Source organism: Zooshikella harenae (assembly GCF_018837975.1).
Lineage (GTDB): Bacteria > Pseudomonadota > Gammaproteobacteria > Pseudomonadales > Zooshikellaceae > Zooshikella > Zooshikella harenae.
Map to the genome: position 1 here is coordinate 1 of NZ_JAGSOY010000020.1, position 57,671 is coordinate 57,671.

The 57,671-nt window shown below is 39.8% G+C and carries 36 protein-coding genes; 19 read left to right on the forward strand and 17 right to left on the reverse strand.

What is annotated here, in order from left to right:
- Positions 1-192: 192 nt before the first annotated feature.
- The 5 genes from KCG35_RS10315 to KCG35_RS10335 form a co-directional block, all read right to left on the reverse strand.
- On the reverse strand, positions 193-1,287 hold the full coding sequence (locus KCG35_RS10315; protein WP_304956749.1) for a methyltransferase: 1,095 nt from the start codon (positions 1,285-1,287) through the stop codon (positions 193-195).
- Positions 1,288-1,405: 118 nt separating this feature from the next.
- On the reverse strand, positions 1,406-1,609 hold the full coding sequence (locus KCG35_RS10320; RefSeq protein ID WP_215819615.1) for an MbtH family protein: 204 nt from the start codon (positions 1,607-1,609) through the stop codon (positions 1,406-1,408).
- Positions 1,610-1,675: 66 nt separating this feature from the next.
- Complete coding sequence (locus KCG35_RS10325; protein WP_215819616.1) at positions 1,676-6,187, reverse strand: non-ribosomal peptide synthetase; 4,512 nt, start codon at positions 6,185-6,187, stop codon at positions 1,676-1,678.
- Complete coding sequence (locus KCG35_RS10330) at positions 6,184-9,570, reverse strand: non-ribosomal peptide synthetase (RefSeq protein WP_215819617.1); 3,387 nt, start codon at positions 9,568-9,570, stop codon at positions 6,184-6,186. The genes KCG35_RS10325 and KCG35_RS10330 overlap by 4 nt, the downstream gene beginning before the upstream one ends.
- 43 nt (positions 9,571-9,613) lie before the next feature.
- Positions 9,614-15,130 (reverse strand): non-ribosomal peptide synthetase, encoded by a 5,517-nt coding sequence (locus KCG35_RS10335; protein ID WP_215819618.1) that lies wholly within the window; start codon positions 15,128-15,130, stop codon positions 9,614-9,616.
- A gap of 869 nt (positions 15,131-15,999) precedes the next feature.
- On the opposite strand from KCG35_RS10335, the gene KCG35_RS10340 reads away from it, so the two are divergent.
- The 9 genes from KCG35_RS10340 (at position 16,000) to KCG35_RS10380 (ending at position 25,456) form a co-directional block, all read left to right on the forward strand.
- Positions 16,000-17,211 (forward strand): leucine-rich repeat domain-containing protein, encoded by a 1,212-nt coding sequence (locus KCG35_RS10340; RefSeq protein ID WP_215819619.1) that lies wholly within the window; start codon positions 16,000-16,002, stop codon positions 17,209-17,211.
- A 63-nt stretch (positions 17,212-17,274) separates the two neighbouring features.
- The gene (locus KCG35_RS10345; RefSeq protein WP_215819620.1) at positions 17,275-18,459 is read left to right on the forward strand and encodes a hypothetical protein; all 1,185 of its coding nucleotides are present in this window, start codon (positions 17,275-17,277) and stop codon (positions 18,457-18,459) included.
- A gap of 152 nt (positions 18,460-18,611) precedes the next feature.
- A complete protein-coding gene (locus KCG35_RS10350; RefSeq protein ID WP_215819621.1) occupies positions 18,612-19,637 on the forward strand; it encodes a 3-methyl-L-tyrosine peroxygenase-related protein in 1,026 nt (341 codons plus the stop codon).
- A 38-nt stretch (positions 19,638-19,675) separates the two neighbouring features.
- Positions 19,676-20,335, forward strand: coding sequence for an O-methyltransferase (locus tag KCG35_RS10355; RefSeq protein WP_215819622.1), 660 nt, complete (start codon positions 19,676-19,678; stop codon positions 20,333-20,335).
- 184 nt (positions 20,336-20,519) lie between these two features.
- Positions 20,520-21,998 (forward strand): cytochrome P450, encoded by a 1,479-nt coding sequence (locus KCG35_RS10360; RefSeq protein WP_215819623.1) that lies wholly within the window; start codon positions 20,520-20,522, stop codon positions 21,996-21,998.
- Complete coding sequence (locus tag KCG35_RS10365; RefSeq protein ID WP_215819624.1) at positions 21,991-22,602, forward strand: class I SAM-dependent methyltransferase; 612 nt, start codon at positions 21,991-21,993, stop codon at positions 22,600-22,602. Before KCG35_RS10360 ends, KCG35_RS10365 begins: the two co-directional genes overlap by 8 nt.
- A gap of 99 nt (positions 22,603-22,701) precedes the next feature.
- Complete coding sequence (locus KCG35_RS10370; RefSeq protein WP_215819625.1) at positions 22,702-24,213, forward strand: FAD-dependent monooxygenase; 1,512 nt, start codon at positions 22,702-22,704, stop codon at positions 24,211-24,213.
- A gap of 131 nt (positions 24,214-24,344) precedes the next feature.
- The gene (locus tag KCG35_RS27070; RefSeq protein WP_215819665.1) at positions 24,345-24,572 is read left to right on the forward strand and encodes a LysE family transporter; all 228 of its coding nucleotides are present in this window, start codon (positions 24,345-24,347) and stop codon (positions 24,570-24,572) included.
- A gap of 122 nt (positions 24,573-24,694) precedes the next feature.
- Positions 24,695-25,456, forward strand: a complete 762-nt coding sequence (locus KCG35_RS10380; protein WP_215819626.1) for a substrate-binding periplasmic protein — start codon at positions 24,695-24,697, stop codon at positions 25,454-25,456.
- On the opposite strand, the gene KCG35_RS10385 is transcribed toward KCG35_RS10380, so the two are convergent.
- From KCG35_RS10385 to rbsD, 6 genes are all read right to left on the reverse strand, one after another.
- Positions 25,424-26,428, reverse strand: a complete 1,005-nt coding sequence (locus KCG35_RS10385; protein ID WP_215819627.1) for a substrate-binding domain-containing protein — start codon at positions 26,426-26,428, stop codon at positions 25,424-25,426. The genes KCG35_RS10380 and KCG35_RS10385 overlap by 33 nt on opposite strands.
- Positions 26,429-26,445: 17 nt before the next feature.
- Positions 26,446-27,372: a ribokinase gene (rbsK, locus tag KCG35_RS10390; protein ID WP_215819628.1), complete on the reverse strand. Its 927-nt coding sequence runs from the start codon at positions 27,370-27,372 to the stop codon at positions 26,446-26,448.
- A 92-nt stretch (positions 27,373-27,464) separates the two neighbouring features.
- A complete protein-coding gene (gene rbsB / locus KCG35_RS10395) occupies positions 27,465-28,376 on the reverse strand; it encodes a ribose ABC transporter substrate-binding protein RbsB (RefSeq protein ID WP_230409124.1) in 912 nt (303 codons plus the stop codon).
- A 21-nt stretch (positions 28,377-28,397) separates the two neighbouring features.
- On the reverse strand, positions 28,398-29,387 hold the full coding sequence (gene rbsC / locus KCG35_RS10400) for a ribose ABC transporter permease (RefSeq protein WP_215819629.1): 990 nt from the start codon (positions 29,385-29,387) through the stop codon (positions 28,398-28,400).
- A complete protein-coding gene (gene rbsA, locus KCG35_RS10405) occupies positions 29,384-30,895 on the reverse strand; it encodes a ribose ABC transporter ATP-binding protein RbsA (RefSeq protein ID WP_215819630.1) in 1,512 nt (503 codons plus the stop codon). The genes rbsC and rbsA overlap by 4 nt, the downstream gene beginning before the upstream one ends.
- A gap of 10 nt (positions 30,896-30,905) precedes the next feature.
- Complete coding sequence (gene rbsD, locus KCG35_RS10410) at positions 30,906-31,325, reverse strand: D-ribose pyranase (protein WP_215819631.1); 420 nt, start codon at positions 31,323-31,325, stop codon at positions 30,906-30,908.
- 518 nt (positions 31,326-31,843) lie between these two features.
- Here rbsD and folM point away from each other — a divergent pair.
- Together folM and folE are read left to right on the forward strand one after the other, a co-directional pair.
- Positions 31,844-32,716: a dihydromonapterin reductase gene (gene folM / locus KCG35_RS10415; protein ID WP_309227347.1), complete on the forward strand. Its 873-nt coding sequence runs from the start codon at positions 31,844-31,846 to the stop codon at positions 32,714-32,716.
- A 13-nt stretch (positions 32,717-32,729) separates the two neighbouring features.
- Entirely contained in the window at positions 32,730-33,305 is a 576-nt protein-coding gene (folE, locus tag KCG35_RS10420) for a GTP cyclohydrolase I FolE (RefSeq protein WP_215819632.1), read from the forward strand.
- 428 nt (positions 33,306-33,733) lie between these two features.
- Here the strand turns inward: folE and KCG35_RS10425 are convergent, their stop codons facing one another.
- From KCG35_RS10425 to guaB, 5 genes are all read right to left on the reverse strand, one after another.
- Positions 33,734-35,323 (reverse strand): Na+/H+ antiporter NhaC family protein, encoded by a 1,590-nt coding sequence (locus KCG35_RS10425; RefSeq protein WP_215819633.1) that lies wholly within the window; start codon positions 35,321-35,323, stop codon positions 33,734-33,736.
- A 339-nt stretch (positions 35,324-35,662) separates the two neighbouring features.
- Positions 35,663-36,196 (reverse strand): hypothetical protein, encoded by a 534-nt coding sequence (locus KCG35_RS10430; protein WP_215819634.1) that lies wholly within the window; start codon positions 36,194-36,196, stop codon positions 35,663-35,665.
- 179 nt (positions 36,197-36,375) lie between these two features.
- Positions 36,376-36,852 carry a Dps family protein gene (locus KCG35_RS10435; RefSeq protein ID WP_215819635.1) on the reverse strand — a complete coding sequence of 159 codons (477 nt, stop codon included), beginning with the start codon at positions 36,850-36,852 and terminating at the stop codon, positions 36,376-36,378.
- 505 nt (positions 36,853-37,357) lie between these two features.
- A complete protein-coding gene (gene guaA / locus KCG35_RS10440) occupies positions 37,358-38,935 on the reverse strand; it encodes a glutamine-hydrolyzing GMP synthase (protein WP_215819636.1) in 1,578 nt (525 codons plus the stop codon).
- Between the two features lie 183 nt (positions 38,936-39,118).
- Positions 39,119-40,588, reverse strand: a complete 1,470-nt coding sequence (gene guaB / locus KCG35_RS10445; RefSeq protein ID WP_215819637.1) for an IMP dehydrogenase — start codon at positions 40,586-40,588, stop codon at positions 39,119-39,121.
- A gap of 227 nt (positions 40,589-40,815) precedes the next feature.
- Between guaB and xseA the strand changes: the two genes are divergently transcribed.
- The 8 genes from xseA (at position 40,816) to KCG35_RS10485 (ending at position 55,297) form a co-directional block, all read left to right on the forward strand.
- A complete protein-coding gene (gene xseA, locus KCG35_RS10450) occupies positions 40,816-42,177 on the forward strand; it encodes an exodeoxyribonuclease VII large subunit (RefSeq protein ID WP_230409125.1) in 1,362 nt (453 codons plus the stop codon).
- A 466-nt stretch (positions 42,178-42,643) separates the two neighbouring features.
- Positions 42,644-42,994, forward strand: coding sequence for a hypothetical protein (locus KCG35_RS10455; protein ID WP_215819638.1), 351 nt, complete (start codon positions 42,644-42,646; stop codon positions 42,992-42,994).
- Positions 42,995-43,356: 362 nt separating this feature from the next.
- Positions 43,357-44,355 (forward strand): DUF1015 family protein, encoded by a 999-nt coding sequence (locus tag KCG35_RS10460; protein ID WP_215819639.1) that lies wholly within the window; start codon positions 43,357-43,359, stop codon positions 44,353-44,355.
- Between the two features lie 128 nt (positions 44,356-44,483).
- The gene (locus KCG35_RS10465) at positions 44,484-45,617 is read left to right on the forward strand and encodes a cysteine synthase family protein (protein ID WP_215819640.1); all 1,134 of its coding nucleotides are present in this window, start codon (positions 44,484-44,486) and stop codon (positions 45,615-45,617) included.
- Between the two features lie 202 nt (positions 45,618-45,819).
- Positions 45,820-47,166: a hypothetical protein gene (locus KCG35_RS10470; RefSeq protein ID WP_215819641.1), complete on the forward strand. Its 1,347-nt coding sequence runs from the start codon at positions 45,820-45,822 to the stop codon at positions 47,164-47,166.
- A 288-nt stretch (positions 47,167-47,454) separates the two neighbouring features.
- The gene (locus KCG35_RS10475) at positions 47,455-50,625 is read left to right on the forward strand and encodes a response regulator (protein WP_215819642.1); all 3,171 of its coding nucleotides are present in this window, start codon (positions 47,455-47,457) and stop codon (positions 50,623-50,625) included.
- 204 nt (positions 50,626-50,829) lie between these two features.
- Positions 50,830-54,321 (forward strand): hybrid sensor histidine kinase/response regulator, encoded by a 3,492-nt coding sequence (locus KCG35_RS10480; protein WP_215819643.1) that lies wholly within the window; start codon positions 50,830-50,832, stop codon positions 54,319-54,321.
- Positions 54,293-55,297: an HD domain-containing phosphohydrolase gene (locus KCG35_RS10485; RefSeq protein ID WP_215819644.1), complete on the forward strand. Its 1,005-nt coding sequence runs from the start codon at positions 54,293-54,295 to the stop codon at positions 55,295-55,297. The genes KCG35_RS10480 and KCG35_RS10485 overlap by 29 nt, the downstream gene beginning before the upstream one ends.
- Before the next feature lie 62 nt (positions 55,298-55,359).
- On the opposite strand, the gene KCG35_RS10490 is transcribed toward KCG35_RS10485, so the two are convergent.
- A complete protein-coding gene (locus KCG35_RS10490) occupies positions 55,360-57,234 on the reverse strand; it encodes a sensor domain-containing phosphodiesterase (protein ID WP_215819645.1) in 1,875 nt (624 codons plus the stop codon).
- Positions 57,235-57,671: the final 437 nt, after the last annotated feature.

The window sequence follows — 57,671 nt, forward strand, 5'->3', positions numbered from 1 at the left end:
TAAACTTTTGTCTATAAACATAAATAGTGATGCCATGGGAGCATACACATATAATAATAAGTAACAGGAAAAGCCGTTAATATCTCTTGTATTAACGGCTTTTCTGCCTTCAAAACGCATTAAACAGTAGTATCAGTTATTTAATAGCCATTAATTAACGCTGAACTTTTGGTATTCATTTTTACGCTCAGTTTATTTAGTTGCTTCAATAATGCCATGAGGTGTCCAGCCTTCACAGTCAATGGCTTTGGCATCTTTAAATCCGGCAGCATCTAACCATTCCATATACTGATGCCATGCGTAAATCATTCCACCTTCAGCAGGAATAGCCGCAAAATAAACGCTATCTAAAGCTGCCATGAGTGGACCATCCCCTTTATCATTAGAGATAGAATTAAAGATGATAACTTTGCCTCCAGCAGGTAATACATCCTGAGCTTTTTTCAGTAGCTCAATATTTTGCTCAGGTGTCCAAATCACTAACTGATGAGAAAATAAAACACAATCATGTCCCTGAGGAAAATGATCATGGAACATATCGCAATGAACAACATGAATACGATCTTCCAAACCAGCTTTTGCAATACGTTGTCTAGCGATAGGCACTGTTCCGGCAATTTCAAGGATTGTAATTTCCAAATGAGGAAATGCTTTTGCCAATGCAATTGCATTCACGCCAGTCCCACCGCCAACATCGATTACTTTCTTGACATTACTAAAATCTGCGTGTTGCCATAAAAGCGGGTTACTCAACTCAGACCAAGAGTGCATATAATTATAAAATGCCTGCTCCATATGAGGATTCTCTGACAAGCGGTGGTATAAATCTCTGCCCGAACCACGAATACGTCGGATACCGACATTACTGTTTGTTTTTAAAGACTCACTGAAGTCAACCTGCCCCTCATAAACCACATGCTGCTCAAAACCAACGACATCTTTAAATATTTGCCACTGCCCAGCAGCAATCAGTTGCTCAATGACATCAGCATTAACATATCCTTGTTCTTTTTTTTCTGTTAATCCCAGTGAGTTTGTGCCCAATAATAGAATATCAATAGCACGGGGTTGTAAATTCAACTTTTTAGCAATCTCATCTTTGCTTAAATTGGGTTTCTCGTGTAATAAATCTAATAAACCTATATCACATGCCGCATTCAAATACTGAAATGCAGATGCTCCAAATAGAATAGGCGTTAAATCTTCCATCGTTAATGGTTTACGCTGATGAGCGATTGAGTGGGCATTTTCAGCAGTAGATATTACGTCTTTTTGTTGTAAACCCATTGTTTAATCTCCTTATTCATTTACACGTTACTCAAAAGTTCTATGCCCTTTAAACGGGTATAGTAAACCTTTTCAGTTTTTATTATTTCGAAAAAATAATTATGGTTTAGTAGTTTTTTTATTCCGTGCGAATAGAACGTGGTCTCATATCAACCCAAACTTTATCAATATAAGCCACGCAATCCGAACGAACACCCTTAAATCCTTCCTCTTTCCACCCTAGAGGACAATGCTGTTCTTTGGGCCAAATGGAGTACTGCAGCTCTTCATTCACTACAACTTTACACTCAACACGATCATCATTTGAAAGAAAGCCAGACATGTTTTTTTAACTCCCTGTTTCTTCAACTAATTACCTTTTAAACAATGCAACACCTAACACATAGCATCACAAGACTACCTTTTCAGGTGTGGGAAGAAATTGAATATCGACTAAATACTGTAAACATTGATGAGCCAGCTTTTCGCTCATAGGAGGACAATTAATATCACTATCCGCTAATGCATTAATCGTACTTTGACATTCACGTGCAGGTTGTAATTCATCCATATGCATGGGGTCTAACGCCTTTTGTGGATTAGCCTCAGCATCACGAATAAGAGGCACCAATGAATATAGCGGATGGTCAGCACTGACAGTTAATGCTTTTTCTCGCCCTTCTTCAAATGGCACAATATCAAAAGTATAACCAAATGAACGTACCCATTCGCAAAAGCGTAATAAGGAGACGGGCGCCGGATTAAATAAATGATAAAAACCATCCGTATTATTTTTATTTAAGGATATATGCACTATTGATTTAGCTACATAGTCAACCGGTACTGTATCAAAAATACGAGGATAATCTGGAATAATACTCATTGGTAAAAATCCACGTAAAGCTACCAATAAATAGTCATTCGTTTGAGTTGCACCAGTTTCACTATGGCTAATCACCAAACCGGGTCTAAAAATAGTAATTGGAATACCACGTTGCCGACCAATATCAACCACTTTTTCGGCAACCCATTTACTCCCAGTATAACCTTCAGGCACTGATACCGGATTTTGCAGAGGATCATTATTTTCAATAAATGGGCGTGGACTATGCGTTGATAGAAGTACATCAATTGTTGAGACATAATGTACAGCCTTTAACTGCTTAGTACATGCCAAGCGCAGCACTTCCTGTGTACCTTGCACATTAGGTGCACGCAGCGCAGAGTATGGGTAAACAAAATTAACTAAAGCCCCATTGTGGTAAATAGCCTGTAGTGTTTCAGCTAATGTTTCCCACTGAGCTTCATTGAGACCAAGTCTTGGTAAACCTAAATCACCCACCAAAGGTTTAATACGGTGCTCGTAACGTTCATCCCAAATGAGATACTGCACCATTACCTGACGAATTCTTGTGAATGCCTGGTTTTCACTTTTAGCTCTTACCAAGCAATAAATATCAGCCTGCGTACGTAGTAAAAGTTGTTCTAATAAAAATGCCCCCAAATACCCCGTTGCTCCGGTTAATAATACAGCTGTCGGATTTTCAAAATCACGAACAGGTAAATTACTCGGTGAAATATCGTCCGCTAATGTTGCATCCTGCATTAAGCGGGAGGCATGTTGATCAGCAATAACTGCCTGCACCCCTTCACGCTGATAAAATTCAATAACCTCAACCACTCCCGCAACTGTGGGTGTACTGAAAAATCGATGAATAGGAACAGGTATGTCGTACCGTTTTAACAAACGTGCAGCCAATTGCGACAAAATAATAGAAGTGCCACCCAACGCAAAAAAATCATCATGAATACTGATCTCATTAAGACCGAGTACACTGATAAAGTCCTGCGCAATCACTCGCTCTAATGCCGTTCGTGGGGCAATGAATTTACCCAATGCCACCGAACGTTCTATTTGTGTGTCAGGTAACGCTGCTTTATCCACCTTTCCATTTTGCGTATGGGGTAACTGTTCTAGCAGTGTAATTATTGAAGGGGTCATGTGTGAAGGTAACAAATCAGCCAAAAATTGCTGTAAGCCTTCGGTTGTTAAGTCCATATCTTTCGTGGCCACAAAGGCGACTAATCTCGCAATACCTGAATCACTTGTGCGCACTACCACCACAGCATCGTTAACCGCGGGATGTAAACGTAATGCTGCTTCGACTTCCCCTAACTCAATCCTGTAACCACTGACTTTAACCTGATCATCAACACGACCTAAGTATTCAATTGTGCCATCAACTAAATAGCAGCCTCGATCACCCGTCCGGTAGATTCTTGCACCTGGTATTTTTGAAAAAGGATCAGGCAAAAATCGCTGTGCTGTCATACCTGGTCGCTTATTGTAGCCTCGAGCTAAGCCAGCACCGCCAATAAAAATCTCCCCCGCAACCCCTACAGGCACAGGTTGAAAATATTCATCAAGAATATAAACCTGAACATTAGCCGTAGGTTTTCCTAATGGCACAATATCCCGCGTGGGTTCAGGATGCTCACAGCAGGTTACATCAATGGTTGTCTCTGTAGGGCCATACAAGTTCAAGATTTTGGCTGGCACCATACTGTCCAGCTTATTAAAGACTTTGCGTGGAAATGCTTCCCCACCACTCAATATATACTTTAACTGAGAGCAAGCCGCAAAACTCGGTTCCTCAGCCAATAATGAAAATAACGAAGGCACGCCACCTAACAATGTAATTTCATAAGACTGGATATAATCAATCAATGCCAAGTGATCAGCACTGATTCGGGTTGGAGCAATAACAGTACAAGCACCTGCAATTAGCGGGAAAAATGTAGCCCAGATAGCAGGATCAAAACTAAATGAAAAATTCTGTAAAACCCGATCACCCTCAGCGAGCGGCCAAACAGACTGTCGCCAGCTCAAATTATTAACAACACCTCGATGTGTGACCATCACCGCTTTAGGTGTGCCAGTAGAACCTGACGTATATATTAAATAGGCTAAATGCTCTGCCCTTATCGTTAACTGAAGATTAGCTCGAGAGCACTCAGCAATTGCAGGCCACTGCTGATCTATCTTAATCGTTTGCAATGACTGACCTGCTAGCAAAGGTTTTAGCGATACTTTATTTTGCAGCGTCTGCCATACTCCTTGCGCTGTTAACAAACACTGAGCATCACTATCTGAGAGCATATGCGATAGTCGTTCTTCCGGATACGCAGGGTCTAACGGGACAAAAACCCCACCTGCTTTCAACACCGCTAACATCGCTACTGTCATTTCTACAGTGCGCTCCAGACAAATGGCTATACGCGTTTCATCAAGCCCCTCCGGTTTAGCTAATACCTGACACAAATAACTGGCCAGCTGATTGGCATGCTCATTTAAATCCTGATAAGTCAGCTTTTCTCCCTCACATAACACACTCAGTGCTGTAGGGGTATTCGCTGCCTGATGCTCAATAAGGTGATGTAATGCAGCATCGGGGAAGAAGTGTTGCTCAGTGGCATTCCACTTCTGTAACAATGTAGTGTGCTCAGCCTGAGTTAAGAAGGGTAACAAATAACTCATTTGCTGAGGGTCTTTAGCAATGCTGGAGATGAGTTGAACCCAATGTGCAAGTTGTCGCTGTATAGTCTCAGCGTTAAATAGGTCAGTGTTGTAATCAGCTCTTAACTGTAAACCATCAGAAGTTTGGGAGACCGTCAACGTCATATCCGTATGCGTATTTTGCTGCGGTAAGGATAAAGCTTCTGCTTGCAGTTCACCTTTCGCAGTCATTTGCTGGTCTATACGCAAATCTTCAAATAAAAACATCACCTGATAAAAAGGTGTTCTACTCAGATCCCGCTCAGGTTGTAGCTGTTCAACCAGTGTGGCAAAAGGCAAAAAGCCCTGAGCCTTTACCGCCCTGCACTGAGCTACAATCGAGTTCAGAAAAGCTGAAAAAGGAACCTCTTGAGTAATCTCAGTACATAAGGGCAACCAGTTATCAACAGGACCAATAATCTGTTGAAACGCTTGTTCCCGGCGATCGACTTTAATACCAATTGCAAATTTGGTTTGATTTGTATAGCGGTTTAACTGTAAAAAAACGGTACTCAGCAGTATGTCATGCAAGTCAACCGTTAAGCTCTGACACTGCTTTTGAAGACAGTCCAAGACTTTATCCTCTAACCAAACAACCTCAGCGGCACAATGGTTAGTTTTAATGGCAGGTCGTGGAAAATCTGTTGGTAGTTTCAACGGGGGAACATCATCTAGTGCAGACTGCCAGAAACTAAGGGCTTTTTTCGCTACAGATGACTTTAGCCAGTTACGCTCATACAGTGCAAACTCAGTAAAAGAACTTGGTTCTGCCTGTATTTTTATAGTCGAAGCCTGAGGCAAACTTGTATTTAATGCTTGGTAATTAGCAAGCAGCTTTTTAATGATCAGTTGACCTGCCGTTAAATCCCCAGCTAAGCGTGATAGCTTAAGTAAAAGCAGGTAATGACCTTCACTTAACTCGATCAATGTTAATGCAGCGAGTTGGTCCTGGGTGATTTCCCCTGTGGTATGGTGAGACTGTGAAGCAGCAGTGTCCAACCACGCTTTCAAAATATCATTGACTGTATGCTCTCCCAGTCTTGTCTCAACATTAAATGAGATATCTTTTTGCTGACAGGGAATACGCAGAGCCGTATGTGCAAAAGGCTTAAAATGACACCCCAGTACATCATGTTGACTGACCACCTCTGCCCAGCTTTGCTGAAGCCTTGCCAGGTCAATATTTCCTTTTAATTGATAAGCAAAAAAATTCAGCATGGGCATGGAGTTATCAAGCTGCAGAAGCGTCCATAAGCGCAGCTGCTCAACAGAAAGATTACTTTTACCAGACTGAAGCATCTTCTGAAGCTCCTTGCGCTTCTGGGCAACAGCCTCCTGCTCCTTAGAACTCACTAACAAACTCATGACATATTCTCCGCAAGAAGTGGGTCACTCAATAAACTATCAACCATAGCTTCTGTTAAGTGCGCAAAGGGGTCTTCAACGGCAGTGGCTTCTGCTGCTTGCTGCTTTAATCGGTCGATGGCCTGACTGAGGTGGGCAATAGTCGGCTCCAGAAAAACTTCACGCATAGGTAAAGCAACGTCAAAGCGTTGCTGAACGGCCTGTATCATCTGGCCTGCTAACAGTGAGTTCCCCCCAGCCACAAAAAAGTTGTCATCAATAGATACCTGCGGGCACTTAAGCAAACTAAGCCAGATTGCTGCCAATGCTCTTTGGGTATCCGTTGAAGGTAAGCGTTTACTGGTTTGAAAGGTTTGAGAAAATTCTGTAGGCGATGGGAGCTGCTGTTTATCAATCTTGCCGTTTGGTGTCAGAGGAAACGAGGACAGCGGGATGATGACTGAAGGCACCATAAAATCAGGTAGCCTCTTCTGTAGTTCAACAAATAACAGCTGTAGCAGTAGTTCATTGTCTTGATTAAGTAATTGCGCAGTTGCTGACCACACAATATAGGCAACAATTCGTTTTGTATGATTACTGTCTCCACTACTCATAACAACCGCTTCTGCCACCCAGGGCTGGTCCAACAAGATAGCCCTGATCTCTCCTAACTCAATGCGGAACCCTCTTAGTTTAATCTGTTCATCAACTCGTCCAAGAAACTCAAGCTCACCATTCGCCAGACGCCGCACTCGATCACCTGTGCGGTATAACCGTTGCTCAGTAACGACACCTGATTCACTGTTAAATGGGTTAGGAATAAAAGCGCGTGCTGTCAGGCCTGGCTGCTGCCAATACCCTTGAGCAAGCCCCCGTCCGCCTATAAATAATTCACCACACATTCCTGGTGCAACCGGGAACAGGCTATTATCCAGTACATGATAAGTAGTGTTATCCAGTGGTTTACCCAGGGTCACTTTTTGCTGGGGTTGAAGTTGTTTGCACAGCGACCAAATGGTTGTTTCCGTCGGCCCATATAGATTCCACACCTCAGCCCCGTTACTAAGTAGTTGACTTGCTAACTTATCGGTTAAGGCTTCCCCCCCACAAAGTGCAGTAAATGATGAAGGGGGGAGCCAACCAGCATCCGCTAACAGCTGCCAGGTTGCAGGTGTGGCCTGCATCACTGAAATATGATGTTGTTGAATAATATCAATGAGTGCTTGGCCATCGCCGGCCTGCTCTCTTGCGACTAGTACAACCTGTGCTCCACTCATTAAAGGTAACAATAGCTCTAGAACCGCGATATCAAAGGCGATCGTCGTTACTGCTAGCAGTCGGTCTTCAGGTTTGACGAGTGCGCGCCGATAAAATGAGGATAGAAAGTTGTTCACCCCCTCACGGGTAACCATGACGCCTTTTGGTTTACCTGTAGAGCCTGAGGTATACAGCAAATAAGCCAGTGATGTGGAATCTGAATAAGTCGATAATTCATCAATATCTACTGTTTGGGGTGAGATATTTGGCGCAGTGTCCAGCCGAGTAGGAAGCGAGCCTCCAGTATCATCGTATGCATCCACTAAGGCTATATTATTGACCTTGAGATTAATTTCCTGCAGCGACTCATAATCTTGAGATGTAACCAGTAACCAATGTGGTGCAGCATCAACCAGTGTCAACGTTACTCGTGCTGAAGGATAGTCTGGATCAATAGGTACATAAGCAGCACCCAGCTTATAAACAGCCAATAATGCAATAACCATTGTAGGTGTTCTAGGCAAGCAAATGGCAACTCGCTGACCAGCTCTCACTCCCTGAGCATCAAACCAAGCTGCCCATTGCTCCACCTGATCAACCAGTTGCTTATAAGTGAGCGATATACTTCCTGAGACCAGAGCCACCTTATCGGGATGGAGAGTTTTCTGTTGTGCTATCACAGGCCAAAAACAACTGATAGCCTCATTTGATTGCTCTTGTTGAGAGCCACTTTCCAGAAACGACAGCGCCTCCTTAGTGTTTGATACCAGAGGCAACTCAGCTACAGCACATAAAGGCGTTGTTGTAAGACTGTATAAAGCAGCACTATAAACATTAATAAATTGCCTAATCGTGTCTTCACTAAATAGCTGAGTACTGTATTCAATCAGGCCTGACCAGTGCTCGCCTTGCTCAAACATAAATAGTGACAAGTCAAACTTTGATGTCTGATAAGCAACAGGTTGCTGTTTAATCTGTAAGTCATGGCAGCTAAACGCCGCAGGTGCTCCTGCAAATAATCCAAACATTGTCTGAAAAACAGGGTTATAACTCAGACTACGCTCAGGCTGCAGCGCATTGACCAAAGCATCAAAGGGTAGCTGCTGATGATCCATTGCCATCAGTGTTTGTTGCCTTATTGCATTGAGCAACTCCAGTACTGATAAATCATCTTGCAGTAAGGCACGAACCACTAAGGTATTAGCAAAAAAACCAATAACATGGTTTAACTCATCTTGGACGCGATTGGCCACTGGCACACCGACTAAAAAGTCATCCTGACCCGAAAAGCGATGAAGCAAAATAATATAGGCTGCTAGCAGGGTCATGTAATTGGAAAAACCATGCTTTGCATTAAAGGCAGTAATCTGGGCTTGCAATGATTCAGGAATGGTAAAGGTGGAGGTTCGTCCTGCACAAGAACGTATTAATGGTCGAGGCTGATCTGTTGGTAAGTCAAGGTAAGGAGAGGCACCGTCCAGTAAGCGTATCCAGTAATCCTCTTGCGCTTTGGCCTCAGGAGTTTGCAACCATGTCTGCTGCCAACTCACATAGTCAGCAAATTGCAAAGGCAATGTAGGTAACGGCAAGGGTTGGTCAAGCAGTATCGCCTGGTAAGCGGCCAGTAGCTCTGACACCAACTGCTCCATAGACTGTCCATCCGCAAGTGCATGATGAACACTGATATACAACGTTGCTAGCTCCTCTCTTTGACGAACGAGCACCAAGCGAACCAACTGCTGATTTTGTTCTAGTGAGGCATTTTGATTTAGCTCACTAACCAAGTAAGCCTGACGTTGTTGCTGTTCACTGTCATCAAATAAGCGCCAATCCAAAACAGATATTGTAACCGTACCGTTAGGATCAATGACTTGCACAAGCTGCTCATCAAGGATTGTCAGGTGCGTACGCAGGCTTTCATGCCGTTTCACTATTTCATTCAATGCACGCTGTAAAATGACCTGATTCAGTGGTCCTTCTATACTCAGCTTTACTAACATGAGATAGGCATTTAACCACTCTGGATCCAGAGTGCCTAAAAACCACAGCCGCTGTTGACCACTCGACGCAGGAAAAACATAGCATTCTGCTAATTCCGTTGACGCTACCTGTTGTGGAGGATGCGTTGTCCTTTGCTGGTCTACCATAATTCCTTGTTACTCCCTTACCAACTGATACGTATTCCCAGCTTCACTGTTTTGAGTAAGTGACTCGCGGCTGGGCCTTTATCGATGTTGTTATTTGCTGCCCTTGCTGTTTAGTACGGGTAAGCAGCCTAGCCTGTTGAGCAATAGTGGGGGCCGAAAACAGTTCCTGTACACTCAACTTTATGCCCAACTGCTCATGCACTCGACTGGCTAGCTTGACAGCCAACAATGAGTTTCCCCCCAAAAGAAAGAAGTCATCATGCACGCCTATTCTTAAAGAGTGCTCTTGAGAAGCTGCTTGGGAAAAACCAGAAGATATTCCTGACTGGCCACTTAGAAGCGCTTGCCAAATAGCATGAAGCTTCTGCTCTAACGGGGTTGTGGGTGGCAGATAATCAGATTTGTCTCTATGAGATACCATGTGATCAGTAAGAAGTGGTATTTGTTGTACCAACTGCTGGCGATCTACTTTACCGTTAGGCGTGAGTGGCAATTCATCTACGACTAAAAACTGAGTGGGTATCATGTATTCAGGTAAATAACGCCCAAGGTAAGCACGAAACGCTCTCAACCGTTGATCTTCCTGCTCCAAAGGCTGATTTGGATGAGTGGCATTAACCACAAAAGCCACTAGGTAACGTTGGTCATCATTACCCTCACTCACTAGTACTACAGCATTGCTAACACTAGGGTGCTGACCAAGCAACGACTCAATTTCACCAAGCTCTATGCGATAGCCTCTGAGTTTCACCTGATGGTCAGTGCGTCCAATGTAGCGTAACAAGCCATCATCACCTCGACGAACCAAATCACCTGTCCGGTATAAACGACTACCTATAGACTCAGATTGAAATGGGTCAGGAATGAAGCGTTCTGCCGTCACTCCTGGTTGTCCATAGTAGCCTCGAGCCACTCCTAAGCCGCCAATATACAACTCTCCCACCATACCTACAGGCACTTCGTTTAATGACTCATCCAACACATAAAGGGTGGTATTGGCAATTGGCAAGCCGATCGCTACAGGCTCACAGACCTGCACTGAGAGTTTGGCCATGGCTGAATAGGTGGTAGTTTCTGAAGGACCATAAAGGTTAATCACCTGAGCGACGTCTGTTTCCTGGTAAAGCCTACGCACCAGAGAGGCACGTAGTGGTTCTCCAGCTAAATTAATGACTTTTACTGACGGTGGAATAGCTTGTTGGCTCAACAGGCTGGCAATGGCTGAGGGTACGGTATTTATCAGAGTAACGTTTAAGCTTGATGGTAATGAAGGAAGTTGTAAGGCATTGTCGACCAGAATGACCCTTCCCCCATGGCATAACGGTACAAATATTTCGAAAATGGATAGATCAAAACACACTGAAGTTGACGCTAGAACACCAGACAGTGTCTCCTCTGTAAACTCTTGCCCTGCCCAACGCACCAAGTTTGCTGCATTGTGGTGATTGATGCTGACACCCTTTGGCTGACCCGTTGAACCAGAGGTAAACAACACATAACACAACTGGTCAGGTTTAATTTGAGTAGTGGGACATTCGGGCACTAAGCTTGAAGAGGTTAGCGCCTCGATTTCAAACACGGGGCATGTAACATCCGGTAATTGGGGCAATAGCTTCGCAGATGTGAGTACGACATCAACCTCACCGGCCTCTAAAATGTACGATATACGTGATGCAGGGTAGCTTGGATCAACAGGCACATAAACCAACCCTGCTTGTAGCACCCCTAATAAAGCGAAAATTAAGTGCTGATCTCGAGCCGTAAATAATCCAACTTTACTCTCTGCTGATAAACCAAGTGCCAGTAAATATTCAGCAACCTGATTAGCATGGCGGCTTAACTGCATGTAAGTAAACTGTGTTTGTCCCACCGTTAATGCGATACGGTCAGACGTTTTTTTAACCTGCCGTTGAAATAAAGCTGGCAGATTATGTTCAGCCAAAACATCAACGGTTTTAGTATTATTCCATTCCGTCAAGCGCTGGTATTCATACTCAGAATAAGCAGCTGTTGACATCCTGGGTAAATCTTCCAAACCACCCGTGTGATCAAGCCAGACCCTGAGTAAGTCAACAAATTGTTCTGCATAGCGTTGCACTGTTGAGGTTGAAAGTTGACTCTGATCATAGTCAAAGGCACACCATAACCCATTAGCTGCTTGTGCTAATGCGTTATCAGACTGTTTGGTTTGAGAACCCGGTTTTGCTGCCACCGTCAGGCTGAGTAAAAACTGAGGATCAGCAGGTGGTAAAGGATAAGCTGTCAGTTCTGCGGATCCGAGCAGCAGTGTACTATCAGCTGTAGACTCCTCCATCGCCAACGCTGACAATGAAGGTAAAGAGGAATTATTTAAATAATTAAATAGCGTTTGAAATAAAGGGGTATGAGCACCGTCACGCTGTATCGCAAGCCGTTCTATCATTTTAGGTAAAGGAAAAGCTTGGTGTTTGAGTCCCCCTGTCACCACTGACTGTACACTCCGCATTAATTCAGTGGTAGAAAAAGAAGTATCTATTTTTATTCTTAATGGCAGTGTGTTTACACAACAGCCCACTATTTCAGCGGCCCCTGGAAAAGTGCGATTGACAACAGGTGAGCCGATTATAAATTCGTGATCACCTGAATAACGGTGTAGTAACACACTGTATACCGTTAACAATACAACATAAGGTGTTATACCCTGCTGATCAGCATAATCATTTAAACGTTGATGAAGTACTGCGTTCACTTCAAATTTGTAACGCATTGCACTTGTTCTAGCCGGAAAAGGTGCATTATTTGATGGCAAGGTAGACTCTTGAAAATCAGGCAACCGAAGTTTTGGCAACTCTCCCTTCAACTGTGTTTGCCAATATGGCCAGTCCTGCTCTTGAAAAAAATACTGGTGGGAATGTTGACTAAATATTGAAAAATCACTCCCTTTTAGAGAAAGCGTACACTTAGTCTCATCAAGCGGAGTATTAGTAGAGCTGTAATGATTATACTGTTGACAAAAGTCACGAAGAAATAAAGCCATCGACCAAAAGTCAATAATACTATGATGACAAGCCAATAAAAAAATAGCATCTTGCGTTGACCGAGAAAACAGTACTGGTCTTATTAAATAATCATTTTCTAAGTCAAAAGGCTCATATGCTTTCTGTGCAACCATTGCCTGAACTTTTTTTTCAGGCAAGCCCGTAATATCAACATTAATTACATCAACTTGTGCTGGCCATAAGTGTGAAAAGAAAGGCTCATTATTCTCCACGACATAGCGGCTGCGAAGTGCAGTATGTGCACTCAATAAGTCATTTAAAGTTTGTTGTAATGCCTGTTTACTGATTGCACCTTTTATTTTTACGGCACGAGCAACAATATAAGCTGTTGATTCTGGTTCCAATTGATGTAAAAACCAAAATGAACGTTGCATTTCTGTTGGTTGGAAAAGCGAAAAATTCGACAAATGATGATTGGGAACAATAGCTTGATCAACCTTATTGGCATCATTTTTTTCAATTAATTTATTAGACAATAAGCTATCTATTTCTAAACACAACGCCTTAAGTGATTGTTTTTTAAGTAGCAACGGCAACGGAATTTCACACTGAAAATCTTCCTCCAAACCATGCTGTAGCCAAAGCAACGACACCGAGTCAAACCCCAAATTGAATAATGTCATTGTCGGCTTAATTGAAGATATATTAATACCACAGTGTTTAGCAACATTGCCTAATAAAATTGAATAATTCCCCCCCAACTCTATTGAAAGTGCATTATTAATGGCTCTTTCAGCATTGATCCTCTCATTATTCATTATTTTTTCTGGTTGGCTCTCACTCACCACTGTCACCAACTTATTATCCAAAAAGCGCTGTTTAGACGCACTTCTACGTATTTTCCCACTAGAAGTTTTTGGAATCGTGCCTGCTTGAATGAGTACCAATCGATGAATGCTCAAGTCAAATTTTTCAGCAACTGCAGTGCGAATTGACATCACAACATCTGTACGTTGTTGTGCATAATGTTGACCTTGAAATTTTCTGGCCAATTCCTGCACCACAACCAACTGCTCACCTAAATCACTATCGACTGTAAATACAGCTGTTGAAGCTGGACGTAATGCCGGATGACTATTTTCAACAACATACTCAATATCCTGCGGATAAAAATTCTTACCACGAATCACCAACAAGTCTTTTAAGCGGCCAGTAACAAACAACTCATTGTGATCAAAAAAACCTAAATCGCCCGTACGTAACCAACCTATATCAGATTGTTTCGAATCAGTTTTTGAGTCTAATTTATGGTTCAGTTGTGCATTAAATAGTTCTGTGCTCTTATCATTCTGCCAATAGCCCTTTGCAACACTTTGCCCTTTAATCCAGATCTCACCAATCATATGCTCTGATAAGCGTTTATGTTGATTTGGATCGACTATCGCCACCTGCACCCCAGCAACAACACGCCCACAGCTGACCAGCGATTTTGATAAAGCACCTTGATCTACAGGCTGGATAATTTTTGACTGATAAGACAGATTATCAACAGATAAGATTCTTGTGCCTCGACCACGCGCAGACCCACAAACAATTAAAGTATTTTCGGCCAAACCATAACAAGAAGAAAAAGCATGAGAGTCAAAACCAAATGGCGCAAAAGCATCACAAAATCTAGATATCGTTTCAGGTCGTATCGGTTCAGCTCCACAAAAAGCAATTTTCCATTCACGTAAGTCCAACGGGTTGTCAGGTTTGCGGCGCTTAAGAGCCCTGAGGCACAGCTCGTAGGCAAAGTTTGGTCCGCCACTAATAACATTAGTATAGTGTGAAATAATGGATAACCAACGAAGTGGAGATTGTAAAAAATAACGAGGCGACATTAGTGTCACAGGCACTCCACCGAAGAGCGGCGTTAAAATTGCACCAATTAATCCCATATCATGATATGGGGGGAGCCAGCTTACCACACGCGTATTTGCTTCTACTTCAAAATGGTTGAAAATACAGGATAGATTGTGCAGTAAATTGTTATGTGTAAGCACTACCCCCTTAGGTGACTGTGTTGAGCCTGATGTATATTGTAGAAAGGCAATATCATTGCCACATATAACAGGCAAATTAAAGCTATTATTGGCTGCTCTTTCAATTAAATCAGTATTTACCCACTTAAGCTTATTAGCTGAAACAATACTGTCTACAAGCAATCGAGTTTGTTCGCCTAATGTTGACGTTGTTAGTACCCCAGAAACCTCAGAATCTTCAATAATTGTACTTAAACGCTCTAATTGCTTATCGAGTCTACTTTCATTTGTAGAATAAACAGGGACAGCTATCACATTCGCATATAAACACCCTATAAATGCTTCAATATATTCACTGCTGGGTGAATAAAGCAATAGCATGCGTTTACCTTTTAACCCTGCAGAGAGCAAAACATCTGCAATAGAAAGTGCTGACTGATCCAACATCTGATAGCTCATGTGCTTATCTGATGTACCTTGATCAGCAATAAACGTATATGCTTCATCAGTTGAGTTATTATGTGCTCGATTCCGAAGCACTTCTACCAGTGAATTCATTTTAACATCCGGTTTTTGATATCCACTTCATTCATTTTTTATTTTCTATATAATCCTAAACTTCTATATAACACTAAACGACAACGAGCAGGTTTTATGTTCTAGATAACAAGCATACAGCAACATCCTAACTATTTACTGTCTTAGTATTTTTTATACAAATCAATATGGCAGGCATTAATATATTTTATTAAAACTAAAATAATCTCTTCACCAGTACAAAGTCAATCCCTTCAGTTATAATTATTTTCCAGGAAAATTAAAATCCACTCATCCAAATAAGTAAAAAACACGTATACCACACTGACATCCAGCACCAAACTTAATTTATTAACCTTCGCTAAAATTACAATATTTAAACGTCAAAATACGACTAACAAGTTCTTATTTATTATTATTCATTTCACCCAGCATTCAATACTTGCAGTCTATAGAAATTATATTCAGCCAAGAATTAGACTTTAGTCGTATTGACTTTAAACGTACTAAAGGTTATACAGTCACTTATTAAATATATGGATTGTGCTAATAAATTATTACCAAACTAAAGCTAAGGATATCTTTAACTGGGCGTGGAATCTATTTTCATTGCAATTAATGTCTATACACTACCATCATATGCTTAAGTTTTACACGTATAAAGTGAACACAAAAAAATATACGAAACCATGAGACTATGTTACTGTTACACAACGGAACATTTTTTCTTTTGGCTTTAAACACTAGCGCAAAGTTTTTGAAGATACATAGTAAAATCAAGTATATACACCATAAAAACAATAATAAAAAGATAAACTACTTATATTACGGCATTAAAAACTATCAAAAGGGCACCTCTAACAAGTATAGGGATACAGGAGGAAATGTTTGTGTATAAAAGTACCTCTAGGAAGCTTAATAAATTCTTATTTAACAAACAATTAAGCATTTATCTATCCTTGTTTGCCTGGCTGTTTATTGCATCTACCGAAGCTTCAAACTGTGAGAAAGTTTGCTATTCAGTTAGTCACGTTGGCAACTATCAAACCTTATCCCAGGCGAAAAATCGCCCTCTATGTATCAACTTATCCCACCAAACAGTTTCCCAGCATGAAATCAATTGGATTGCTAACACAAGAAACATTTGTAGCCTAAATTTAAGCTGGACTAATATTGCAGAGTTCGTTCCTTTTAAATCACCCAAAAGTATTCATGTGCTTTATCTATCTGGAACACCGTTAAAACATATCCAAAGTATCACACAGTTTCGCAACCTTGATACTTTATATTTGGACAACACTAATATTCAATCATTACAAGATATCGCTAAATTAACAAAGTTAAAAGTACTGGCATTATATAATACTCCTCTGCAATCACTAAATGGTTTACAGCAACACCAAACACTAGAGTCACTTTTTGCAAGTCGCACTCAAATACAAGATTTATCCCCACTCAAAAATATTCATAGTTTAAAACAACTTCACTTAAGAGGAACACCTGTTCGTTCATTGATCCCACTTTTTGGACTGAGCAAGCTTGAAAAACTGAATATACAAGAATCAAAACTAACCTCTCTAAATGGTTTAGAGAATTCCAAGTCACTTCATGACTTAAATGCACGTTACAGTGAACACCTTGAAGATATCTCTGCTATTCGATCATTAACTTCACTAGAGAAACTCAACCTAGGTGAAACACCTATTAAAGAAGTTGAAACGATTAGTAGACTTGAATATCTTAAAACGTTACATCTTAATTGGACAATCAATGTTCAGGACTATAGCCATCTTGCCCAGCTGACTGAGTTAAAAGAACTTGAACTCAGTTTTATTCAAGATCGATCGCTGGATTTTATTTCTAGTCTAAATAATCTTTCATCACTTTATATCAGTTTCTCTACGGTTCCTCCACTCGATACGCTCATTAATAAAACATATTTAACTCATTTAAGTTTAAGAGGTACAGCCATTCACAATGTTTTACCGCTTACCTCAATGCAACAGTTAAAGTGGCTAGACCTCAGGGAAACAATACTCCCCCCAGATCAAGTTCAACAGTTAATATACCAGCTACCACAAACAGATATACTATTTGAGTAGCTATTATACCTAAAATAAATACAACTTCATTTTAGGCATATTACATAGAATGGAACTTTAAAAGTGAACAGTACACTACCTCATAAAGACCATAAATCTAAAAATAAACTTAGCATCCTATATTTACAAATACTAAGCTTTTACTTTCTAACAAGTTTACATGCAAATGCTGAAACACCATATAATGACCATGAAAAATATTTGTTTGACGACACCCCAAAAATATCTGTACAAATCGAGCGTTTGAAAGCCGCTAAACGTCTATCGGACACAGGTTTGTATCTAGCGCAAACTAATACTAACCTTAAACAAGCTGCAATAAACCCAGCTGTTGACCTACATATTCCTATCTATCCTCTATTTTCAGATGGTGAACGTAAAAAACGTCATATTTACCTTCCGCCAGGCACTCAAATTGATACCACAAATATTAATAATTGGCAGTTCCCTGTCGGTACAGTATTATGGAAATCATTTAGTGATAAAGACCGTTATTTAGAAACACGTATTGCTTATAAAATATCTTTGAGTGGTGCATCAGCCAGTGATCGATGGGAATACAAAACCTATCAATGGAACGAAGAACAAACCAATGCATTTATAACCCCTGCAGATCAACGCGTGAAAGTACCCAATAGTTTTCATACAATCCCAAGTAAAGCAGACTGTGAAAGCTGTCATAGTACTCACAATGACTATGACTTTGCTTTGGGCTTTGATACCATTCAGCTCAGCGCCCACCCTCAAATGATTACTGGGGGAATTAATTTAGTAGATCTCTGGCTTAACAACCGCATAAAAACAAATAACCCCAAGTTTTTTGTACAATTAATGGACTACCAACTACCTGGCTCTTCAACTGAAAAGTGGCTGACAGGCTATATGCACACCAACTGTGGTTCTTGTCATAACAGTTATAAATATAGTTGTAGCAGTGATGAAAAACTAAACTTACGCCATAAATTACCCATTAATGTTAATAAACTTAACGCAGCAGAAAACAGCAATGTTTTAACAAGCAGTATAAATCAAACAATGGGTTCAGGTTACCTTATTGATACATATACTAAAGGCTACCAGCGTTTGCTAAATAGTGATCTATATTTACGTGTAGCTGAAAGTAATATGCCTTATGATCATGGTATAAGACGCAATATTGATCGAAAATTTTTAAAAAAACTTGAGGACTATATCCTTAAACTTTCTGTAGCGCCAAAAATGAACAACAACATAAATTCAAACGAATGATTATTGTATATAAATAACAAAATATATAGTATAAAAAGCTCACAACAAATAATAACACCACACATTCATCACTAAAGATAGAGTAATTCATCTATAGGTGTTAGATAAAACCAATATACCCAAAGGGTAAATATGGAATTATGGATTTTACAATGCCTCAATCAACTAATTTTTATTTGGCTGTCCCAGAGTTAATACCTGAGCATGCTAAATCACTAGATATTTTACCCATTGTTTTAGAGACCGCTAATAACTTATTAGATTTCCCCCTTACACTACCAGCTAAAAAATTTCATCAAACGCTACAAAAATACCTTAATACGCTAAATACATCACACACTGGTTTTTCTAAAGCAGATTGCGTATATATAGGAACAAAAGGTAATGAAGATAATGACCATGCCTTTAATATTATTCGCTCAACAGATAACCTTTCATTACTAATGCTAAGTAGTGCGCTTGAAGCCTTTAATTTTATTTTTAAAGAAGCGATGCAAGGAGGAACAACTTTAGATCAAACACAATGGGGACGTCTTATTTATGCACTATATGCCCTTTTGAAACTGTTCAAGCAAGAGCAATCACATACTCATAATCCACCTTTAATCCCCCCCCCAGTAATGGAAAATACTCAGCGTGATGCACTTCAGCGTTGGACCAAAGGTCACTATGTATTTATGGTTTTTTGTCAAGGACTTATCATAGCCATAAATAGTTTTCGCAATGAAGTAAACGCTGGCAATACTGCAGCAGCACGCTATTATTTAAGTATAGCTACATCTATTATGTGGGGAGTTGAGTCTAGCTTCCGCTTTACTGGTGATTATACTTACAGTGAGTATGAAAAGTCTGTGCGTCCAACACTCACTCCACCCATTGCTCCTGAAGATATGAGTGGCCTACATTGGCGAGATCATGAACAACTCGTCAAACAACTTATCAATACGAAAAAAATATTCAATCAATTACCCTCAGAGCTACATGAAAGCAGAGACTCATTTTATGAGGCCATGTCAGAAAGTTACGATGCTCATAAATTTGTTTGCACACAATTTGTTGGAGATGAATCTCCAAGCTTATTAATGCAATCCAGAAACCAAATATCAGCAGCAGATACATTAACCAATTTTAAAAAGTCTCGGCTAAATACAATTCATACTAAATCGACTATTTCTTAAAATTAGTATCAACAACTATACTGTAAAGGATTAACCACATGATACATCACGTTGAAACCAATCAAACGATTCTTAACTATATCCGTGATAACTCGCTAAGAGAAAGTAGCATTCTTAAAGCACTCCGTGATGAAACGGGAGAAATGCCTGAGTGCAACATGCAGATCATGCCAGAACAAGGACAATTTATGGCGCTACTGACAAAGATCACACATGCTCAGAAAGCGCTCGAAATAGGTGTTTTTACCGGATACAGCACACTTTGTGTAGCCCAAGCATTACCCGAAGATGGCTTACTGATTGGTTGTGATATCAATGAAGAATGGGTAAATATAGGCCGCCGCTATTGGCATGAAGCAGGAATTGATCATAAAATAAAAACCATGATTGGTGATGCTAAATCAAGCTTAACCAGCTTACTCGATGAAGGATTAGCAGGTACATTTGATATTGCCTTTATAGATGCAGATAAAGAAAACTATGACAGTTACTATGAGTCTGCATTGCAGTTAATCAAAAAAGGTGGTCTGCTTATTTTAGATAACACGCTCTGGTCTGGCGCTGTTGCAGATCCATCAATAGAGGATGAAGAAACCACATCACTACGTCAAATTAATAAAAAACTTCATCATGACAATCGAGTTGAGTTAAGCTTTTTACCTTTTGCTGATGGTTTAACACTTGCCTTAAAGTGTTAGTGTACGTAACAACTAACAAATACTATTTGTGGACTTTGTCAGAAAATATCCATCGTGACTCAATATTTAAGTTTAATAAACAAATTACAAACGATAGGTAAATCTACAATAGTCCACTCATGTCTTACTCACTGTTTATTTACTAGCCCACTACTTAATCATATAAAGTATGGCGTATAACTCTATGTCTCACTTACCAACCTCCCTTAAAGCAACCACTAACGTTGAACAAACTAGTCACTCTCATCAGACTACTGCAACTACATCTAACCTTCATTTAATACCAGGTTATCGGCATACACCACTGATTGGTTGGCGTTGGCAAGGGCTTCGCATGCTAAACGATCCTATTGGTTTTTTTATGAAAACATATAAAGCCTATGGACAAATAAGCAGCTGGGATAATACTGATCCAAAATATATTGCTATCTTTGGCCCAACGTTTCACCAAGCGTTATTTACCCAGTCAAAACAGTTTATTGCAGATGCATTTAGGGAAAGTCAATTTCCGGCTGGGTCGCCCATGGAACGGCTCAGTCTGGGATTACTGAGAATAAATGGTGAAAAACACCGCCAACACCGTCGACTAATGCAGCCTGCTTTCAAAAAAAACAGCATTGATCAATATCTCAATAGTATTACTTCGATCACTCAGGAAACTCTGGATACTTGGAGTTTAAACGAAGTTCGTCGTATTGATCAGGATATTACTTGCTTAATCACCCGAATTTCACTCAAGACTATGTTTGGGCTTGAACAAAATCCACTGTCGAAAAAGCTTGAGCATTACATAGCACTTTTATTAAAAACAGCGGGTTCCTCCACTACACTACTTTTTCCTGTTGATATTCCAGGAAGCACCTACCGTAAAATGTTGCAATGTGCTGCATCTATTGAAGCAATCATTAGAAATATGATCCACCAAAAATGTAAGGCTTCAACGCAAGACTATGATATATTATCAGCACTTATTGCAGCTCGAGATGATCAAGGGATTGGCTTCAGTGAAGATGAACTTATTGGTGAAGCATACACTGTACTATGTCATGAGAGCAGTGCCTCTGCAATTTTATGGACGTTATTTTTATTAGACCAACATCCAGAAGAATATGCCCAATTACTCACAGAGCTACAAACAATCCTTAATAGTAAACCGCCTACCATAGAAGATTTATCAAGATTAAACTATCTTGACTGGGTAATAAAAGAAAGCTTACGTTTATTTCCTCCTGCAGCTTTTGGTATTCGTTATGCTAATGAAGATGCCGAGCTAAATGGCTATCCTATCAATAAAGATACAACTATTTTTTTCAGTGCGTATGTTTCGCACCGCATACCAGAAGTATTCAATCAGCCTTTACGTTTTAACCCCCAACGCTGGGCATCACTTAAACCCTCTCCTTTTGAGTATATTGCATTTGGTGCAGGAGAACATAACTGTATGGGGCGCCATTTCGCCTTACTTGAAGTAAAACTTATTTTGATTTTACTCTTACAGCGTTTTAGGCCCTCACTTATTACAGGTAGCAAGGTCGATCGTTCTATGCGAATTTCATTAGTCGCCAAACAAGGTTTAACTGTAAGGCTGGAAAAACCTAGTCGTTTTTTAAAAGCACCTAAAATAAAGGGAAATATTTTGGAGTCATTTGAAAAAAATGCATAAATATATAAAACGAGACCCTGGTTATATTGACATTTTTAATCGCATAGCCCCGTTATATGATCAAAAATATGGTCAAGATTGCGTAACAGCGCAAACTAAGGTGTTTAATTGGGCAACTAATAGTTACTCAACTGCCCCCGCCAAAATATTGGATATAGGCTGTGGAACAGGTACTTTGTTACAACAACTATCAAATTTTTGGCCTGAATCTCAAGTTATTGGTCTTGATCCAGCCCAAGCAATGATTGAACAAGCCAGTAAAAAATTGCCACATGCTAAATTTATTACTAAAAAAGCAGAAACAATTCCACTCGCCAATAACACCATTGATCTTGTAATCTGTACAACATCATTTGGTCACTTGCGTAACCAGCTTTCGGTATTAAAAGAAATAAATCGAGTTCTTTGCCACAGTGGTATTTTCATTCTTGCAGAGCACTGCCCTCCAAATTTTTTTGTTAAGTTCTTCCTCTATATTATTCAACGTTTACCCAATTTAAAAGCACTACCAGACATTAAAGTACTACTCAAGAAATCAGGACTAACGCCAATTCAAGAAGAGATAACCGACGATCATTTTATTATATTAAAGTCAATAAAATAAAAATATTATATACCTAATACTTCTACTACTATGGCACTTTTTTATACCTAAAATGATTCTTGATGAGTATATTTAAAGTATTTTTGTATGGAGCCAGCAATGTCAAAAACAGCAAACGTTATCATAGTGGGCGCAGGTCCAGCTGGATTAACACTCGCTACCGAACTTGCCAACGCAGGTATTCAAACACATATTATCGAACGAAGAGCTAAACCCAGTAATTTATCTCGAGCATTTGGCATTTTACCACACACCCTTGAATTACTTGATATGAGGGGACGTGCGGATATACTCATTAATAATGGGACGCCTTGGGTACATGCACCACTGGGTGATGGCAAACATAGCCTTGACTTTAGTCGTTTACAAAGCCGATTTCCATTCATGCTAATCATTCCACAGTGTAAAGCTGAAGCTCATTTTGAAGCGATGGCATTAAAAGCGGGTGTAAAAATTACTCGAGGCATGGAAGTAATCGATATAAAACAAACTTCTCAACACGTTATAACTACTGTAAAAACGGCTAAAGGTATCAACCATTTACAAGCAGACTATGTGATTGGTTGTGATGGAGTGAAAAGCACCATTCGTCAGTTACTAAATATTGAGTTTCCAGGGTTTCGCTATGACTGCACATTAAGTATTGCTGATGTTCATTTAACTTATCCTCCAGAACCTAAAGTTTATGCTCGTACCACTAAACGAGGTATGGTTGCTGTTTTTCCATTTGATGATGGATCTTTCCGCCTTATTGTACTTGACCATCACTATATGCATATCCCGGTAGAAAATCCACTCACGCTCGATGAACTTAATGATAGTGTACAAGGTATTCTTGGCAGGGACTTGGGCATTCACCAACCCACCTGGATGTCACGCTTTCGCAGTGAACAACGCCAGGCAGATAAGTACCAGGTCGGTCGTGTATTTTTGGCGGGTGATGCTGCCCATACTCATATACCCTCAGGCGGACAAGGTCTGCAAATAGCCATTCAGGATGCAATCAATCTAGGTTGGAAATTAATTGCTGTACTAAAAGGCCAAGCACCAACTGAGTTATTACAAAGCTATGAACAAGAACGACGCGCAATAAATAGTAAAATACTCAAAAACACAGATAAAATATTTAAATACGAAATATCCCGTAGTCTTCCAGCTCGAATACTTCGTCATTTAAGTGTACTACTAATGAGTGTTCCATTTATTCAATTATTAGTTATCAAACAACTTTCAGGTGTAACATTACGCTACCCATTTCCAAAACAAGGATCACATAAGCTAGTAGGAAAAAGAGTACCAGATATCATGTTAATTGATGAGTTTGGTCACACACATCGTATTTATGAGACGTTAAGAAGACAGCAATTTATATTAATTGATCAAACCACGAATAGTCATTTTATTAAAAATTATATCAATACTGGTAATGAACAGCTTGTAGTGTTAACAGGTCAAATTCAACCGCCACACCAATTACCATGTGCCCTATTGATAAGGCCTGATGGCTACATATTGTGGACGGCCCAATCAGAAAACAACACCACCCTACCAAGCGTACTGGAAAAGTGGCTTCCTAAAAAAGTGCATAAAGACCAACCATTGGCTGCTTAATCTACATTGTAGATACAGATACTCTCTCTTAAAACTATAACGGTAAGAGAGAGTAAATTTTAAATACTCCACTGTATACACAACTCAATCGTAAAAAATTATTTTATTAATCCTAAAATTGCTTTTGGTTTATTGCTTTATTTAGCCAGTTTGTCTCGTCTTATGCATCCAATAACATGACAAAGTCATTACTTATCATTATCCCCTTCTTGTTTGACAGGCTATGGTACTCAACAATTGCTGTATTGCTTTCTAAACCTACAGTATTAAATAAGCTTAATAAAAATGCTATTTGGTTAGATCGAATAATGGGATGTATTTTATTACTGTTAGCGTTAAAGGTTGTTTTAACTTCGTGATCGCCTTATTAAATGCCTAAACATCAAGTTTCGTACTACTCTTAACATAAAGAAAAAGCACTAAGGAAGGTGGAACCTACAACACACTATAGTAAGTATGTATCCCAAAGGCAGCACTATGTATGAAACATATCTTAAAATTTTTATTAATATTGTTATGTAGCCATATCGCAATTGCTAGAACGGTAGACATTGGCTACACCTCTCATGGACTACCTTTTGATGAAGAAAAAGACGAAAAATTGATTGGGGGATTAATCTTCGATATAGCCTCTCTTATTGTGTCAACAGCCAAGCTTGAACCTGTCTTTCACTCACTCCCCGTTAATAGAGTTGAAGAATTTTTAGTCTCTGGATACATTCAGATGTTGTGTTTATACAACCCCAGCTGGTTAATATCTCCTGATCATTTCACTTGGGGACCACCATTATTAAGACAACGTGAGTTTTTTATTATTCGTCAGCAAGATGAAAACATTACCCACTATGAGCAACTCAAGGGCTTTAACATTGGAAGCCATCTAGGTTATATCTATAGTGATACATTGATGTCGCTCTTTGACGATGGTGAAGCGACTCGCATTTCAAGACTCTCAACGCTAGAGCTTTATAAACTAATAAAATTGAATCGTGTTAATGTTATTATTGATAATGACTACTCTTTTTTTTATTTAAAAAGTCAAGGTAAAGCTAATGGGTTACAATTGACCTCCCTTATAGATAACATATACCCATTGCACTGTGCTTTAAGTAAGATAAAACCAACACTGAATAAAAAATTACTTTCTGCAATGAATATAATTGCCAATCAAAATGATGTAGCAAAAGTATTAATTCACTATAAAAATTATTTACCCTCTTCGGCTAACAGAACATCGAACTGACAGCTTTGTTTCTAAAAGTAATGTTCTTCCTTTTTTTCGTTTACGTTTAATTTTATCAACAAGTGTGGTAACGGCCATTTTTCCTAATTCACGCTTTGGCTGAGAAATACTTGTAAGTGGCGGAATAAAATATTTCGCCATAGGAATATCATCATATCCAATGACTGATAATGCTTCAGGAACCTTTACCCCTCCTTTATAAGCAGCACTAATCATTCCCATTGCCATAACATCATTACACACAAACATCGCAGTTGGGCGTTCGGTTAACGACCAAATCGCTTTAAATGCCTGTTCTCCACTCACTGCTTCAAAATCTCCAGCGATAATCCACTCAGAATTTATAGTAAGCTTTGCTTCCTCCATAGCCTGTTGAAATCCAGTAAGCCGTTGCTGGCTGGGTAATTTTTCCATAGGTCCCGTCAAACAACCAATAGCGGTATGTCCCTGCTCAATTAAATAACGTGTTGCAAGGTACCCACCTTGCGCAGAATTATCCTGAATTTTATCCATAAACTCATTACTGGGCCCCCAGTCCATAATCACTTGTGGCAATGACTCATAGGACTCCAATAGTGAAAATAATAAAGGATCATATTCTGTGCACATTAATAGCAAACCATCAATACGCTTTGCAACTAATGTTTCCAAGTAATGGCGAAGTTTTTGACGATCCCCTTCAATGGTACAAAGTAAAAGCGAATAACCTTCTTTGAAACATGCCGCTTCTACCCCCTGTACCACTTCCGCAAAAAAAGGATTTGAGCTTGAGGTGACAAGCAAACCCAATGTGCGTGTTTGATTAACCTTTAAACTTCGAGCAACGGCACTGGGCGCATAGTTTAATGACTTAACGGCGTCATACACTCGTTCCTGCGTTTCTTTTGCAACAAACCGTGTATTATTCAACACATGAGAGACTGTTGTTGTAGAAACACCAGCCAGTTTTGCCACATCTTTTATCGTTGCCATAACATGAATAGCCTTTATCAAGCCTTTTGCTGTTTACAGTACAGCTCAACCTCTGCTCTTTCGGGTATTGCACTTTGTGCACCAAGACGTGTCACACTAATCGCTGCGGCTGCTTGAGCCAAATAAATAGCCTCTGCCATCGATAGATCTTCTGTCAAGGCAACGGCTAAAGCACCATTAAATGTATCGCCAGCGGCCGTTGTATCTACAGTTTTAACATCAAACCCAGGATAATAATGCTGCTCTCCTGCATGACTGAATAATACGCCCGCTTTACCCATCGTAATTAAAACCTTTGATATCCCTTTTTTATGGAGCATATCAGCCGCCATTTTTGCAGAATCAATGTCATTAACCTTTACACCTGTTAAGAGAGAGGCTTCTGTCTCATTCGGTGTAATAATATCCACTGCCGACAAAAGCTCATCATTTAACGGTTGCGCTGGCGCAGGATTCAGAATGACATTAACCCCCTGTTTCTGTGCAGCCTTAGCCGCTAAGGTAACCGTTTCTATTGGCGTTTCTAGTTGCATTAATAATGTATGAACGGATTCTAACTCTGTAAGCCAAGGCATAATACGAGAAGGTGTTAATTCACTGTTCGCACCAGGATGGAGTGCAATACAATTTTCGCCTTGGCTATTAACTAAAATTAATGCAGTTCCTGTAGGCACATCTTTAATTGCTGTTACCCGATTGGTATCTATACCATCAGTTTGAAAATCATGACAAAACTGATGACCAACCGCATCATCCCCCACACAGGCAACAAACGCAACATTACCTTTTAAACGGGCTGCAGCGACGGCTTGATTGGCCCCTTTACCCCCCCCCGTTAACTGGTAATGATCACCCGCAAGGGTTTCTCCTGGTTTTGGGAAATAAGGCACTTGTAACATATGGTCAGCATTAACACTACCTAACACCCATAAGGTATTAGCCATTACTTACTCCTAAATCAGCGCATTTGGGCAGGTCTAAATATACACTTTGACTGTTAAAAGCCCGGTATTTCCAGGCTTTTAACGTTGTCGTTTTACAATGTAATCAGTTTTAATGGTACTGAAATAGAAGGATCAACCGTTTCACCTTTCAGTACTTTTGCGGCAATTTCAATTCCTTTTTCACCAATTAAAGCAGGCTGTTGTGCTACAGTACCCGCAAGAGAACCTGACTTAACCGCATTCACGCCTTCATCAGTCCCATCAAACCCAACAACCAAGACATCACGTTGCGCAGCTTCAATGGCTTTAATCGCTCCTAGCGCCATTTCATCATTTTGAGCAAAAACAGCTTGTACATCTTTATTGGCTTCCAATAAATTTTCCATGACATTCAAGCCTTTTGTTCTATCAAAGTCTGCAGGTTGGCTAGCAAGAACAGCTAAATGTTTCGCTTCAGCAGCTTTATTAAAACCTTCACCACGATCTCTTGCTGCCGAAGTTCCAGGAATACCCTGTAATTGAATGACTTTGGCTCCAGCACCCAGTTTTTCAGCAATATAGTTACCTGCCAGCTCACCACCCGCAACATTATCAGATGCAACGTGCGATGAAACCTCCCCACCATTGGCACCACGGTCTAGCGTGATAACAGGGATTTTAGCTTGGTTCGCCACACGAATAGCATTAACAACGGCAGAAGAATCTGTAGGGTTAATCAAAATAGCTGCAACTTTTTTTACCGTAAGATCTTCTACATTTGCCAGTTCTTTGGCAGGATCATTTTGTGAGTCTAAAACCAGTAACTCATAGCCTAATGCATTCGCTTTCTGCTCTGCACCATCTTTTAACGTTACAAAAAAGGGATTATTCAATGTGGAAATAACCAACGCCAACTTTGGCTTTTCTTTTGTTTGTTCAACAGTAGCTTTTTCCTCTTTTTTATCGCACCCCATTAACCCTACCGTTAACAAAATACCCGTCATTAACATTATTATTTTTTTCATTATTTCCTCCTACTGTCCATTTTATTTACTACGTGTATCAACCAATACTGCTAACAGAATTACAGTTGCTTTAGCAATCATCTGATAGTAAGACGATACATCTAATAAATTAAGCGCATTATTTAAAATACCAATAATCAATGCACCAATTAATGTACCTACAATTCGTCCTTTACCGCCAGCTAAACTTGTACCGCCCAAAACAACGGCTGCAATCGCATCCAGCTCATAGCCAGCACCTGCTGTTGGTTGTGCTGATGCTAATCGTGCTGTTGCAATTATCCCTGCTAGCGCCGCTAGCATACCGCATAAGCTGTATACAATCAGCTTAATATTATCAACATTGATACCAGAAAGTCGGGTTGCACTCTCATTGCCTCCTAGCGCATAAATGTAACGTCCTAAGCGGGTATGATTTAAAATAAAATAACCACCCGCAAACACTATCACCATTAAATACACCGGCACAGGAATACCAAGCACATAACCAGTTCCTAACCAAGAAAACTGATCTGCTGTATGATGAAGCCCTGTTGAAATCGGCCGACCATCAGTAAATACCATGGTCACACCACGAAATAATGTCATTGCCACGAGTGTTGCTATAAAGGGCTGTACTTTACCTTTAGCGATAACAATCCCACTACAAGCTCCCATAAAACTGCCCATCAGCAAGGTGATGAGTACCGCTCCGATCACTGGGACCTCATAACCTATTAAGCTGGCACAAATAGCACCCGACAATGCCAATACCGACCCAACACTTAGATCAATCCCCGCCGTCAAAATAACCAATGTCATGCCGACCGCAATAATGGCATTGATTGATGTTTGTCGTAAAATATTGAGTAAATTATCAACCGCAAGAAATTGAGGATTAAACAGCGAAACTATCGCTACTAAAATAAGTAATGCTAAAAACGACTTATGACGAATTAAATTCTCAACAGAAAACCACTGAACCCAGTGCTCAGCTGAGCTTTTTTTAGTCGACTGTACAGGGCTATTCATACATACTCCTCTTCAGTGGTCTTACCTACTGCGTAACGCATGATATGTTCCTGATTTGCGCTTTGGCCTTCAAACTCACCCACTAAACGCCCAGAATACATGACTAAAATTCGGTCACTCATTCCCAAAATCTCAGGCATATCAGACGACACAAGAATAATTCCCATTCCACTGCGTTTTAACTCATTAATCAAAAGATATATTTCTTTCTTAGCTCCTACATCGATGCCTCGTGTAGGCTCATCCAGAATTAACACCTTTGGATTAGTTAATAATCCCTTGGCAATGGCTACTTTTTGTTGGTTGCCACCCGATAAATACTTAATTAATTGGTATGCAGAAGGTGTTTTTACTCTAAGCCGTTGGATAAACTGCGCAATGGCTTCTTGTTCTTTTGTTTTATTAATCACACCCATTTGCCGAGAAAAGGTTTTCAGTGAACTAAGCACCATATTTTCACCGACTGAAAGCTCTGTAACAAGCCCCTCACCTTTTCGGTCTTCAGAAATATAGGCAATTCCAGCCTTAAGTGCTTGCTGTGGATTCGTACAATTTAATTTCTGACCATTAAGGGTAATGCTTCCTTTCGTGAGTGGATTAGCACCATAAATAATCTTCATTAATTCAGTGCGTCCAGCTCCCATTAACCCTGCAATACCAAGGATTTCACCTTCAAATAACTCAAATGAAGCATTTTGAACCCCAGGACCACTTAAGCCATTAACAGCCATCAGTGTTTTTTGACCACTCTGTTGAGGTTCCCTTGGATATTGCTCAGTGAGTTTCCGGCCAACCATCCACTCAATTATTTCATCCTCATGGGTATCCTTTACAGGCACTTCTTTAATAAGCTCTCCATCTCTTAATACAGTAATATCATCACATACAGTAAAAATTTCTGCCAAACGGTGCGAAATATAAACAATGCCGCATCCTGTCGCACGTAATTCGCGAATAATACGAAATAGGCTCTGAGACTCAGTATCGGTTAACGCATCAGTCGGCTCATCCATAATAATGACCTTGGCATTAACAGCCAAAGCTTTGGCAATTTCGACCATTTGCTGCGTACCAATATTTAGGCTGCCAACAGGAGTACCAGGATCAAGTGATAACCCAAGTCGCTGCAATAGATAATGCGCTTCCTGCTTCATTTTTGACCAGTCAATTCTTCCTGGCCAACATATAAATTCACGTCCTAAAAAAATATTTTCCGCCACAGACAGTTCAGGAAGTAAATTTAACTCTTGATGAATAATACTAATGCCTGCATCTTGAGATGCTTTTGGCGAGGAAAATACACAGTTTTTTCCCAAGTAACAAATGTTACCTGCATCAGCCTGATAAATACCTGTTAATACTTTCATCAGGGTAGATTTACCAGCACCATTTTCGCCTACCAAAGCCATAACTCGCCCTTGATAAACATTAAGGCTAACTTCATGGAGTGCTCGAACCCCAGGAAATGACTTACTTATTGACTGCAATTGTAGTATTGTTTCTGGCATTCTACCCTCACTAAAATACGACACCTGCTTTAATTATAACATTAGCATAGGGTGTGAATTCACCAGTACGTACTACAGCTGTAGCACCATGAGTATTGGCTTTAAATAATTCATGAGAAATATAAGAAATTTTAATAGGATGTCCTTGCGCTTCTTCTTGTTGCTTGACGAGTTGAATAAAGGACTCATACAGCGCTGGACTTTTAACCACGAATTCTTCTGCCAAAATTAATGATTCTACTTGTACTTCACCAAACACAGTAGTACAAGTTTCAATAAATGATGGCGTACCAGGGCAAAGTGCCAAGTCAATACGCGGCGTTGTATTAGGTATAGGTAATCCACTGTCTGCAATGGCCAACATATCATTATGGCCTAATTTAGCTACACAATAGGATAACTCCGAGTTAAGCAGTCGACCTCGTTTCATAGCTTACGTCTCTTGGCATAAAGTTTTTTTATTTTTTAACCACAGCAAAAGAAATGATGACTAAACACCTAACATTAGCTTTTACAATAAAGCCTGAATGGATAGCTAAATGTAAACATCACCTGTTCTTATAAACTCTGTTTCAGAAAAACAAGCTCTTTATTTGTGTCCTTTTACAAGCCACCCATGTCACTTTGACTCATGCTGAAGTTAATACACACTCTATTCTAGGCAAACGATTGCGCAATCGTTTGCCTAGCACAATAATGAATATTCTTAAATACTGTCAACTCATTTCTAATACTAAATATGCCTTAAATGATTTATAGCTAGACATAATAGTTATGAATCTAAGATCACTAACTGGTGGAGTGCCCAAAAATACGTTCCCTCTCACGACAAACTTTGATAATAACCTTTTCTTTTATAAGTCATATTTCATCCCACTTTACGATAGAATATCGATCTTTTGCCAGAGATTGGCAATAAGCCCTAAAGTCGTTCGTGCAGGGTAATTTGTGCTACGGTATATTCCTGCGCCGGTTAACAGTGTTATGGATGAATGGTCATACTGTTATAAGCACAAAACTAACCAAGCAAGAATTGTACATACTGTTTTTTTGTATAAGAAGAAAGAACATGAACTCACTGAGGTATCTGCCCTAGTTATGCTGAAAGTGTCTAAATCCCCCATAGTCATTACAGGAGGAGCACAACGAATTGGCCTTCATTGTGCGCTGAGGTTTGCTGAATTAGGTCAACCTATAGTTGTCTCCTACCGCACACCAAGAGACACACTCAAACAACTCGATAAAGCAGGTGTCACTTGTATTGCTGCTGACTTTAGCCATCCTGATGGCGTAGAAGCATTTACTCGCACGCTTAATCAGCGCTTTGGTAAACTTCGGGCAATTATCCATAATGCATCAAGCTGGCATACCGAAGCCGAAGGCATTGAGCCTGCAGATCTCATGCAACGCATGACACAAATTCACATGGTGACGCCCTATCTTATTAACCGCCGTTGTCATAACTTACTTTTGGCCAACAAGCCTGAGGCCACAGATATTATTCACATCACTGACTGTGTCGTTGAAAAAGGTAGCTATTCCCATATTGCATATAGTGCAAGCAAGGCAGGTATGGATAATATGACTCGGTCGTTTGCCAAGAACTATGCACCCGACATTAAAGTGAATGCAGTTGCGCCTGCACTGATTATGTTCAATGAAGGTGACACACCAGACTACCAGCAACACTCACTGAACAAATCGCTTCTGAAGATCGAGCCAGGGCCAGAAGTCATTTTTGAAACATTATGCTTTTTATTAAATTCCAGCTACATTACTGGGCGCACTATCGGCCTTGACGGTGGCCGACATATTAAATAGTTGAGATTACATTATGAGCAACGAAAAAGTTCAAACTGTTCTTGCAGAAAACTATCGCACAATTATCGCTTCATTAGGAGAAGACCCTAATCGTGAAGGACTGCTTGATACTCCAAAACGCGCCGCCAAAGCAATGCAATTTCTCACCCAGGGATATCATCAAGAATTAGAAAGCATTGTTAACGGTGCAATATTTGAGTCTGACAATGAAGAAATGGTCTTGGTTAAAAATATTGAGCTTTATTCTTTGTGCGAACATCACCTACTACCCTTTATTGGTAAATGCCACGTAGCCTACTTACCTGCAGGAAAAGTGATTGGCCTATCCAAAATCGCTCGGGTAGTTGATATGTTTGCCCGTCGCTTACAGATTCAGGAAAATCTTACATCACAAATTGCCAAGGCTGTTGAAAGCGTTACAGGTGCTCGGGGTGTTGGCGTTATTATTGAAGCCAAACATATGTGTATGATGATGCGTGGTGTTGAAAAGCAAAACTCTGTTATGAGCACATCCGTTATGCTTGGTGATATGCGTAAATCTCAGGCTACCCGCCAAGAATTTTTAACGCTCGTTAATCATCACAACTAAGACATAACATGGATGGCATCAAAGCCTTTTACCTCAACTGTTTTGCTTCGCCCGTTAACGCATTTATTGTGAGGGCTATCAGGGGTATTAGGCTAGCCTTCATCAAGCGGCTTTTAGCAAAACCATTCATAAGTCAGCATAATGTGTGTGCTGTATTCTATCCGAGCTCAACTACAACAAAGCTATCAGTGCCATTCTAAAAAAAAACATACCAATACATAATTTTCTGCAACACATGTAGCTTGTTATCTATTAGGGGTTATTACCAGCTTTCACTGCAAGATACTGCTCAATCTTTAGCATAGGGTGATCAGTAAATACTTTAGTAAAATGCTTAATATAGACCCACTAAAAATTTTGGATGCCATAAAAAAAGCAGGCTGAATGCCTGCTTTTTTTATCACTGAACAATCAAAAAATTGTTTGTGTTATTGCTTACTGGAGATTATTTTCATGATCCCAATAGCAATAATAAAAGTGACAGCCGATGCCGATAAGGCCATCAGAGTTGACTCAGTAAAGCCTAAAACCAAAAAGCCAACAGCAGCAATAAATGCAGTAATTAAGGCATAAGGTAACTGAGTCACTACATGATCAATATGATGACAGGAAGCACCTGTTGAAGAAAGGATAGTCGTGTCCGAAATAGGTGAGCAATGATCACCAAACACTGAACCCGCTAATACAGCCGCAAACATGGGTAGCATCATTGCAATCTCAGTAGCACCAGCCATATCACCCGCAATAGGTAACATAATACCAAACGTGCCCCAGCTAGTGCCTGTAGCAAAGGCCATAATGCCAGAAACAATAAATAAAATGATTGGTAGATACGCAAGATTAAGTACATCTTTAACCAAGCTCGCAAGGTATTTACCTGTTTCCAGTTCACCAATAATGCTAGTCAACATCCAAGCAAAAACCAAAATATAAATCGCTGGTAACATTGCTTTAAGGCCATTCATCAACCCTTTAGCATAGTCTCCTGCAGAAAGCTTTCTAAATGCGGATAAAACGAGGGAAGTCGCAAAGCCACCTAAACCACCATATACCAGTGATTTTGCAACATCAGTCAGCTCAAAAGCACCTAAAATGCTAAAAGGCTTACCATCTTTAGCCAGCGCATCAGCACCTGTTGAAATCATAAAGTAAATTGTAGCTAAAATTAGTACAACAACAGGCAATACTAAATCTATAACTTTACCTTGCCGGTCTGTTTGCATTTCTATTGAACCCGGCGGTGTTCCTCGATCAACGCTAAAAAGCTGTCCATTATGTGCATTATGAGTATGCTTACGCATTGGACCAATTTCCAATTTCAGCAAAATAACCGCTAATACCATCAACAACGCAAACAATGGATAAAAATTCATGGGAACAATGGTGATAAAGGCTGAAAGTGCAGTATAGCCAGTCACTTCATGCGCAACCAATAAACCACCAATCAATGCAATAATATAAGCGCCCCAGCTGGAAATAGGGGTTAAGACGCAGACAGGGGCCGCCGTCGAGTCAATTAAATACGCCAATTTTGCACGAGAAATATTCTGGCGATCAGTAATAGGTCGACATATGTTACCAACCGCTAAGCTGTTAAAGTAATCATCAATAAAGATAAAAATTCCAAGGAAAAAGGTCATTAACAACGAACTTTGTTGCGACTTGACACGCTTCCTGGCCCACTCAGCAAAGGCATTACTGCCCCCCATCATGCTGATAAAACTGGTGATAATACCAAGCACTACTAAAAACAGAAGAATATAAATATTCCAGGTGTTTGGAGCTCCCTCTTTCCAAAATACCCAAGCATTAGGCACGCCATCTTCCCAAAATACTCCTTTAAATGCTTCAGCAATATGTATAATGGCCGCCAGAGGGTCAATATTGGTCAGCAGCAATGCGCCAACAACTATGCCCGCCCCCAAAGAAAATAGTACATGCCGTGTAATAACGGCTAAACCAATGGCAACGACTGGAACAAGTAGCGACCAGGCACTGTTAATATATGTTGATTCCATGAGTTTACTAACCTTTGTTGCTAGGGTTATCTCTACCCTCAGCAGCCAAAAGCTGTTCGCGTGGCACAGATGTCAAGATACTGAAACCATCTGAGCAACAGACTGAAGCTTCGCGTTTCACTGTATTACTGGTAAAAACCAGCAAATCAGATATCTGTTAACCATAACCGTCAGTTTCCACCCAATAGTAAAGTGGTAATTGAACCTTATGGAAAATATTCGCAAACCGCTTAAAACTGCATTGATCAAATTCTTGTTAATGGCTAAATCAAGCGTTCCTGGTAAGTACACCCGAATTAAACTAGAGGCATTATACTCAAGACGCTCAAAATGAACAGATCATTCAGTTACTGCCTGTAACTCATCATTGATGATGGTATAAGTCAACTGTTTACTCTGAGAAGGACAACAGATACGATCTTCTTCATCATGTTGCAGCACAGACAACAGAATCTGTTGATTTTCCACCACCAGGCTCTGCACCTTGGTACGATCACCTAAGTTAACGGCAGGAAGCGCTTTTCTTTCTTCTCCCCCCAGTACCACAGATAGTTCCCGATAATAACCAGAGCCACCAGGATCAGAGATTAATATCGCAACAATATCCAAGTGTCCGTCATTATTAACATCGGCTAGTACACGCTGGCTTGAAAGACGAACCAGTAAATCCTCACCATTTTCAGCCCCTTTTTTATGGCGATAGAGTCCATTACTTAAAGGAGCCCATCCGGATTTAGTAAAGGTTGTCCGATAATCACCATCTACAACATCTGTTTCAGTAAATTCAACAGGCTTGGTTTGTAATAGCTGACAGCCACTCAATACTAGACTAACTGCAAGACATACTGCCCATTGAGTCAATGACTGCATCATTCACTCCTGACAACTTATACAAAGTTAAACGTTCAAAACAACTCTGACCGTTGATTCATACCATCTACGTTAACAGGTTAGTATAAAATAATGCCCACATAAGAGTGGGCATTATTTTTTTCCCCTTTACGAGTCATGTAGTATACATCACTCAGGGTATCTCAAAAGCAAAGTGCTATTTATAACATGCTACGTAGCATCCACACATTTTTCTCGTGCAAGCGCATTCTATCAGAAATCAACCCTGCTGAGGACTCATCGTTAACATCCTGAGCAGTAGGTAAAACACTTCGAGCAACACGCACAACTGACTCATTGGCTTCAGCCAAAATACGTAACATGTCCTGAGCTGAAGGAACATTATCAGGCTGCTCTATACTGGACAACTTTGCAAATGCTTTAAATGTTCCTGGTGCAGGGAAACCAAGTGTTCGAATCCGTTCCGCAATTTCATCTACAGCATTTGCAAGTTCAGTGTATTGTTCTTCAAATAACAAATGCAGATCACGAAAACTCGGACCCGTCACATTCCAGTGAAAGTTATGGGTTAAAAGATATAAGGTGTAACTGTCCGCTAATAGTTTACTTAAGCCGTCAGCAATCTGACCCCGAGCGTCATCTGTGATACCTAAGTTAGGTGTATGAACATCAGCCATGGTCATCTCCTTAAAGCTGTTTTCTTGCAAAGTTATTGTTAGAGGTGAAGTTAATTTCAGTTCAGTTTAATCAACAACAAACGAACAAGAAAACTAATTATATAAATAGAAATGATTAACTTTTTCTATAACAAACATGTTAAAGCAACATAAAATACTTACGCTTCCTCAGTGACTTCTCAAGAACGCTGTCCGTAATTCATAAAAGCCAAAGGCAATACAAAATAGGCAAGAGCGAAGTTTGTTGTTAAGAAAAGTTTACAAAACACAGTAAGTATAACAATGTTGAACACTTACTAGATGACACTCATCATAGTTGATTTGTACTCAAGAAAGATTCGTCTCGCTCCATAAAAATGGAGTGACAAAAACACGACAGGCCAGCATTATGGCTGGCCTGACTATGTACACTTTATATGGAGTATTTATTGACTAGAGACAAATAAGTGCACTTATTACTTGAAACCAAGCATCATTAACGATAATGGTACTTGGGAAACAGCAATTACTCCCACTCAATCGTCGCAGGTGGCTTACTGGATATATCGTACGTCACTCGTGAAATACCACTGATTTCATTGATAATCCGATTAGAAACCCGCTCCAAAAATTCATATGGTAAATGTGCCCAACGGGCTGTCATAAAGTCAATGGTTTCAACTGCACGCAATGCAATAACATACTCATAACGCCGTCCATCACCCACAACTCCGACTGATTTTACAGGTAAAAATACAGCAAATGCTTGACTGACTTTGTGGTATAAATCAGCTCTATGTAGCTCTTCAATAAAAATAGCATCTGCTTTACGCAGTGTATCTGCATATTCTTTTTTCACTTCCCCAAGTATTCTTACTCCAAGACCAGGCCCAGGAAATGGATGACGATAAACCATGTCATAAGGTAAGCCTAACTCCAATCCAAGCTGGCGAACCTCATCTTTAAAGAGTTCGCGCAGTGGCTCTACCAGCTCAAACTGCATATCTTCAGGTAATCCACCCACATTGTGGTGCGACTTAATCACATGGGCTTTGCCTGTTTTAGCACCGGCAGATTCAATAACATCAGGGTAAATAGTGCCTTGCGCAAGAAATTTAACATTTGTTAGCTTGGTCGCTTCCTGGTCAAATATTTCAATAAATGTATTACCAATAATTTTCCGTTTTTGCTCAGGGTCAGCCACGCCAACCAGCTTGGATAAAAATAGTTGCTCCGCATTAGCACGAATCACTTTTATCCCCATGTTTTCAGCAAACATCGCCATCACCTGATCACCTTCGTGCAAGCGCAATAAGCCATTATCAACAAACACACAGGTTAACTGATCACCAATGGCTTTGTGCAATAATGCAGCTACAACGGAGGAATCCACCCCCCCAGAAAGCCCTAACAACACTTTATTGCTACCCACTTGTTCACGGATACGCGCAATTGCATCGTCAACAATATTTGATGATGTCCAAAGCGCATCACAGTCAGCAATACTACGCACAAATCGCTCAAGAATACGCTTACCCTGCTTAGTGTGGGTCACTTCTGGGTGAAACTGCACGCCATAGTAAGCTTTCTCATCATTAGCCATGGCTGCGATGGGGCAACTATCTGTAGTGGCAACCACAGTAAAACCTTCAGGTAGAACAGCCACTTTATCACCATGACTCATCCAGACATCCAGTGATAATGTGCCGTCTTCTTTAACATGGTCTTCAATACCTTCGAATAGCCGACAGCTGTCTGCTAAATTCACCTCAGCATAACCAAACTCTCGATGATCCGAAGTGCTTACCTGACCACCAAACTGCTCTGCCATGGTTTGCATCCCATAACAAATACCCAACAGCGGCACGCCAAGCTCAAAAACGATTTGTGGCGCACGAGGTGTGTCATCACCCGTAACTGACTCAGGACCACCGGCTAGAATAATGGCTTTAGGTGCAAATGCCTGAATTTCAGACGCATCAACATCATAAGGATAAATCTCACAATACACTCCAATTTCCCGAACTCGTCGTGCGATGAGTTGCGTGTACTGAGAGCCAAAATCCAAAATAAGAATACGTTGAGCGTGGATATCCATTGACATAGGTGTTCTCTACTGTAACTAAATAAAATACTGTTTTTTTTGCTATGTGCTTTTTTCACATCAAGTTGTGTACTTACCATGACTCTCCATCTTCTATATGGAAGCCAATCTGGCTTACACTTTTCAGCTTTAAAAGGTAAATAGCAAACGGGGCTGAAATTCAGCCCCGTGTTTGTGTATGTTTTAGCCCACTCGGTAGTTGGGCGCTTCTTTAGTGATACTCACATCATGAACATGACTTTCTTTCATGCCTGCCGCCGTCACCCTGACGAATTCTGGCTGAGTACGCATGGTTTCAATATCTGGGCTGCCGGTATAACCCATAGAGGCACGTAAGCCTCCCATTAACTGGTGAATAATGGCTGAAATTGGCCCTTTATAAGGTACTCGTCCTTCAATACCCTCTGGCACCAGCTTCTCTATGCCAGACTCTGCGTCCTGAAAATAACGGTCACTGGAACCTGATGTTTGTGCCATGGCGCCAAGTGATCCCATACCACGATAAGCTTTATAGCTCCGCCCTTGGAAAAGTTCTACTTCACCAGGCGCTTCTTCTGTACCTGCAAACATACTTCCCATCATCACAACATGGGCACCTGCAACAATGGCTTTAGCCAAATCGCCAGAAAAGCGAATGCCTCCATCAGCAATCACTGGAACCCCTGTTCCTTTTAAGGCTGCAACCACTTCGGCAATCGCGGTAATTTGTGGTACACCGATACCTGTCACAATACGGGTTGTACAAATAGAGCCAGGCCCAATTCCCACTTTTACCGCATCAGCTCCAGCATCAGCCAACGCAGTGGCTGCTGCCGCAGTGGCAATATTACCGCCAATCACTTGCACATATGGAAAGTTCTGTTTTACCCAGCGAACACGCTCAATGACGCCTTTCGAGTGTCCATGAGCCGTATCAACCACAACTACATCAACACCCGCAGCAACCAGAGCAGCAACTCGCTCTTCCGTTTCAGCACCAGTACCAACAGCAGCGCCAACCCGTAACTGCCCCTGCTGATCCTTACACGCATGGGGATAATCTTGTGCTTTTTGAATATCTTTAACCGTCATCATGCCGACCAGCTTAAACTGCTCATCAACCACTAAAACTTTTTCAATCCGATGCTGATGCAAAAGTCCCCTAACTTGCTCGGGGGTAGCACCTTCTTGCACTGTCACCAGCTTGCTTTTAGGTGTCATAACCTCTGCAATTTTTTTCTGTGCATTTGTTTCAAAGCGTACATCACGACTGGTTACAATACCCACCAGCTCACCATTTTCCATAACAGGCACACCAGAAATATTATTTTGGCGAGTAATGCGTAATAAAGACTCAACCGTAGCATCTGAATTAATGGTAATGGGGTCTTTTACAATGCCACTTTCGTATTTTTTAACCGCACGTACTTCGCTAGCCTGTTGCTCAATAGTCATATTTTTATGAATAATACCCAAGCCACCTTCTTGTGCCATCGCTATGGCTAAACGTGATTCAGTAACCGTATCCATGGCAGAAGACAGTAGTGGAATATTGAGCGCGATTTCCCGAGTGAGCTTAGTCGATAGTGAAACATCTTTGGGCAGAACTTCAGAATAACCAGGAAGTAATAGAACATCATCGAAGGTGAGAGCTTCTTGAGCTATGCGCAACATACCTAAATTACCGAATTGCTGGTGGGAAGATAAAATTCATTTATTATAACGTCCGCTATAAAACCTCACAACACAAAACGAGGACTCATCATGATTTTTATTGTGTCCTGCTGTAAAATCATTCGCTCTTACAGCAACTTAAAGATGCAGTAAAAAAACACTGATTAATCAATCAACATTGTGTCCCTATTTAACACATTCATATTTTCAAATAAGGATCTGCCGTTTTGAGTATAGCTGCAACCCAAGAGACTGAAACACGCGATATTTTATCTGTTTCGGCGCTTAACCAAAGGGTCAGGCGCTTACTTGAAGTCAGTTTTGCACAAGTCTGGGTTGAAGGTGAGATTTCCAACCTGGCGATTCCCAGTTCTGGTCATTGGTACTTCACGCTGAAGGATAGCCAGGCCCAAATCCGCTGCGCCATGTTTAGAGGCAGAAACCGGTTGCTGGGTTTTATTCCTGAAGACGGGACTCAAGTGTTGGTACGCGGGAAAGTGGGCCTTTATGAAGGGCGTGGCGATTACCAGCTAGTTGTCGATTTTATGGAAGAGTCTGGGGATGGCGCCTTAAGACGAGCATTTGAACAGTTAAAATTAAAGCTAGCCGCAGCAGGATTATTTGCAACCGAAAACAAACGCCCTATCCCTTCAGGGCTACAACATATTGCTATTATTACTTCTCCAACAGGTGCAGCCATTCGTGATGTACTCACCGTGCTCAAACGCCGTTTTCCAGCACTTGAGGTCACGATTATTCCTAGTGCTGTTCAGGGTAAAGAAGCACCTGCACAATTAATTCATGCGCTAAAACTTGCCAATAGTGGTATTGGCGACTGGCAAGCCGTTCTTCTTACTCGTGGTGGGGGCTCTCTAGAGGATTTATGGGCATTTAATGATGAGCAGCTTGCTTATGTCATTCAAGATAGCAAACTGCCTGTCATAAGCGCTGTTGGTCATGAAATCGACATAACCATTGCAGACCTGGTTGCCGATTTACGGGCAGCAACACCATCAGCTGCTGCCGAATTGTTAAGCTTAGATCAAGCAGAATTAATGGCCAACTTCCAAGGCTATCAACAAATATTTCATGACATTATTGCAACACAGCTACAACGTCATCAGGAACGTTTACAGTGGCTTCAAAAACGTATGCGCCATCCAGGACAGCGTATACAAGACCAGCAACAACGACTGGATGACATAGAATTACGTCTGCAACAGGCTATACGACATAACTTTCTCCAAAAACAAACCCAATTACACACCCAACAGGCTCGAATCCTCCAACAATCTCCGCAGCAACACATCCGTTTATTACAGCAACGTTTAACTCACCAACAACAAAGTTTAAGCAAAACGATTCAGCATTTACTGCCAAACTACCAACAAAAATTAGTTAACCTTGTACAACGTCTTCAAACTCTTAGCCCTCTTGCCACACTTGAGCGAGGCTATGCCATTATTAAAAAAGACCAGCAAATTATACGTACAACACAAGAGGTTATTCCTGGCGACCAAATAACCGCCCGGTTATCCGATGGCGAGCTTATCTGCCATGTCGTCGAAACACATCAAAAAAATAAATAAACCTATTTATTGTATGCCTTTTACCCAGCACATTATAATTTATATGTTTTTGTAGGATTTTACCTCTTTCTCAAGAGGTAAAATGTTTCTTTTCTTGTAGCTTTAAAACCCAAAAAAGGATGTTTCTACACCAAAAGTTACTTAGGCCTTGTTTTGCGCATATTCTTAAAGCTTATTAAATTTATCCTAAACCTGATTTCACCGTTAAAATGTGTAGAAAAAATAATTTTAGTGGTTTAGTATACAAGGTAAACATATCTACGTGGTATTTACACAGTAAAAATGCAGTCAAAATTTCTTTTCAGAAATTAATTAAAAAAGTTGAACTACAAACTGTTTGCTATGTCATAGACGTCATAATGAATATACTACTTATCGTTTTATGGCTGTAGAATCTGCATTCAACAAAGGCTAACAACGGTTTTTTGGATAAAGCAATCATGTGTAATGGATTACAGGCGTTGCTATGAAGCTAACAATTCAATTACTGTTACTTTCTCTAGTGCTTCTTGCGCTACACTTTTTAGTAAGTAAGCTCCATATAGAGAATACAAGCTCTTTTACCAATAGCTTGCAGTTAATTTCTACTGAAAGCCATATTCATAGTGCGCACTCACAAATTGACCATATTATTGAGGAGCATGAAACGAGCAGTGACGACTGTCATGGCTGTTATGGAAATTGTTCTCCCTTAACCAAATATAAAGATATTACGGTTATCTGTAATACAAATCTTTATTGTGTATCTCAACCCTCTTTCATAATAACAGGCTATTACGCCTTACCCTTTCGTCCACCTATCATCTTCCATGTTTAAGCTCGTTGGCAATGTCAACAGATAAACAGTGGTGTCTAAAAAAACAGACTGCTATCAGTAATTCATCACCCTTAGCAACTCTAGAAAACTAAATTGCAGCTTTATGATGAATTAAAAAGCATTATGTATTTTCTAATAAAGCTATTTTAGATTTTTCAAGCAGCCATATAGCTTTTTGAGACCAACTAAAAAAATCTAACAACATTAATAATTGCCACGAGAATAACACTTAAACAACATATTAGAGAAACACATTTTCCCTATGTATCTAATCACATGGGTGAGATTGTTTTGCTTAAAAAAAATACCCACACACAAATAGGTTAGCTATTTGCAAAGGGTATATTTTAAGAGGAAAAATCATGTTACTTCATCAAGCATATCAACAAAGAAATATCAGCGCAAAAACAGTGCTTCATAACAATTTTACGATGTCGCACCTACTGCTTTATCGTATCTCAGGCCACATTAAAAATAATTATCATTCCAGTATTGGTATTAGCTGTTATTACAATCAGTCACATTCTCATGTGAGATCCAAAATTGTTCCACATGAAAAAATAGACGAGTATCATGTAAAAGAAATTGAGCGAACCATGATATATGAACCCATTAATTCACCATGTTACTTGGTAACACAAAGTAAACTCTTTCTATTTAATCGTTTGTCTGCATGGTTTAAGCAATACTCTCCTACTTATTCTGTTTCTATTAATGGTTTAACACACTCCTTTATAAAAATTAACAACACTGAATATACCAGACAGCTCATGTCTTGCCTTAATAGTATTGAACACTTTATGATTGCAGATGGGCATCACCGTTTTGCAGCCCAGAAACAATTATTTCACGACCAGGGTGTATCTCCATCACTTCCCGTGTTTATTACACATACTACCCAAGCGGTGGTTAAAAGTTTCGATTTGGTTGCTTCCATGAACCAACAACTCTGTTGGTTTGCATTCCTTCATCACCTAAAAAAATCAGGTTTAGTCAGCTGTGCCCAAACACACGAAGACTACCATATCCTGTTTAATGGTCTGCATGCTAGTTTTAGGATAAACAACTATGAGAATGGCAAACAGTTTAGCGATTCATGTCTTCAATATATGCATATTCTAAACGCATTAAAAACATATAAAGGCCTTGATGGTATCACTAGTGAAGACTTAATAGAAAATAATGTTCCACACAATAACATGAATCCAACTAACCAGCTCCGTATAAAAATAAAACCTCCTAGCGTTTCTGCCATGTATAACACAGCATTAAATGGCTCATTATTGCCAAAGAAATCAACTTGTTTTCTCTTTAAACCAGTAGAACATGTGACTCCTTTTTTAGCCACACCTGGAGAGTAATAAGGGTTATTGTCCCTTTCAAAAAAGCACGACAATAAACTCTAAAGATGATTCTTGAAGGCTATACTCAACCATAATTTTTACATACACCCTGTTCTATGGGTCTAGATAATATTAAAGGGAATAAAATGTTATCTTTAGCATCAGACGCTTCAACAGTGATATCCAATAGTTTTATTGCCAAATCTGTTGATCACGCAATAGGTCATGTACCTTTTGTTCAACTTAACCGAATTCATTCACTTTGCAAAAAACATCGCGTTTTTATGAAACTTGAATCGTGTAATCCTTCCGGTAGTATCAAAGACAAAAATGCCGCCTATCTGATTAATCAAGCAGAAAAAGAAGGCTTACTTAAACCAGGAGGCACTATTATTGAATCAAGCTCAGGGAATTTTGGTTTAGCACTCGCCAGTATTGGCGCGGCAAAGGGTTATCATGTCATCATTGTTATTGATGCCAAAACGCCACCGCCCGTGTTAAAAATGCTAAACGCTTATGGCGCACAACTGGTGGAAGTTCCCTTAAACCAAGCAGATGCTGCTGGTTCAATGCAAAAGGCACGTATGGCCAAAGCCAAAGAATTATCTCAAAAAATCAGTAACTCATTTTATCCTTGCCAGCACCTTAATCCTAATAATCCTGCTGCACATCAAGTATACACCGCACAGGAAATTACGGCTGCATTTAATCCAATGCCTGATGCAATTGTATTAGGTGTCAGTACTGCTGGGCAGTTGGCAGGCATAGCCCGCCATTTTCGTCAACACTCACCTCATACTGATATTATTTGTGTTGATGTCGCTGGTTCAGGTGTACTCGGTATGCCCCGTCATCCCTATAAAATGACAGGTCTAGGCTTATCATTTGTGCCTCCTGAATTTAGTTATGATTTTTTAGACTATGGTTATAATGTCACAGACCAAATTGCTTTTTCAATGTGTCATTATTTAGCACGAATGGAGGGATTATTATTAGGTGCATCAACAGGGGCCATTGTGAGTGCGGGTCTTGCATACTTACAACAACAGTCGCACAACGTATCTATAGTACTTATTAATCCTGATCGGGGAGACCGTTATTTAGATACTGTTTTCAATCCACAATGGTTACAAAAAAATAACCTTCCCCTTCTAGAGCAGCACGAACTTAATGCTGCTATTCAGCAACAACTACAACCTATTTACTCACCTACTTCACACATTAGTATTAACCAACACGTACCAGCGATTAGCTTTTCAGGTCAACATCAGAATGAATAAATAATGCTTATGCATCAAGATATCTAAACACTGTTGTTTAGATCTCCACTAAGCCAAAAGCTCCCTTCACACGCTTTTGTTTATGTGAAGGGAGTTATAACCCTTCATGAATCATTTTTAGGGTTTGTTGTGAATATTTTTTAGGGCGATTGCCCCAAAAGCAAAAACGCCCTTAAATTAAGGGTATATTAAGGAGTTATTTATGAGCAAGGTTAATGGCTCATCCCGTAATTTACTAAAACAATTTATACCAATGGCCACCAGTGATATCGTCATGGCTCTGGGTGACCCTATTATTATATTTGTATTGGCGAGTTTACCTGATAGTACACACTATCTTGCTGCATTTGCATTAGGCAAAAGCATTGCTGTTTTTTTTGAGAGCCCTATTATTCCTATTTTACCCACTGCGAATGCCATGGCTTATCAAGCAAGAGCACGCAAGCTTTTGTTTCAATTTACTCTGATCCTGAGTATCGGTCTGATGATAGGGATGCTACTCATTGGTTGCTTTCCAGCGCTTTCCATGTTTTTCCAAGTTGATACATCCCTTTGGCAATCAGCTTCACTACTCGTTTTATTACTCTGTCCTTGGCCATTGGTTATCAGTCTACGTCGATACTGGCAAGGCCAAATTATACGCGCAGGGTTTACTCATATTATTGCCAAGGGTTCATTACTGCGATGTTTACTATTAACCATTACCGCTTTTACGATGGCCTTCTTCACCCACCAAGGTGCATGGATTGCCGCAGCCGCTTTATTAACTGGCGCTGTGAGTGAACTGTTATTTATCCGAAATAAAATTAACAAAATTACACTGCAGGAGGACTGTAGTGCTTCACCTTTACCTGACAATTTAATGGCAATGAGTCGCTATTACTGGCCGTTAGCACAATCAATGATTTCACTGTGGGGAGCCCGTTTATTACTGCCTCTATTAATCGCGATGACAAGCACTTTAAATGTTGCTATTTGGGCAGCAGGTTGGGCATTAGTCATCAGTATCAGTAATGGTGTAAGAATGTTGCAACAACTTGTCATACGTAACATAAACCACACACACAAAACAACACTTTGCCTATTTTCGATAAGCATTGGCTGTAGCTTTAGTTTACTTTTATTTCTGCTAGCCACTACGCCTTGGGGTCATGAATTCCTTCACTATTATGCAGGTAAACAGGATAAGTTACTTTTAGGCATTCAGGATATTTTACTTGTCTGTAGCCTGCTACCATTATTGATGTCTCTGCAAAACTTCTGTCAAGGTTTACATATGGTACAAAGCTCAACAGCGGTCATTGGGCGATCAGCACTTATTGCCAACCTAATGCTAATTGCAGGTGCTCTTTTCATGATGTATTTAAATGCAAGCCCTGCTTGGTTTGCAATCATTGTTTGCCTGACAACACTACTTGAAGTCTTCTTATTAGCCTATCAATTAAAAAATAATATCAATGATGGGCACACAATATCCCTAATGAGACTAATACGCATGATTCCCTTAAAAATCACAACAAGAACATCGATAAAAACCATAAACAACTAGTCACTTAAATTTCATAATAAGACAAACAATGGTATCTATACCCTCACGAATCATTTTTAGGGTTTGTTGTCAGCGTTTTTGAACACCAAGGATAGTGTGAATGCAGTTTATGCAGGAGCATTTAACTGCCACCCCAGTCACATATTAATATAAACTCCTGGAGTTTCATCGCTTGACGGCCGCCCCTTTAAACTCTTCGTATTGGGTATACTTGAAAAAGTAGACACCATTTTTAATAAAATATATCTATACTACTGTGATACAAGGATATCCTGCGCAAACTCATTTATGATGAAATCAAGAAGGCATTTTTTTGTAAAGTATCTGGCTAGAATTTTTTTGCCCGTTGCTATTTTAATTTCAGCTCTTACCTATTTAGGTTATGAACTTGAGAATGAGCGTATTTATAATAGGCTGATGCTTACTGGCCAAGAAGTAGTTAGAGCAGGCAATACCACTGTTTTAAGAAGTCTTGACTTGATCACAAGCGATGTCATTTTTCTCTCTCATGAGTCAGAACTTAACGAATATATTAACGCCCCCAAACCAGAAACCTTACATAACATCCACAACGAGTGGATCAATTTTATTCGCACTAAAACCATATACGATCAAGTCCGCTGGATCGACGAGCATGGTTTGGAGCGTATTCGCGTCAATAGTAACAACGATGGTCAACCAACCTTTATTCCTATAAAACAGCTACAAAATAAAGCTGATCGTTATTATTTTTCTGAGACAAACAAATTATCGCGTGATGACACTTTTCTTTCCGCGCTTGATTTAAATATTGAGCATCACCGTATTGAAGAACCACACAAGCCAACGCTGCGGGTAAGCACACCTGTTTTTGATAGTAATAACAACCGACGAGGTATCGTTATACTTAACTATGCGAGCGGAGATATGCTTACCTTACTGCGCTCAATAAGCAACAACCATATCTGGCTTACAAATGAGGATGGTTATTGGTTATTAGGTCCTAGCAAACCTGATGAATGGGGCTTTATGTTTGATCGTACAGATCTGACGATGGTAAACCGTTTTCCAAAAGCCTGGACCTATATTGTTAGTCACGAAAGTGGCAGCCTTGAGACCGAGTCTGGTTTTTGGACATTCTTAACGGTTAATCCATTATCAACTCAAAGCTCAGCACTTCATCATAACCAAAAGGCTTCGCAACAACCCAATTCTCTCCCTCATAACACCTGGAAGCTGATTCACTTTATTCCAGCGAGTGAGTACTGGCCTTTGTTAAAAGAAACCCGGATTCAATTTATTACTTCAACGCTTTTACTATTTTTGGTTTTATTAGCCATCACATGGCGTTATTCGTTAGTACAACGAACAAAAACACATGCATTATATCAAGTAGCGCATTCCAATAATGCCAAACGAAAAGCAGAACAAGCGCATGTAATAGAGATCGCCAAACACGCTTACGAATTACAAGTCGCTAAAGACAGCGCAGAACGAGCGAATCAATCAAAAACCAATTTTCTTTCAAATATGGGACACGAAATACGTACCCCCTTAAACGCAATTCTAGGTCTTACTTACTTATTAGAAAAACAAGAAGATTTATCTTCTTCCGCTCAAAGTATGGTACAACGCATTTACAGTGCAGGTCAGTCTTTAATGGGTGTAATCAATGATATTCTCGATTTTTCAAAGATTGAAGCTAACAAACTGGAAATAGAAAGCATTCCCTTTCAACTGTCTGAAGTACTTGATAACCTTGCCAGCATTATGGCTACAACCGTGGGCCAAAAACCAATCGAAGTGGCCATTGCACCACCACCGTCCCATGCTGAACACCTAATAGGAGACCCACTCCGCCTTGGACAAATCCTGACTAACCTTGTTAGTAATGCCATTAAATTTACCGAAAAAGGAGAAATCATTGTAAATGTTTCTCCCGTGAATAACGAACCGGTTATGGCACCTATTCTATTACGTTTTTCTGTGATTGATACTGGAATAGGTATCCCCCAAGAAAAACAGCAACAAATATTTAACTCATTTACACAAGCCAATTCCTCTCAAACACGCATATACGGAGGTACTGGTTTAGGCTTAACGATTAGCCGGCACTTGATCGAAATGATGGGTGGAGAAATTGGCGTAAAAAGTGAAGTAGGTAAAGGCAGCGAGTTTTTTTTCGTTATTCCTTTTGAGTCAAGTAATCCAGCCCTCAATCAGGTTGACCCAGCATTTCACCAACATGTCTTAGTGATTGATGACAATGCGTCTGCTCGCACGTTAATCTCTGAAAGTGTTGAGAGTCTTGGTTGGACTGCTTACTCAACCTCTTCATGTGAAGAAGCTTTAAAGTTAGTAAGTCAATGTAATGACAAACCATTTGATCTTTTATTAATCGACTGGCAAATGCCTGATATGGATGGAGTGACTTTTGCGACAAAAGTGAATGAAACATTTTCTCATATGTCTTTCCAGACCATCTTAATGACCAGCGCTTATAAGCGAAAATCTCTGTATGACAACACTCAATCTTCATTTATTGATTATGTTTTGACAAAACCTATCACCGCCTCCACTTTATACAATGTAGCACTCGAGTCACAAATGCGACGTTCTGCCCAGTATAAATCTGAAAAAATACCAACACAGAGATTAAAGGGGATTCAGGCTCTTGTCGCTGATGATAGTGAAATCAACCGTACAATAGCGCGAAATATACTCGTTGAAGAAGGTGCTCATGTTGCACTTGCTGAAAATGGTGCAGATGCATTATCAATCTTGCGAACACACCCAGACCAGTATGATATTGTTTTTATGGATTTACAAATGCCGATCATTGATGGTTATGAGGCTATACAACAAATAAGAACTGACCCCACTATCGCCTCAATACCAATCGTTGCTATTTCTGCAGAAGACATGAAACACCAGCATTCAAAAGAATTTATGGCAGGTATTAATCAATGTATTCCAAAGCCATTTAATCATAATGAATTAGTCTATGTTACGCGCAGTCTTACTAAATTAAGTAAAAATGACATCCCCTTTATTGAAGAATACAGCACTCAAAAAACCAGCGAGTCAAACCATATACCTTTACTTGACATAGATGATGCAACAGAAAAGTGGAATGAACTTGACAAATTTTATGTCCAATTAACAAACTTCACAACAGATCACAACAAGGATGTACAAAAAATTTGTGATGCTTTAAGACATAACAACATTGAATCTGCAAAAATAATTACTCATACATTACAAAATGTTGCCAATAACTTATCACTAACACGTGTTGCTCAAGACGCGCGCGCATTAGAAATTACTTTTCGAAAAGAAGTGGAACCCAGTAAACGCGTTGATCATAAAAAAGTACAGACATTATGTTCCACACTAAACCAGACAATCAGCACTGTAAACGAATATCTTACAGACAGCGCTAATACCAGCTCAAGTAAAACACCCACACTAACCTCATAGTTTTTCCTTGGGTCAGGGTAATTCTTCTGTATTATTAGTTTTGAAGAATGACGACTAAAATTACACTATAATAGTATTCAATAAACCTTTTTCCAAAATATATTCATCTACGAAGTTCACTTTCAGGTAAAAAACGATCAAGTGTATTAATCTATACCCATAACAAATAAAGGGTATATTAAATAACAATTTGGTAGTGAATACATGTCCCAAACACGCCATTTTTTTGTCAAGCATTTTTTGATTTTATTTTTACCTGTATCCTTTCTGCTTTTAGGAATTGCTTATTTTTTCTATCAAGTTCAAGCAGAACAAATATATGGCCAACTTAGACTTACCAGCCAGGCAAGTGTTGATGCAGGTCGAGCGACTATTTCTCGAAATTTTGATTTGATCACCGGTGATTTATTATTCTTAGCCAAAGAAAAAGAGCTAAGTAAATTACTTAATAATAAAACACCGTTGTCACTTAAAAATATTAAGCAACAATGGATCAGTTTTTCTTACGTGAAACAAGTTTATGACCAAATCCGTTGGATTGATGAAACGGGTATGGAACAAGCACGTATTAACTACAATAGTGGTAAATCATTCGCAGTATCAACGCAACAATTACAAAATAAAGCTAGTCGCTATTATTTCACTGAAACGCATAAGCTTAAAAAAGATGAAATTTATATTTCTACGCTTGACCTTAATGTTGAACAAGGAAAAGTCGAATTACCACGAAAACCAACCATTCGCATAGCCACCCCATTAATTAACGAAGGAGGTGAAAGACGTGGCATTATTGTTCTTAACTTTAACAGTACAGATATGCTGGAACAGCTCCGTATTGTTAATCGAAATCATCTTTGGTTAACCAATAAAAAAGGGCACTGGTTACTTGGACCTACCCATAAAGATGAGTGGGGGTTTATGTTCGAAAAGCCAGAGTTAAGTGTCGCTCATCGTTATCCTGAAGCTTGGGCTGATATATCGACCAAGGAAAGTGGTGCATTTGAAACATCTGAAGGGTATTGGGTATATCACACTGTGTATCCCCTTCATACCATTAAAGTCAGTCAACAAAATAGTCAAGATCAATACGAACCTACTCCACTTCAACTTCATAAACTCAAGTATTCCTGGTACTTAATTCATTTCACACCTAATAACCAATATTTACCTCAGCTTGAAGTAAAAGCCTCACAGACAATTGCTATGACCATGCTGCTACTCGTCATTTTATTTATGGGAACATTGAGGCTTACTCGCCTACAGCAAAAAGAAGCAACTGCCTTGAAGGAGGCCGCCAACGCGCTGGAATTACAGCGAAAGACTGAGCATACCTATGCAGAAGAAATGGCTAAACGCGCCGATGAACTTCAAGCCGCTATGAGTACGGCAGAACAAGCCAATCAAGCCAAATCTGACTTTTTATCCAATATGAGTCACGAAATTAGAACGCCCATGAATGCTATTCTTGGATTAGCCTACCTATTAGAAAAACAAGAAAATTTATCGCCATCAGCTATTGCAATGGTACGAAAAATACATAGTTCAGGACGAGCGTTACTGGGTATTATCAATGATATTTTAGATTTCTCTAAAATAGAAGCTAGCCGACTTGAAATTGAAAACATACCTTTTCAACTATCTGAAGTACTCGACAACTTAGCCAATATTATGTCGTCAGCTGTTGGTCAGAAGTCCGTTGAAGTCGTCGTTGCACCTGCTCCAGATGGTGCCGACTTTTTAAAAGGTGATCCATTACGTCTTGGACAAGTACTTATTAATTTAGTCAGTAATGCAATCAAGTTTACCGAAAAAGGTGAGGTTGTCTTGGGTATCACTCGAGTCAACAGTGATCAACCCAATAACACTATACATCTTCGTTTTTCAGTCAAAGACACAGGTATTGGTATTCCTAAACACAAGCAAAAGCAAATTTTTGAGTCATTTAGTCAAGTAGATGCCTCTACCACAAGGAACTTTGGAGGATCAGGGCTAGGACTAACGATCAGCCGACATTTAGTTAAGTTGATGGGAGGTCAGTTACATTTAAATAGTACATTAGGTAAAGGCAGTGAATTTTTCTTTACATTGTCTTTTGGCTGTAGTGATCCTTCCTATAGTTCAGTGCCAGAAATGTTACATCAACGTATTTTAATTGCTGATGACAATAATACAGCTCGGCTGTTACTTTCCGATACTGCCGCAAGTTTAGGGTGGAATGCAGTTACAGTTGATTCAGGTATTAAAGCCATTGAAGCTGTCAATAATATCCATCAACCGTCCTATGATATTTTATTGCTCGACTGGCGAATGCCCGGAGTAGATGGTCTTGCAGCCGCAGCCGAAATTAAAGAAAAATTTCCAGGCTGGAAGTCGCCCATCATTATTATGGTTACGGCCTATGACCGCCAACAGCTATTTGAGCAACCAGAACATTATCTGGTTGATGGTATACTGACTAAACCCGTCACCAGTTCCTGCCTGTATAATGCTGTTTTAGATGCCAAAAATCGTCGATCACCAACAAAAACACAGAAAAATCTACCTCCCACACAACGCTTGAAAGGAATACGTATTCTTGTTGTTGATGACAGTGAAATAAACCGTGATGTAGCTGAAGATATACTGACAGGAGAAGGCGCAATTGTTGATGTTGCCGAAAATGGACTACATGCATTAAAAGTTCTGGAAACTGAAAACACATCATTTGATGTTGTTTTGATGGATATGCAAATGCCTGTTATGGACGGTTACGAAGCAACCCGAAAAATTCGTTCAACACCTTCACTTCACCACTTACCTGTTATTGCATTGACAGCAGGTGCATTTAAAATACAACAAGATGAAGCCTTTAAAGCAGGTATCAATGAGTTCGTATCCAAGCCTTTTGATATCACTGAACTCGTTAATGCTACACTACGGCTGTGTGGTAAAAAACTTGCCTCCTCCTCAAGCAGTAACAAAACACAAGAAGACAACAGCTCAAATCAACCACCAGATATTCAAACGCCCCATACAGATCAAGAGGCTCACCTTGAACATTCAGCAGAGCCCAATGCGATCACTGAAAAGCCATTAGTTGATATTGAAGATGGTAAACGCAGATGGCGAAAAGTTGCGTCATACCATAAGCAGTTAAACGTTTTCATACATAGTCATAGTGACGATGCTATACAAGTAAACAATGCTCTCCATCAAGGTGATACGGAACAAGCCAAGGCCATTGTTCATAAGTTAAAAGGTGCTGCGGGTACACTCTCATTATTCCGTGCCGCCAATGAAGCTGATGCGTTAGAGCAAGCACTACAAGACTCTCAACATAAAAGTAACCAACAAAACAATGAAAGTTTAGCTCAAGCCTTACAGGCGACAATGCAAAAAACCCTTTCCATTATTCAAAACTATCTTTCCTCTCAAATTCAAGATGTGAGTGGTCAACAACAGGCTGTCCCTCCACCAGTAAAGTCTAAAGAAATTAAAACGTACTGTGATCAACTTCTACAAGCATTAAATACAGATGACCCTGAGATTATTGAACCACTTTTGCATAAACTTGAAGGGAAATTACCCAAAGAATTTCAGTCAAAACTGGTAACCTGCATTGAAATGTTCGACTTCCGTGGAGCCGAAATACTGATTCGCACCTTGCTGGAATCAAGGACGGTAAAACATGAACAGAAAACCCATTCTATGCATTGATGATGAACCTTGTAATCTTGCACTCGTCCGCGAAATTCTGCAGGGCAGCTATAGGCTTGTTTTTGCACGCAATGGAACAGAAGGCATTGAAGCCGTAAATAAACATCAGCCCTCCCTCATTCTTCTAGATGTTGAAATGCCTGGGATGAATGGGTTTGAGGTAGCCCAATACTTAAAAAGCTCTCCCAGTAGCGTGGATATTCCTATTATTTTTGTCACATCATTAAATCAGGAAATTGATGAACAAACAGGCTTTGATGTAGGTGGCGTTGACTATATATCTAAGCCAATATCACCGCCAATTTTGCGAGCAAGAGTACGTACTCACTTATCCTTGATACAGGTATCTGCATTGGAGGCAAGTCACCGGTCAGCCATTCATATGTTAGGGGAAGCAGGCCATTTTAATGATACAGATACCGGAGTTCATATTTGGCGGATGGCTGCTTATACCCGGCTTATAGCAGAAGAAGTTGGCTGGAGTGAAGAAGATGCCAAGCTACTAGAACTAGCAGCGCCAATGCATGATACAGGAAAAATTGGTATTCCTGATGCGATTTTACAAAAACCAGGTAAGCTCACGAGTGACGAGTGGTTGATTATGAAAAAGCACTCTCAAATTGGCTTTAATATTCTTAATCAAAGTCAGGCACCAGTATTCCGACTTGCCGCAGAAATTGCGTTAAACCATCATGAACGTTGGGATGGAAGTGGTTATCCGAATGGGCTCGCTAACGAACGGATTCCAGAAACAGCTCGAATTGTTGCCATTGCTGATGTTTTTGATGCCTTAACAATGCGTCGTCCTTATAAAGAACCCTGGCCTTTAGAACGTACGCTAAAAACAATGGAAGAAATGGCCGACAGCCATCTTGACGCCCACTTAGTAGAAGTGTTTTTTAACATTCTTCCTAACATTCTTGAAACCAAGAAAATATGGGATGAAAGAGAAAAAAAAATGAAAGTGGCAGAATAATTACCCAAAGTAGTTAGCGCTGTAAAACTATAAAATTGATAACAATTCTAAGCATAAATAACTTATAAGCACTGAGTTTTATAACAGAAGTCAGAATCCTTCACTCGCTTGGATACGATATGATAAGGTAATGGCTTACTGATTAAAAAGCACTGCACCTGGTCACACCCTAAATCTTTTAAAATACTAAGTTGTTCATTATTTTCAACGCCTTCAGCCACTACAGCCAGTCCTATATCATGACTTAAGTTTATTATATTGTGTACCAGCATGCAGTCAGCATTTTCCTTGTCAATATTGATGATAAAGCTACGATCCAGTTTAACCTTATAGATAGGCATCCTTTGTAAATAACTCAATGAAGAGTAACCCGTACCAAAATCATCAATTAAAAATTTAAACCCTAAATTTGAAAGTAAATTCATATTCATAAGGGCTGCATCAAAATCTTTTAAAATACAACTTTCGGTCACTTCAAACTGGACAGCATCACACCCCACATCATACTCTTCAAGTATCCCCAACAAAACAGTAACAAGCCCCTTATCAACCAACTGTACTCCAGAAAGATTGACCGTAATAGGCTTACAGAAAGTACTGGAAACCTTTTTCCACTGACAAATATGTTTGCAAACTGTTTTCAGCACCCACTCTCCAATGAGCGAAATCAACCCTGTTTGCTCTGCCACAGGAATAAATTCTGATGGAGAAACATCACCCAGCACAGAATCACAAAAACGTAGCAATGTTTCGAAGCCAATAATCTCTCCTGAGTTTATACAAACAATCGGTTGATATACTAAATAAAAGTTATTATTTTCAATCCCTTTCTGTAAATGTTGTTCTAAAATAAACTGGCGACTTATAAGCTGAGATGACTCATCCGAAAAATAAACAACACAAAGGGCACTATCCTTATTACTTGATTTAGAGCACATTCTTGCATTTTCAAGTAAAGTCAATGCATCTTTACCATCACCTGGATACTCTGACACACCAACTCTTACTTTTAAGTACAAATCAATGCCATTTACACAAAAGCTTTTTTGAAAAATTGAGCATAATTTTGAAGGAAGTACATACTTAATATTTGTTGTATTATTAGCTTCTTTAGCTCTACGTGTGAACCCTAAGACAGCAAATTTATCTCCTTCCAAATAAGCAACGGTATATTCTTTCTTTAATTCACTTTTAAGGCGAACAGCTACATCCTGTAAAACCTGATCGCCGATTTTTCTTCCCCAAGCGTTTATTAAATGTGAAAATCGACATATATTTATAATACAAATAACAATATTAGAGAAAGAATCATTGTTGATTATTGTTTGTTGAAACCTATCGATCAATAACCGTTGGTTAGAAAGTCCTGTTACAGGATCATAAAATGCGTTTGAAATAGTTTGTTCTTTTAATTGAAAAACATTGTAATTATGTAACAGCTCACTTTCTACCAGATCAGAAAAAATTAATAAATGGTTTCGCTGGCGCCCTGTTAGTACTCTTGGTTTTCTATCAATAATACAGCATGTACCAACAGGATGTCCCATAGGTCCTCGTAAAACAACACCCGCATAAAAGCGGATGTAGGGCTCCCCCACTACAAGAGGGTTATTGGCAAAGCGATTATCTTTATAAGCATCTTCAATAACAAGAATTTCTGATTCTAGAATAGCATGTCCACAAAATGAAATATCACGTGATGTTTCAGAAGCCTGGAGTCCACATGTTGACTTAAACCATTGCCGATGAGAGTCAACCAGTGAGACCAATGCTATAGGAACGTCAAGCACATCCGCCATCAACTCTGTAATGCGATCAAAACGCTCTTCTGAAGACGTATCTAAAATATTAAGTAACTTTAAGTCATTAATACGCTCGTCTTCATTTAGAGAAAGAGGAGGCTTTTTAAAAGTAGCAATTGCTTCCGTTTGAACCATAAGCTTAAATATAATCTTAGAACCAACACTTAAATATCTTCACCTTTGCTATTAAGATCACTTCTAAAAAAGTACATTTTTAGAAGACCCCTTAAGATAAACGTTACAGATGACAAATAATGCTACAACTTGAGGTATTTATAATTCTGTTATAATTTATATCTTTTTCCTTAATTAGCTTGTTACTTTATTGGTAACGCTGTTCTTTTTATTATAGCCTACACTCCCATTCTGTAACAATTAAGTCGCTGTGAAACACACCTTTTAAAAACTACGTTACTTCCCTTCACGAATCGTCTTTATGCATGCAATCCTTAGTGTTTACCCTATCCTCATACCTAAAATTTGCACGCACATCCATTTGGGACACAAGCTCCACAAAAAAACCTAGTTAAATCTATTAATTAATGTACAATGTTACAGCTCAGCAAAATAAA

Coding starts and splice junctions, on each gene's coding strand:
- KCG35_RS10315 (WP_304956749.1), bottom strand. CDS start 1,287: ATGGGTTTACAACAAAAAGACGTAATATCTACTGCTGAAAATGCCCAC.
- KCG35_RS10320 (WP_215819615.1), bottom strand. CDS start 1,609: ATGTCTGGCTTTCTTTCAAATGATGATCGTGTTGAGTGTAAAGTTGTA.
- KCG35_RS10325 (WP_215819616.1), bottom strand. CDS start 6,187: ATGAGTTTGTTAGTGAGTTCTAAGGAGCAGGAGGCTGTTGCCCAGAAG.
- KCG35_RS10330 (WP_215819617.1), bottom strand. CDS start 9,570: ATGGTAGACCAGCAAAGGACAACGCATCCTCCACAACAGGTAGCGTCA.
- KCG35_RS10335 (WP_215819618.1), bottom strand. CDS start 15,130: ATGAATTCACTGGTAGAAGTGCTTCGGAATCGAGCACATAATAACTCA.
- KCG35_RS10350 (WP_215819621.1), top strand. CDS start 18,612: ATGCCTCAATCAACTAATTTTTATTTGGCTGTCCCAGAGTTAATACCT.
- KCG35_RS10355 (WP_215819622.1), top strand. CDS start 19,676: ATGATACATCACGTTGAAACCAATCAAACGATTCTTAACTATATCCGT.
- KCG35_RS10360 (WP_215819623.1), top strand. CDS start 20,520: ATGTCTCACTTACCAACCTCCCTTAAAGCAACCACTAACGTTGAACAA.
- KCG35_RS10365 (WP_215819624.1), top strand. CDS start 21,991: ATGCATAAATATATAAAACGAGACCCTGGTTATATTGACATTTTTAAT.
- KCG35_RS10370 (WP_215819625.1), top strand. CDS start 22,702: ATGTCAAAAACAGCAAACGTTATCATAGTGGGCGCAGGTCCAGCTGGA.
- KCG35_RS10380 (WP_215819626.1), top strand. CDS start 24,695: ATGAAACATATCTTAAAATTTTTATTAATATTGTTATGTAGCCATATC.
- KCG35_RS10385 (WP_215819627.1), bottom strand. CDS start 26,428: ATGGCAACGATAAAAGATGTGGCAAAACTGGCTGGTGTTTCTACAACA.
- rbsK (WP_215819628.1), bottom strand. CDS start 27,372: ATGGCTAATACCTTATGGGTGTTAGGTAGTGTTAATGCTGACCATATG.
- rbsB (WP_230409124.1), bottom strand. CDS start 28,376: ATGAAAAAAATAATAATGTTAATGACGGGTATTTTGTTAACGGTAGGG.
- rbsC (WP_215819629.1), bottom strand. CDS start 29,387: ATGAATAGCCCTGTACAGTCGACTAAAAAAAGCTCAGCTGAGCACTGG.
- rbsA (WP_215819630.1), bottom strand. CDS start 30,895: ATGCCAGAAACAATACTACAATTGCAGTCAATAAGTAAGTCATTTCCT.
- rbsD (WP_215819631.1), bottom strand. CDS start 31,325: ATGAAACGAGGTCGACTGCTTAACTCGGAGTTATCCTATTGTGTAGCT.
- folE (WP_215819632.1), top strand. CDS start 32,730: ATGAGCAACGAAAAAGTTCAAACTGTTCTTGCAGAAAACTATCGCACA.
- KCG35_RS10425 (WP_215819633.1), bottom strand. CDS start 35,323: ATGGAATCAACATATATTAACAGTGCCTGGTCGCTACTTGTTCCAGTC.
- KCG35_RS10430 (WP_215819634.1), bottom strand. CDS start 36,196: ATGATGCAGTCATTGACTCAATGGGCAGTATGTCTTGCAGTTAGTCTA.
- KCG35_RS10435 (WP_215819635.1), bottom strand. CDS start 36,852: ATGGCTGATGTTCATACACCTAACTTAGGTATCACAGATGACGCTCGG.
- guaA (WP_215819636.1), bottom strand. CDS start 38,935: ATGTCAATGGATATCCACGCTCAACGTATTCTTATTTTGGATTTTGGC.
- guaB (WP_215819637.1), bottom strand. CDS start 40,588: ATGTTGCGCATAGCTCAAGAAGCTCTCACCTTCGATGATGTTCTATTA.
- KCG35_RS10455 (WP_215819638.1), top strand. CDS start 42,644: ATGAAGCTAACAATTCAATTACTGTTACTTTCTCTAGTGCTTCTTGCG.
- KCG35_RS10460 (WP_215819639.1), top strand. CDS start 43,357: ATGTTACTTCATCAAGCATATCAACAAAGAAATATCAGCGCAAAAACA.
- KCG35_RS10465 (WP_215819640.1), top strand. CDS start 44,484: ATGTTATCTTTAGCATCAGACGCTTCAACAGTGATATCCAATAGTTTT.
- KCG35_RS10470 (WP_215819641.1), top strand. CDS start 45,820: ATGAGCAAGGTTAATGGCTCATCCCGTAATTTACTAAAACAATTTATA.
- KCG35_RS10475 (WP_215819642.1), top strand. CDS start 47,455: ATGATGAAATCAAGAAGGCATTTTTTTGTAAAGTATCTGGCTAGAATT.
- KCG35_RS10480 (WP_215819643.1), top strand. CDS start 50,830: ATGTCCCAAACACGCCATTTTTTTGTCAAGCATTTTTTGATTTTATTT.
- KCG35_RS10485 (WP_215819644.1), top strand. CDS start 54,293: ATGAACAGAAAACCCATTCTATGCATTGATGATGAACCTTGTAATCTT.
- KCG35_RS10490 (WP_215819645.1), bottom strand. CDS start 57,234: ATGGTTCAAACGGAAGCAATTGCTACTTTTAAAAAGCCTCCTCTTTCT.